General features: G+C 71.9%; 50 protein-coding genes and 1 tRNA gene (2 of these 51 only partly in view). 37 read left to right on the forward strand and 14 right to left on the reverse strand.

Going from position 1 to position 57,264, the window contains the following annotated elements:
- Both ACIQNG_RS24820 and ACIQNG_RS24825 read right to left on the reverse strand, forming a co-directional pair.
- Nucleotides 1-884, reverse strand: partial view of an aminoglycoside phosphotransferase family protein gene (locus ACIQNG_RS24820; protein WP_401487876.1) — the 5' portion only. The gene continues 7 nt to the left of window position 1, outside the view; only the first 884 of its 891 coding nucleotides appear in the window; the start codon lies at nt 882-884; its stop codon lies beyond the left edge, outside the window.
- A gap of 253 nt (nt 885-1,137) precedes the next feature.
- A tRNA-Gly gene (locus ACIQNG_RS24825) sits at nt 1,138-1,211 on the reverse strand.
- Nucleotides 1,212-1,544: 333 nt separating this feature from the next.
- Here ACIQNG_RS24825 and ACIQNG_RS24830 point away from each other — a divergent pair.
- From ACIQNG_RS24830 to ACIQNG_RS24840, 3 genes are all read left to right on the forward strand, one after another.
- Nucleotides 1,545-1,673 (forward strand): hypothetical protein, encoded by a 129-nt coding sequence (locus ACIQNG_RS24830; RefSeq protein ID WP_401436494.1) that lies wholly within the window; start codon nt 1,545-1,547, stop codon nt 1,671-1,673.
- 77 nt (nt 1,674-1,750) lie between these two features.
- Entirely contained in the window at nt 1,751-2,326 is a 576-nt protein-coding gene (dcd, locus tag ACIQNG_RS24835) for a dCTP deaminase (RefSeq protein WP_401487878.1), read from the forward strand.
- 22 nt (nt 2,327-2,348) lie between these two features.
- Nucleotides 2,349-2,858, forward strand: coding sequence for a phosphoribosyltransferase (locus ACIQNG_RS24840; RefSeq protein WP_401488221.1), 510 nt, complete (start codon nt 2,349-2,351; stop codon nt 2,856-2,858).
- Between the two features lie 43 nt (nt 2,859-2,901).
- Here ACIQNG_RS24840 and ACIQNG_RS24845 read toward each other — a convergent pair whose 3' ends face one another.
- From ACIQNG_RS24845 to ACIQNG_RS24870, 6 genes are all read right to left on the reverse strand, one after another.
- Nucleotides 2,902-3,900 carry a Yip1 family protein gene (locus ACIQNG_RS24845; RefSeq protein WP_401487880.1) on the reverse strand — a complete coding sequence of 333 codons (999 nt, stop codon included), beginning with the start codon at nt 3,898-3,900 and terminating at the stop codon, nt 2,902-2,904.
- A gap of 192 nt (nt 3,901-4,092) precedes the next feature.
- Nucleotides 4,093-5,562: an FG-GAP and VCBS repeat-containing protein gene (locus tag ACIQNG_RS24850; protein ID WP_401487881.1), complete on the reverse strand. Its 1,470-nt coding sequence runs from the start codon at nt 5,560-5,562 to the stop codon at nt 4,093-4,095.
- Between the two features lie 116 nt (nt 5,563-5,678).
- Complete coding sequence (locus ACIQNG_RS24855) at nt 5,679-7,109, reverse strand: FG-GAP-like repeat-containing protein (RefSeq protein WP_401487883.1); 1,431 nt, start codon at nt 7,107-7,109, stop codon at nt 5,679-5,681.
- A 93-nt stretch (nt 7,110-7,202) separates the two neighbouring features.
- On the reverse strand, nt 7,203-8,672 hold the full coding sequence (locus tag ACIQNG_RS24860) for an FG-GAP-like repeat-containing protein (protein ID WP_401487884.1): 1,470 nt from the start codon (nt 8,670-8,672) through the stop codon (nt 7,203-7,205).
- A 203-nt stretch (nt 8,673-8,875) separates the two neighbouring features.
- A complete protein-coding gene (locus ACIQNG_RS24865; RefSeq protein ID WP_401487886.1) occupies nt 8,876-10,228 on the reverse strand; it encodes an FG-GAP repeat domain-containing protein in 1,353 nt (450 codons plus the stop codon).
- 282 nt (nt 10,229-10,510) lie between these two features.
- A complete protein-coding gene (locus ACIQNG_RS24870; RefSeq protein WP_401487888.1) occupies nt 10,511-12,793 on the reverse strand; it encodes a (Fe-S)-binding protein in 2,283 nt (760 codons plus the stop codon).
- A 276-nt stretch (nt 12,794-13,069) separates the two neighbouring features.
- Between ACIQNG_RS24870 and ACIQNG_RS24875 the strand changes: the two genes are divergently transcribed.
- The 7 genes from ACIQNG_RS24875 (at nt 13,070) to ACIQNG_RS24905 (ending at nt 21,916) form a co-directional block, all read left to right on the forward strand.
- The gene (locus ACIQNG_RS24875; RefSeq protein ID WP_401487889.1) at nt 13,070-14,653 is read left to right on the forward strand and encodes an undecaprenyl/decaprenyl-phosphate alpha-N-acetylglucosaminyl 1-phosphate transferase; all 1,584 of its coding nucleotides are present in this window, start codon (nt 13,070-13,072) and stop codon (nt 14,651-14,653) included.
- A gap of 283 nt (nt 14,654-14,936) precedes the next feature.
- On the forward strand, nt 14,937-16,781 hold the full coding sequence (gene dnaK / locus ACIQNG_RS24880; RefSeq protein WP_401436272.1) for a molecular chaperone DnaK: 1,845 nt from the start codon (nt 14,937-14,939) through the stop codon (nt 16,779-16,781).
- Nucleotides 16,778-17,431, forward strand: a complete 654-nt coding sequence (gene grpE, locus ACIQNG_RS24885) for a nucleotide exchange factor GrpE (RefSeq protein WP_401436269.1) — start codon at nt 16,778-16,780, stop codon at nt 17,429-17,431. The genes dnaK and grpE overlap by 4 nt, the downstream gene beginning before the upstream one ends.
- 57 nt (nt 17,432-17,488) lie before the next feature.
- Nucleotides 17,489-18,670 (forward strand): molecular chaperone DnaJ, encoded by a 1,182-nt coding sequence (gene dnaJ / locus ACIQNG_RS24890; RefSeq protein WP_401436267.1) that lies wholly within the window; start codon nt 17,489-17,491, stop codon nt 18,668-18,670.
- Nucleotides 18,671-18,675: 5 nt separating this feature from the next.
- Nucleotides 18,676-19,137 carry a heat shock protein transcriptional repressor HspR gene (locus ACIQNG_RS24895; protein WP_401487892.1) on the forward strand — a complete coding sequence of 154 codons (462 nt, stop codon included), beginning with the start codon at nt 18,676-18,678 and terminating at the stop codon, nt 19,135-19,137.
- A 221-nt stretch (nt 19,138-19,358) separates the two neighbouring features.
- Nucleotides 19,359-20,465: a substrate-binding domain-containing protein gene (locus tag ACIQNG_RS24900; protein ID WP_401487894.1), complete on the forward strand. Its 1,107-nt coding sequence runs from the start codon at nt 19,359-19,361 to the stop codon at nt 20,463-20,465.
- A 419-nt stretch (nt 20,466-20,884) separates the two neighbouring features.
- Nucleotides 20,885-21,916 carry a LuxR C-terminal-related transcriptional regulator gene (locus ACIQNG_RS24905; RefSeq protein ID WP_401436258.1) on the forward strand — a complete coding sequence of 344 codons (1,032 nt, stop codon included), beginning with the start codon at nt 20,885-20,887 and terminating at the stop codon, nt 21,914-21,916.
- Here ACIQNG_RS24905 and ACIQNG_RS24910 read toward each other — a convergent pair.
- Entirely contained in the window at nt 21,879-22,862 is a 984-nt protein-coding gene (locus ACIQNG_RS24910; RefSeq protein WP_401487896.1) for a LuxR C-terminal-related transcriptional regulator, read from the reverse strand. The two genes, ACIQNG_RS24905 and ACIQNG_RS24910, sit on opposite strands and share 38 nt — an antisense overlap.
- Before the next feature lie 141 nt (nt 22,863-23,003).
- A complete protein-coding gene (locus tag ACIQNG_RS24915) occupies nt 23,004-24,044 on the reverse strand; it encodes a helix-turn-helix transcriptional regulator (RefSeq protein ID WP_401487898.1) in 1,041 nt (346 codons plus the stop codon).
- A 104-nt stretch (nt 24,045-24,148) separates the two neighbouring features.
- Here ACIQNG_RS24915 and ACIQNG_RS24920 point away from each other — a divergent pair, with 104 nt between their 5' ends.
- A complete protein-coding gene (locus ACIQNG_RS24920) occupies nt 24,149-24,340 on the forward strand; it encodes a hypothetical protein (RefSeq protein ID WP_401436250.1) in 192 nt (63 codons plus the stop codon).
- A gap of 1 nt (nt 24,341) precedes the next feature.
- Entirely contained in the window at nt 24,342-24,680 is a 339-nt protein-coding gene (locus ACIQNG_RS24925; RefSeq protein WP_401436248.1) for a hypothetical protein, read from the forward strand.
- A 153-nt stretch (nt 24,681-24,833) separates the two neighbouring features.
- On the opposite strand, the gene ACIQNG_RS24930 is transcribed toward ACIQNG_RS24925, so the two are convergent.
- Complete coding sequence (locus ACIQNG_RS24930; protein WP_401487900.1) at nt 24,834-25,244, reverse strand: pyridoxamine 5'-phosphate oxidase family protein; 411 nt, start codon at nt 25,242-25,244, stop codon at nt 24,834-24,836.
- A gap of 291 nt (nt 25,245-25,535) precedes the next feature.
- Between ACIQNG_RS24930 and clpB the strand changes: the two genes are divergently transcribed.
- The gene (gene clpB, locus ACIQNG_RS24935) at nt 25,536-28,148 is read left to right on the forward strand and encodes an ATP-dependent chaperone ClpB (RefSeq protein WP_401436242.1); all 2,613 of its coding nucleotides are present in this window, start codon (nt 25,536-25,538) and stop codon (nt 28,146-28,148) included.
- 81 nt (nt 28,149-28,229) lie between these two features.
- Here the strand turns inward: clpB and ACIQNG_RS24940 are convergent, their stop codons facing one another.
- Entirely contained in the window at nt 28,230-28,361 is a 132-nt protein-coding gene (locus ACIQNG_RS24940; RefSeq protein ID WP_401487902.1) for a hypothetical protein, read from the reverse strand.
- 195 nt (nt 28,362-28,556) lie between these two features.
- Here ACIQNG_RS24940 and ACIQNG_RS24945 point away from each other — a divergent pair, with 195 nt between their 5' ends.
- A complete protein-coding gene (locus ACIQNG_RS24945) occupies nt 28,557-29,090 on the forward strand; it encodes a YbjN domain-containing protein (RefSeq protein ID WP_401436237.1) in 534 nt (177 codons plus the stop codon).
- Nucleotides 29,091-29,841: 751 nt separating this feature from the next.
- Here the strand turns inward: ACIQNG_RS24945 and ACIQNG_RS24950 are convergent.
- Complete coding sequence (locus ACIQNG_RS24950) at nt 29,842-31,032, reverse strand: pyridoxal phosphate-dependent aminotransferase (protein ID WP_401436234.1); 1,191 nt, start codon at nt 31,030-31,032, stop codon at nt 29,842-29,844.
- 130 nt (nt 31,033-31,162) lie between these two features.
- Here ACIQNG_RS24950 and ACIQNG_RS24955 point away from each other — a divergent pair, with 130 nt between their 5' ends.
- The 23 genes from ACIQNG_RS24955 (at nt 31,163) to ACIQNG_RS25065 (ending at nt 56,367) form a co-directional block, all read left to right on the forward strand.
- Nucleotides 31,163-31,513 (forward strand): hypothetical protein, encoded by a 351-nt coding sequence (locus ACIQNG_RS24955; RefSeq protein WP_401436232.1) that lies wholly within the window; start codon nt 31,163-31,165, stop codon nt 31,511-31,513.
- A 469-nt stretch (nt 31,514-31,982) separates the two neighbouring features.
- Complete coding sequence (locus ACIQNG_RS24960) at nt 31,983-32,504, forward strand: DUF2617 family protein (protein WP_401436230.1); 522 nt, start codon at nt 31,983-31,985, stop codon at nt 32,502-32,504.
- 87 nt (nt 32,505-32,591) lie between these two features.
- Nucleotides 32,592-34,244, forward strand: a complete 1,653-nt coding sequence (locus tag ACIQNG_RS24965) for a polyamine aminopropyltransferase (RefSeq protein WP_401436227.1) — start codon at nt 32,592-32,594, stop codon at nt 34,242-34,244.
- Nucleotides 34,245-34,299: 55 nt separating this feature from the next.
- Nucleotides 34,300-35,301 carry an SRPBCC domain-containing protein gene (locus ACIQNG_RS24970; RefSeq protein ID WP_401487905.1) on the forward strand — a complete coding sequence of 334 codons (1,002 nt, stop codon included), beginning with the start codon at nt 34,300-34,302 and terminating at the stop codon, nt 35,299-35,301.
- 164 nt (nt 35,302-35,465) lie between these two features.
- Nucleotides 35,466-36,260, forward strand: a complete 795-nt coding sequence (locus ACIQNG_RS24975) for an aldose 1-epimerase (protein ID WP_401436223.1) — start codon at nt 35,466-35,468, stop codon at nt 36,258-36,260.
- Between the two features lie 10 nt (nt 36,261-36,270).
- On the forward strand, nt 36,271-36,819 hold the full coding sequence (gene pyrE / locus ACIQNG_RS24980; protein ID WP_401487907.1) for an orotate phosphoribosyltransferase: 549 nt from the start codon (nt 36,271-36,273) through the stop codon (nt 36,817-36,819).
- Nucleotides 36,820-37,038: 219 nt separating this feature from the next.
- The gene (fbaA, locus tag ACIQNG_RS24985) at nt 37,039-38,070 is read left to right on the forward strand and encodes a class II fructose-bisphosphate aldolase (RefSeq protein WP_401436217.1); all 1,032 of its coding nucleotides are present in this window, start codon (nt 37,039-37,041) and stop codon (nt 38,068-38,070) included.
- 118 nt (nt 38,071-38,188) lie between these two features.
- Complete coding sequence (locus tag ACIQNG_RS24990; protein ID WP_401436214.1) at nt 38,189-39,664, forward strand: MFS transporter; 1,476 nt, start codon at nt 38,189-38,191, stop codon at nt 39,662-39,664.
- Between the two features lie 169 nt (nt 39,665-39,833).
- Nucleotides 39,834-40,247 carry a DUF3151 domain-containing protein gene (locus ACIQNG_RS24995; RefSeq protein ID WP_401487910.1) on the forward strand — a complete coding sequence of 138 codons (414 nt, stop codon included), beginning with the start codon at nt 39,834-39,836 and terminating at the stop codon, nt 40,245-40,247.
- A gap of 249 nt (nt 40,248-40,496) precedes the next feature.
- On the forward strand, nt 40,497-41,327 hold the full coding sequence (locus ACIQNG_RS25000) for a tryptophan 2,3-dioxygenase family protein (RefSeq protein ID WP_401436208.1): 831 nt from the start codon (nt 40,497-40,499) through the stop codon (nt 41,325-41,327).
- A complete protein-coding gene (gene kynU / locus ACIQNG_RS25005; RefSeq protein WP_401487912.1) occupies nt 41,320-42,666 on the forward strand; it encodes a kynureninase in 1,347 nt (448 codons plus the stop codon). The genes ACIQNG_RS25000 and kynU overlap by 8 nt, the downstream gene beginning before the upstream one ends.
- Nucleotides 42,667-42,872: 206 nt before the next feature.
- Nucleotides 42,873-43,736, forward strand: coding sequence for an alpha/beta hydrolase family protein (locus tag ACIQNG_RS25010; protein WP_401487914.1), 864 nt, complete (start codon nt 42,873-42,875; stop codon nt 43,734-43,736).
- Between the two features lie 273 nt (nt 43,737-44,009).
- Complete coding sequence (locus tag ACIQNG_RS25015; protein WP_401487916.1) at nt 44,010-45,041, forward strand: alpha/beta hydrolase; 1,032 nt, start codon at nt 44,010-44,012, stop codon at nt 45,039-45,041.
- Nucleotides 45,034-46,284: an acyltransferase gene (locus tag ACIQNG_RS25020; protein WP_401487918.1), complete on the forward strand. Its 1,251-nt coding sequence runs from the start codon at nt 45,034-45,036 to the stop codon at nt 46,282-46,284. The genes ACIQNG_RS25015 and ACIQNG_RS25020 overlap by 8 nt, the downstream gene beginning before the upstream one ends.
- A gap of 28 nt (nt 46,285-46,312) precedes the next feature.
- Nucleotides 46,313-47,752 (forward strand): sensor histidine kinase, encoded by a 1,440-nt coding sequence (locus ACIQNG_RS25025; RefSeq protein ID WP_401487920.1) that lies wholly within the window; start codon nt 46,313-46,315, stop codon nt 47,750-47,752.
- On the forward strand, nt 47,749-48,561 hold the full coding sequence (locus tag ACIQNG_RS25030) for a response regulator (protein WP_401487922.1): 813 nt from the start codon (nt 47,749-47,751) through the stop codon (nt 48,559-48,561). Before ACIQNG_RS25025 ends, ACIQNG_RS25030 begins: the two co-directional genes overlap by 4 nt.
- Before the next feature lie 136 nt (nt 48,562-48,697).
- Nucleotides 48,698-49,234, forward strand: a complete 537-nt coding sequence (locus ACIQNG_RS25035) for a hypothetical protein (protein WP_401436188.1) — start codon at nt 48,698-48,700, stop codon at nt 49,232-49,234.
- Nucleotides 49,234-50,802, forward strand: coding sequence for a translation initiation factor IF-2 (locus ACIQNG_RS25040; RefSeq protein ID WP_401487925.1), 1,569 nt, complete (start codon nt 49,234-49,236; stop codon nt 50,800-50,802). Before ACIQNG_RS25035 ends, ACIQNG_RS25040 begins: the two co-directional genes overlap by 1 nt.
- A 24-nt stretch (nt 50,803-50,826) precedes the next feature.
- A complete protein-coding gene (mycP, locus tag ACIQNG_RS25045; RefSeq protein ID WP_401487927.1) occupies nt 50,827-52,143 on the forward strand; it encodes a type VII secretion-associated serine protease mycosin in 1,317 nt (438 codons plus the stop codon).
- Nucleotides 52,144-52,159: 16 nt separating this feature from the next.
- A complete protein-coding gene (locus ACIQNG_RS25050) occupies nt 52,160-52,831 on the forward strand; it encodes a hypothetical protein (RefSeq protein WP_401487929.1) in 672 nt (223 codons plus the stop codon).
- 124 nt (nt 52,832-52,955) lie between these two features.
- Entirely contained in the window at nt 52,956-54,308 is a 1,353-nt protein-coding gene (locus tag ACIQNG_RS25055) for a sensor histidine kinase (RefSeq protein WP_401487930.1), read from the forward strand.
- A 3-nt stretch (nt 54,309-54,311) separates the two neighbouring features.
- The gene (locus ACIQNG_RS25060) at nt 54,312-54,977 is read left to right on the forward strand and encodes a response regulator (protein ID WP_401436177.1); all 666 of its coding nucleotides are present in this window, start codon (nt 54,312-54,314) and stop codon (nt 54,975-54,977) included.
- Nucleotides 54,978-55,107: 130 nt separating this feature from the next.
- Nucleotides 55,108-56,367, forward strand: coding sequence for a cytochrome P450 (locus ACIQNG_RS25065; protein ID WP_401487933.1), 1,260 nt, complete (start codon nt 55,108-55,110; stop codon nt 56,365-56,367).
- Between the two features lie 183 nt (nt 56,368-56,550).
- Here the strand turns inward: ACIQNG_RS25065 and ACIQNG_RS25070 are convergent, their stop codons facing one another.
- A protein-coding gene (locus tag ACIQNG_RS25070; RefSeq protein WP_401487934.1) for an ABC transporter permease crosses the window boundary here: on the reverse strand, nt 56,551-57,264 show its 3' end. It continues 948 nt past the right edge of the window; only the last 714 of its 1,662 coding nucleotides appear in the window; its start codon lies off the right edge, out of view; its stop codon occupies nt 56,551-56,553.

Below are 57,264 nucleotides of genomic sequence, written 5' to 3' on the forward strand. Positions count from 1 at the left end.
CCCTTCAGGACACGATCGAGTGCCGCCCGACCCGCCGGTCCCCAGTGCGGCTTGCCACCGGGAAGGCCCCGGTCGCCGTTCTGCCCCATGAGCATCAGGAAGAGGCTCTTCATGGCGGCCAGCCCGCGGGCCCGCCGGATCGCCGCCTCGTCCGCGTGCGCGTACACGTCGAAGAACCGTGAGGCCGTGCCCGCGGGCAGCAGCACCCATGCGGCGGCGAGGTCCCACGCCGGATCGCCGGCGAACAAGTCACCGAAGTCGACGATGCCCGAGAGCGTTCCGTCCGAGACGACGACGTTCGCGGGATGGAGGTCGCCGTGCACCCACACCGGCGGCCCCTCCCACTCCCCGGCGTCAACGGCGTCGTCCCAGACGGCCCGGACGTCGGCGGCGATGTCATCGGGCGCGACGGCCCGCAACAAGTCCTCGAACCCGCCCGTGCAGTTCCTGGGATGGGCACCGCGGTCGGTGGCGACCGGCGCCTCGGCGGGCGCCTCCACATGGAGCGCCCGGAGGAAGCCCGCCAGTGTGTCGGCCGCGTGGTCACCGCGGCTGATCGAGCCCTGATCGAGCGGCTCGCCGGGAACCCATGTCATCACGGTCCAGTGCTTGGGGAAGCGCCCGGACGGTTCCCCGAACCGCACCGGCGTCGGCACCGGGAGCGGCAGGCGCGGTGCCAGCGAGGGAAGCCACCGCCGCTCCTTGAGCTGCAACTCCGGGGTGGGATCCATACGCTGCATGCGCACGGCCAACCCATCCCCGAGCCGCCACATCTGATTCCCCCAGCCACCCGACACCTCGCGGATGTCCAACCCCGCGAGGTCCGGGTGCTGCTCCTCCAGCAGGTCACGGACCAGGTCTGCGGTGATCTCGATCTCGGTCATACGAAGTCACAGTACCGAGGCGGCAGACAGAGCAGGATCTCGCTCTCGGGGACATCTCACGGCGGCCCCTGCGACAACCACCGATCCGTTGGTAGTCACCTACCGATATCAAGGACGTGGCCGATCTCAAGGACCTGGACCTGCACGGCGCCGATGGAACGAGGGGGGAGGCCGTATGGCGCCTGCTGAGTGGCCCGGCCTGGCGCGGCCCGGAAACGGCTGAGGCCCAGGTCGATGACCTGGGCCTTCTTCATGGAGCGGGTGACGAGAATCGAACTCGCGCTCTCAGCTTGGGAAGCTGATGTTCTACCATTAAACTACACCCGCGTAGAACGCCGACATCGTCGGGTCCGAACGTTCGCTCACTGTACCCCATGCCAGGCCCCCGGTGCTGATGCCGGGGGTCTGGTGCGTTCGTGGGGGAGGGGGGTCGCTGAGGGGGTTTCAGGTGGGGATGCGGGTGTGGGTGGGAGTAGTTGGGGCGTACGGTGGGGGTGTGGGGGAGGGCGTTCCCGGGGTCGGAGTGCCGCCTGGAGGGGCGTCCCTTTCATCCCGTAATGTGGGGGTTCGTCGCCCGGCGAGCAGGAGTCGGGTGCGGCTCTGGGGAAGGGACTCTAGGACTTGATGGAGCGCACCGTCGTCCGATGTGCCGATGGGCACGTGTTCAGCACCGCCTCGTTCCCGATGCAGCAGGCCGAGCGGCTCGGCCCCGGTCGGCTGGTGCGATGTCCGCGGTGTGCGCGGCTGCGCAGTGTCGTGCCGGTCGCCCTGCAGCGGCAGAAGGGGTAGGGCCCCGGCAGGTGCCCGGGTCGGCGCGCGGATGCCGCGATGGTGGTGGCTCCGCGCGCCTTGCGTATCCTCGGGACGTGCTTCTCTCAGACAAGGACATCCGGGCCGAGATCGACGCCGGGCGAGTGCGGATCGATCCTTTTGATGAATCCATGGTGCAGCCGTCGAGCGTCGATGTGCGGCTGGACCGGTACTTCCGGGTGTTCGAGAACCATCGGTACCCCCATATCGACCCCTCCGTCGAGCAGGTCGACCTGACGCGGATGGTCGAGCCCGAGGGGGACGAGCCGTTCATTCTGCACCCGGGGGAGTTCGTTCTCGCCAGTACGTATGAGGTCATCGGGCTTCCCGACGACCTTGCCTCCCGGCTGGAGGGGAAGAGTTCCCTCGGGCGGCTCGGGCTGGTCACCCACTCCACCGCCGGGTTCATCGATCCCGGGTTCTCCGGGCACGTCACCCTTGAGCTGTCCAATCTCGCCACGCTGCCCATCAAGCTCTGGCCCGGCATGAAGATCGGCCAGCTGTGCCTGTTCCGGCTTTCCTCGCCCGCCGAATTCCCGTACGGGAGCGAGCGGTACGGTTCGCGTTATCAGGGACAGCGTGGGCCCACCGCTTCGCGTTCCTTCCTCAATTTCCACCGGACGCAGGTGTGACGGCGATATGAGTGACGGCGATATGCGTGACGAGCGTGAGAATCTCAGCTACGAGCGGTTCGGTGTCGCCGTCCGGGAACTCGCCCAGGCCGTCGCCGACGACGGGTACGAGCCCGACGTCGTCCTCTCCATCGCCCGCGGAGGCGTCTTCGTCGCCGGTGGCCTCGCCTACGCGCTGGACTGCAAGAACATCTCTCTGGTGAATGTCGAGTTCTATACCGGAGTGGGCACCACCCTTGAAATGCCGGTGATGCTCGCACCCGTTCCCAATGTCGTTGACTTCTCCGACAAAAAGGTGCTCATCGCCGACGATGTCGCCGACACCGGCAAGACGCTCAAGCTGGTGCGGGATTTCTGCCTCGACACCGTCGCCGAAGTGCGTTCCGCCGTCATCTACGAGAAATCGCACTCACTGGTGAAGTGTGAGTACGTCTGGAAACGGACCGATGAATGGATCAACTTCCCCTGGTCCGTGCTCCCGCCCGTCCACGCCGCCGGCGGCCAGGCCAAGGTGAACAAAGAAGCCCTCTGAACCACCCGCCCGCGAACGCCCGTCTGCCAACGCCCACCCGCTGCTACAGCGTGCCCAGCTTCACGATCGACAGCAGGGCTACCAACTGGATCGCCGTCGCGCCCAGCGCCCTCGGCCACGGCAGATCGTGGGAGCGGCTGACCATCAGCGTCAGCAGCGCGCCCGCCGCGACCCAGGTGATCCAGCCCACGATCTGCACGAACGTCGCGTCGCCGCCCGCGAACATCGCGAGGACCAGCCGCGGCGCGTCCGTGAGCGAGGTGATCAGCATGGACAGGCCGACCGTCGGCTGCCAGGCCCCGTCGCCGCCCAGCTGACGGGCCAGGCTGTGGGTGACCACGCCCAGGATGAAGGAACTGAGCGCCATCGCGACCGCCGTCGTCAGGACGATCGGGATCGCGTTCGCGAGCGTCGCGTTGATCGCGTCCTCGCGGGCGGTGTCGAAGCCGAAGACGGCCAGCAGTCCGTACAGGAACGTGACGACGAGGGCCGGGCCCCACATCGCGTAGTCCCGCATCTGGAGGAAGGTCTGCTTGGGCGACAGGAAGATGCCCTTCAGCAGGGCCTTCCAGTGCAGCCTCGGGCCGATCGGGCCGGCCGGGGCCGCCCCCGCGTGATAGGTCTGGCCCCGGGTGTAACCGGTGGCCTCGTCGATCGAGAACGCCTGGGTGTGGCCCGGGTTGTTCGCCGCGTACGGGTCCGGGGTGCCCTGGTGGTAGCCGCCGCCGTCACCGAAGTACTCGGGCTCGCCGTGGTCGCCACCGCCGTAGCCACCGCCCTGCGGGTGCTGCGCATGCTGCTGGTGCGGGTACGGCGGTTGCGAGTGCGGTGCCTGCGGGGGCGCGGGGGGATAGCCGTACGGCGGTCCCTGGGGGGCCTGCTGCCCGTACGGAGGGTTTTGCGGTCGCGCTTGCGGGGCGCGGTCGTCCCGGCCGCCGCGTCCGATCCTGAATCCAGCCACGTCACCGAACGTACCTGGTCTTGCCGGGCCGCGTACGGGAGCCGGGGTCGAACCGGCGGGTTTGCTGCCGACCTGTGACATCCCTTACGGGGAGGCCATCAGGGTCGGTTCAGGGTCGGATCGAGGGCGGATCGGAGGGGGATCCGGGGTCGGATCGGGGTCGGATCGAGGGCGCATCCGGGGGCGGATCCGAGGCGGATCCGGGGGCAGGGGCCTTCGGGTTCCCCGTGGGGGCTCGGGAGCCGCCGTTCTCCGCGGCGGCTCCCCCCTACGTCACCTCAGCATCCCCGCCCCCAGCCGCGGCGCCCCCGCCGTCGACAGCCCCACCGACGACGGGCCGAAGTTCACGGTGTTCCTCGTCGTGACGCCGGTCGACGTGCCCGGCAGCAGCCATACGCCGCCGTCCCCGGCGTTCTCCGCGTCCGCGCCGACGGCGAGGTCCGCGCGGCCGTCCCGGTTGACGTCGGTCAGGCGCAGGGACCAGCCGAAGCGGTCGCCGGTCTCGGCGGTGCCGGGGACGCCCGCGGTGTTCTGGGTGAAGGACTGGGCGCCGGTGGTGGTCAGGCCCGCCGGGCCGCCGCGCAGCACGGTCACACTGCCCGCGAGTTCGGCGGCGCCGATCGTCTCGAAGTTGGCCGAGACCGCGAGGTCGGCCCGGCCGTCGCCGTCGATGTCGTCCAGCGACAGCGCGTGGCCGAACCAGTCGTCCGGCTCGTCCGCGCCCGGCACACCGGGGCTGTCCTGGGTGAGGGTCTGCGCGGCCTGGGTGCGTACCCCGTCCGGGCCGCCGAGCCAGACGCTGACCGAACCGCCGTCGTCCGCGCGCACGGACCCGGGGGACGCGCCGGTCACCACGTCGTCATGGCCGTCGCCGTCGACGTCGCCGACCGCGGCGGTCTCGTAGGCGCCGCTGCGGAGCACCGCCTGGCGGACCGGGCCCGCCTCGCCGCCCAGGAACACCTGGGTGCCGTCGAAGTAGGCGGAGGGCTCGTCGGTCGCGTACGACCCGCCGACCACCAGGTCCGCCGTGCCGTCCTTGTCGAGGTCGCCGGAGGCGAGGACCCGGGCGCCGCCCACGATGCCGGTCGTGAGATCGGCGGTGACCTTGTGACGGGCGGTGGCGGGGGTGTTCCTGCCGAGGCCCTCGTGGATCCAGACGTCCTTGCCCGTGCTGCCCACGGCGAGGTCCGGGCGCCGGTCGCCGTCGAAGTCGCCTACGGCGAGGGTGAGTCCGAAGGCGTCGTGCGCGGAGGGCGTCGGGTCGGGGACCGAGGAGCCGCCCGACAGACCGTCCTTGCCACCCCATACGACGGTGACGCCGCCGCCGTCCTTGTCGCCGCCGACGTCCTCCTTCTCGGTGCCGATGACCAGGTCCGCGTAACCGTCGCGGTCGAGGTCGCCGGAAGCGAGGGCCGAGCCGAACTCGTCGTGGGCCTCGGCCCCGCCGGGGACGCCGGCCGTGTTCTGGGTGAGCACGGTGCGGCGGGCGGCGCTGATGCCGGACGCCGAGCCGTAGTTGACGACCACGGCACCGGCGTACGCCTTGCCGCCGACCGTGGCGCCGGGGGCGGCGGTCACCAGGTCGCGGACGCCGTCGCCGTTGAAGTCGTCCGCGAACCCGGCGGGCGCGGCGGTGGCCGTCCCGGCGGGCAGGGCGGTGAGCAGCCCGGTCAGCAGCCCCGTGGTGAGGGCCGCGGTGAGCAGATGCGTGCGGGTGCGCACACCGGCGGGGTCATGCTTCATGCCGGTCCTTTCGGGTGGAACAGATCGTCCAGCAGCTTGCCGAAGAGGCCGAAGAGGCCCAAGAGGCCCAAGAAGAGGGAGGGAGGGGCACTCCCCGGGCCGACCCCCTTCGTGGGTCACTCGGCGATCTCCCAGCCGAACACCGCGTTGCCCTTCAGGCCCACGCCGCCCGCCGTGAAGGACGTGGCGCCGGACGTGGTCGGGCCGGTCGTCGCGCCGCGCAGGACGGTGACGCCGCCGTTCTCGTTCTCGTAGCCGGAGCCGATGATCAGTTCGGCCTTGCGGTCCTTGTTGAGGTCGGTGAGCTGGACGGCCAGGCCGAACGCGTCGCCCCGCTCGTTGGAGCCGGGCACCCCCGCCGTGTTCTGGGTGAAGGACTTGGCGCCGGTGCCCGTCAGGCCGGCGGCCGAGCCGAACAGGACCGTCACCGAACCCGAGTCGGTCGCCGAGCCGTTGTCCTCGCCGCTCGTGCCCACGGCCACGTCGGCGCGGCCGTCGCCGTTGACGTCCCCGACCGCGACCGCCGCGCCGAAGCCGTCGTACGCCTCGCCCGCGCCCGGTACGCCCGGGGTGTCCTGGTGGATGACGGTCGGGCGCTGGGTCGGGTCTACGCCGCCCTTGCCGCCGTACCAGACGGAGATCTGGCCGCCCTTGTGGCCGCCGGGCACCGACCCGGTGGGGTCCGTGTAGTCGCCGAGGACCAGGTCGCCGTAGCCGTCGCCGTTGACGTCGCCGATCGCGCCCGGGTCGCCGTCGGCGTCGGGAAGCTCGATCATGGCGTAGTCGGACTCGGGGAACTGTTCGTTGCCGGGGTCGTGGGTGAAGTAGCGGATGTCGCCGCGCTCGTCGCCGTCGACGCCGAACGGGTAGACCCGCTCGGCCTTGCCGTCGCCGGTCAGATCGCCGGCGATGGCCTCGTACGTGCTGCCGGTCTCGGCGACCGGGAAGTGGTTGCGCGGGGCGCCGGTGCGTTTGAAGGGGCCCATGTACAGGTGGGTGCGGCTCTGGCCGGTGGCCGTCACGTCGAGCTTGCCGTCGCCGTCGACGTCGGCGACCGCCACGTCGGAGCCGAAGCCGCCCCACTCGGTCCGGCCGGACGGGCCGGGCAGCTGGGAGCCGCCGGACAGGCCGCTCGTGCCGCCCCAGAGGACGAGGACCGAGCCGACGCCCCGCTTGTCGGCGGTGCTCTCGTACTGGGCGCCGACGACGAGATCGCTGTAGCCGTCGCCGTCGAGATCACCGGCGGCGAGGCTGTATCCGAAGCGGTCGTCGCTCTCGGCGGTGCCCGGGACGCCGGGCGAGTTCTGGGTGAACACGGCCTTCTTGGTGGAGACACCGGAGGCCGAGCCGTACATCACGACCACGGCGCCCGCCCCGTGCTTCGACCCGGCGTCGGCACCGAACGCGCCGATCGCCAGGTCCCGGTAGCCGTCGCCGTTGAAGTCGTGCGCCAGTCCGGAGGGAGCGGCGGTGGCCGTCCCGGCGGGCAGGGCGGAGAGCAGGCCCGTGGTGAGGGCGGTGGCCAGGAGAAGAGTGCGCTTGCGCAAGGGGGATGCTCCGGGGGCATCGGGGCCGGGCCCGCACGTGGTGGTGACGGGCCCGGCCGGGAGAGAGGGAGGACGGAGGGGAGGAGGAGTACGTCAGTCGGCGAAGTTGGCGCCGAAGTACGGGGTGCCGGTGGTCGAGACGCCCGCGGAGGTGGCGGAGACCGCGCGGGAACCGGTCGTCGTGATCTTCGAGCCGTTGGACGGGAGGTAGGTCACCGATCCGTCGGCGCGGTCCTCGCTGGAGCCCACCAGCAGGTCGGCCCGTCCGTCCCCGGTGACGTCGTCGAGCTTGACGTCCGTGCCGAACTGGTCGTAGTCCTCGTTGGTGCCGGGCACCCCGGCCGTGTCCTGGTGGAAGGACTGGGCGCCGGTGCTGCGCAGACCGCTCGCGGAGCCGTACAGGACGGAGACCATGCCGGTGTCGACGTCGTCGGCGATGTTCTCGTTGACGGTGCCGATCGCGAGGTCCTGGAAGCCGTCGCCGTTGATGTCACCGAGGTCCAGTTCCCAGCCGAAACGGTCCTTCTTCTCCGACACACTGGGGACGCCCGCCGTGTCCTGAGTGATGCGGGTGACCTTGTCGGGCCCCAGCGCCGAGCCGTACGTCACCCAGACCGTGCCGCCCTTGGCGCCGCCCTCGGGGTGCTCGAACCCGTCGGAGTCCTCCCAGGTGGCGCCGCTGACGATATCGCCGAAGCTGTCGCCGTCGATGTCGCCGATCGCGGTGATCACACCGGGCTTGATCTGCTGTGCCGTGCCGGCGGACAGGCCGTTCGGGCCGCCCGGGAACCAGTAGTTGCGGTTCCAGCCCTGGGCGCTCGCGCTCTCGTAGCCGTCGACCACCAGGTCGCTCGTCCCGTCGGCCCCGATGTCGCCCGCGGTGAGGTTGAGCGGGCCCATGCCGCTGCCGGCCAGCACCGGTGCCTTGAGGGTGTAACGGCCCTTGCCGGGCTTGCCGGTGGAGGTGATGCCGCCCTTGAGGATGTGCACGGTCGAGGAGGTGGTGCCGACGGCCAGGTCGTCGGTGCCGTCACCGTCGAAGTCGCCCGCCGCGAGGTTGTTGCCCCAGCGGTCGTGGGCGGTGGGCGCCGGGTCGGCGACCGTGACGCTCTTGCCGGTGAGGCCGTTCACGGAGCCCCACAGCACGATCAGGGTCCCGGCGTCCTTGTCGCTGCCGACGTCCTCGCCGGGGGCGCTGACCGCGAGGTCGTGGAAGCCGTCGCCGTTGAAGTCGGCGTACGCGCTGTCCCGGCCGAAGGCGTCACCGGTCTCCGCGGCGCCGGGCACGCCCGGGGAGTTCTGGTTCAGGGTGACGCGCTTGGTGCCGGTGATTCCGGTGCCGGTGCCGTACAGGACGACGATCTGCCCGGCCTCCTTCTTGCCGGAGACATGGGCCGCCTGGGCCGAGGTGGCCAGGTCGGACCTGCCGTCCTTGTTGAAGTCGGCTCCCGGGACACGCGTCGAGTCCGCCGCGCCCGCCGGGCCGGCCGCGAAGGTGAGCAGAGCGCCCGTCAGCGTCGCCGCGGTGGCGGTGGCGAGGGCGATGCGCAGATGCTGGTGCATGCGGTTCTCCTGCTGCATGCGGGGACGCCCGGCAGGCGTCCGCAGTCAAATGGGGGTGCGACCGCGGCACGCGTTCACCGGGAGTTACCCCTCCGTGCACGGCGCGGTCGGCGATCAGGAGACCAGCATGGGGGCTCAAGGGTTGTACGGGACAGCGGATTTTTTGTGAGGCCGCTGTGAACGGGCCGTCCGGGCCGTCGGATTCAGTCGGCCGGGAACTCCGCCGTCGAGAACGTCACCACCGGTTCCGTCCCCACCGGCGACCCTTTCTCCGCGCCCTTCCCCGCGCCTTTCTTCGCCCCTGCGTACACACCCACCGCGTCCCAGGTCTCGCCCCGGTACGTCCGCACCACCAGGTCGTCCCGTCCGTCGCCGTCGAAGTCCCCGACGGCCACCACCCGGTGGGTTCCCCGCTCGGCGGGCGACAGGGTCGCGGCGGGCTCCGGGGCCAGCGCGGTGGTACGTCCCTTTCCGCCCCGGAAGAACAGGAACTCCGCGCCGCCCGCGACCAGTTCGCCCACCCCGTCGCCGTCGAAGTCCCCGGTGTCGAGCAGGGTCCCGGAGACGGTGAGGGAGGCGCGGGTGGGGGCCGGGAAGTCGTAGCGCAGGGCGGTGCCGGACGTCGAGCCGATCGCCGCGTCCAGGGCGGCGCCGCGTCCGAAACGGCCGACGGCGAGGTCGGTCCCGGCGGGCAGGGCGATCCCGGTCCCGGTGGGTCCGTACGGGCCCCCGAGCACGAGTGAGGCGTCCCCCTCGCCCTCCGCCGTCCGGATCACCAGGTCGTCCCTGCCGTCGCGGTCGACGTCGGCCGCCGGGCCGGTGGGGACGTTGCCGGGCGCGGGGACCGGGGCGCCGGCGGCGTCGGGGGCGCCCTTGCGGTCGAACGGCCCCCGCAGATAACTGAGTTGCTGCTCGGAGGCGTGCAGGACGAGGTCCTGGGCGCCGTCGCCGTCGAAGTCACCGCACACCGGGTGGTCCGGCCAGTCCTTCCCGGCACGGGCGGCGTCCGGTACGACCAGTTTCACCGCCTTGCCCGCGAGGCCCTTCGGCGAGCCGAAGAGGAGCTGGACCGGGACCGGGGGGCGGCCCTGGCCGTCGTAGGGCGGGTCGGTGGTCAGGACGAGGTCGGTGAAGCCGTCACCGTCCAGGTCGCAGCCGGCCTCCGCGTCGAACGCGGCGGGCACCTGACCGCCGGTGCGGGCCGCGTACCGCTCGGGCGCGAGCAACTGCCGGGCGCCGGGGACGAGCCCGTCGGGGCCGCCGTAGACGATGCCGACCCCGGCGTCGTCCGCGTGCGCCTGGTCCTTGACCAGGTCGTTGAGGACGAGGTCGCGATGGCCGTCGCCGTTGAAGTCGTCAGGTGTCTCGCTGCCGTCGCCGCGCGGCACGGGGCGGGCGGGCCGTGACTCGGCCGCCTTGCGCACGGGCGTCCGCCCGTCCCGGGGGCTGTCCTCGCCCGCTCCGGAGCCGCAGGCGGTGAGCGAGCCCGCCAGCACGGCCGCCACCACCGCCAGCACCGTCGCGCCACTTCGTACGCGTACCCGAAACCGCACCATTCACCTCGCCGGCCCCACCGTCAACGACCCCGTAATGATGCGCGGGTTCGGGGTGGAGGTGAAGGGGCGGGAGGGGGGAACAACGGCCGACGCCCCGCACATCACCAGGTGTGCGGGGCGCCGCGTACGAACGACGGCTGTATCGCCGGGCTGTTCGGTCGTGGAGCCCAGTCGTACGGCCGTAGGGCGGGGCTGGACAGCCGTAGAGCCCGGCCGCACGGCCGTAGAGCCGGGCTGAACAGCCGTAGAGCCCAGCCGCACGGCCGTACCGGCCGTCCTCCGCTACTTCACCGGCTCCGGTTCCGGCGCGTCCTCCGGCTCCGCCGTGCCCGCCGGGTCGACCGGTGTGCGGACGGACTCCAGGAGCAGCTGGGCCACGTCGACCACCTGGACGGACTCCTTGGCCCGGCCCTCGTTCTTCTTCGCGTTGACCGAGTCGGTCAGCATGACGAGGCAGAACGGGCAGGCGGTGGAGACGATGTCGGGGTCGAGGGAGAGGGCCTCGTCGACGCGCTCGTTGTTGATGCGCTTGCCGATCCGCTCCTCCATCCACATCCGCGCGCCACCGGCGCCGCAGCAGAAGCCGCGTTCCTTGTGCCGGTGCATCTCCTCGTTGCGCAGACCGGGGACCTTCTCGATGATCTCGCGCGGAGGGGTGTAGATCTTGTTGTGCCGGCCCAGGTAGCAGGGGTCGTGGTACGTGATGAGGCCCTCGACCGGGGTGACCGGGATCAGTTTGCCCTCGTCCACCAGGTGCTGGAGCAGCACGGTGTGGTGGATGACCTCGTAGTCGCCGCCGAGCTGCGGGTACTCGTTGCCGAGGGTGTTGAGGCAGTGCGGGCAGGTGGCGACGATCTTCTTGGCCGCCTTGGGCTTGCGGGACGCGTCGGTGACCTTGCCGTCGTCGTCCAGCTCCTCGCCGAACGCCGAGTTCAGGGCCATGACGTTCTCCATGCCCAGCTCCTGGAAGAGCGGCTCGTTGCCGAGGCGCCGGGCGGAGTCACCGGTGCACTTCTCGTCGCCGCCCATGATGGCGAAGCTGACGCCCGCCATGTGGAGCAGCTCGGCGAACGCCTTGGTGGTCTTCTTGGCCCGGTCCTCCAGGGCGCCGGCGCAGCCGACCCAGTACAGGTACTCGACCTCGGAGAGGTCCTCGATGTCCTTGCCGACCACCGGCACCTCGAAGTCGACTTCCTTCGTCCACTCCAGGCGCTGCTTCTTGGCCAGGCCCCAGGGGTTGCCCTTCTTCTCCAGGTTCTTGAGCATCGTGCCCGCCTCGGAGGGGAAGCTGGACTCGATCATCACCTGGTAGCGGCGCATGTCCACGATGTGGTCGATGTGCTCGATGTCGACGGGGCACTGCTCGACACAGGCGCCGCAGGTGGTGCAGGACCACAGCACGTCCGGGTCGATGACGCCGTTGTCCTCAAGGGTGCCGATGAGGGGCCGCTCGGCCTCCGCGAGCGCGGCGGCGGGGACGTCGGCGAGTTGCTCGGCGCTCGCCTTCTCCTCGCCCTCCACGGTCTTGCCGCCGCCCGCGAGCAGATAGGGCGCCTTGGCGTGCGCGTGGTCGCGCAGGGACATGATGAGGAGCTTGGGCGAGAGCGGCTTGCCGGTGTTCCAGGCGGGGCACTGCGACTGGCAGCGCCCGCACTCGGTGCAGGTGGAGAAGTCCAGCAGGCCCTTCCAGGAGAACTGCTCGACCTGCGAGACGCCGAAGACGTCGTCGTCGCCCGGGTCCTCGAAGTCGATCGGCTTGCCGCCGGAGGTCATCGGCAGCAGCGCGCCGAGCGAGGGCTCGCCGTCGGCGTTGCGCTTGAACCAGATGTTCGGGAAGCCGAGGAAGCGGTGCCAGGCCACGCCCATGTTGGTGTTGAGCGCGACGACGATCATCCAGATGAAGGACGCGGCGATCTTCAGTCCGGCGAAGAAGTAGGTGAGGTTCTGGAGGGTGGAGAGGTCCATCCCCTCCAGCCACGCCACCACGGGGTACGAGAGGAAGAACGACGCCTCGTAGCTGTCGACGTGGTGCTGGGCGCCCTCCAGGGCGTGCAGCATGAAGATGCAGACGCCGACGGTGAGGATGACCGCCTCGACGAAGTACGCCTGGCCCGTCTTGGAGCCCGCGAACCGGGACTTGCGGCCGGGGTCGCCGGGCCGGGAGAGCTGGCGGATGACGATGAGGGTCAGGATGCCGAGCACGGTCATGGTGCCGATGAACTCGACGAAGACGTTGTACGGCGCCCAGTCGCCGATGACGGGCAGCAGCCAGTCGGCCTTGAAGAGCTGGCCGACGGCGTTGACGATCGTCAGCAGCAGTGTGTAGAAGCCGATCGCCACGAACCAGTGCGCGATGCCGACGACACCCCAGCGGTTCATCCGGGTGTGGCCGAGGAATTCCTTGGCCAGGGTGATGGTGCGCAGCACGGGGTCGTTGGTGCGTGCCCCGGCCGGGAGCGGTTGGCCGAGCGTCATGAACTTGACGATCTGGAGGACGGCCCGGCCGAACAGGGCGACGCCGACCACGATGAGGACCATCGACACGATGATCGCGGCGAGTTGCATCTCAGGGCTCCTCGGGCCTGCGGGAGGAGGTCTCGCCGGGGGCCCGGCGACTCCATTCCATTTACGGGTCAGCTAATTACTAAGCGGTAACTTACCCAGTTCTCTGAGATTACCCGCATCCCGCCTCGCACTGTAGCCAGGCACTCGGTGATCTGTGTCGCTGAGGGGTGCCTGACCGCCGGGGTGAGGGGGCGCTGATGGTCCGTGGCGCTCGCGGCGCGCCGGGTGGGACCTGGTATTCGTAACAAAACGTGACATTACGCTTAGCTTAGGGCTGTGTTCTACGGGATCATCGCGGCCGTGGCCGCACTCCTGCTCGCCGCCGCGCTCTCGGCGCTCCTGCGGCCCTTCGCGCTGCGCCGCGGGCTGCTGGACCGCCGCCGACGGGTGCGGCCGGTGCCGCTGCTGGGCGGCGTCGCGGTGGTCGTCGCCACCGTGGCCATCGCCGGGGCCGGTGAATGGGCCGGTGTCGCCCGGCTCGACGGCGGGGTCGGCGCGCTGCTCGCCGGAGCCGTCGCGGTCGCCCTCCTCGGCCTCGCCGCGGACCTCTGGCGGCTGCGCACCCGCTTCGTCCTCGTCGGTACGGCGGTGGCGGCGCTGTGCGTGATGCCGTACGAGCGCACCGGGGTGGCCGGCGGAGTGCTGGCCGCGCTGTGGGTCGCCGGGGCCGCGCTCGCCTTCCGTTCGCTGGACCACGCGGACGCGGTCGTCGGCACGGTGGGGGTGGTGACCGCCTTCGGGGTCGCGGCCTGCGCCGCACTGGAGGTGCGGGACGGCCTCGCCGTGCTGCTCAGTGTTCTCGCGGCGGCCCTGACCGGCTTCCTGATGCACAACTGGCCCCCGGCCCGGATCGCGCTGGGCGCCACCGGGTCGCTGTTCGTCGGCTTCCTCCTGGCGGGCGCCGCGATCGAGACCCGCGCGGGCGGCGAGGTGACGTCCTCGCTGGCGATCCTCTTCCTGCTGACGGCGGTGGCCGCGGCGGACGTCCTCCTGGTCCTGCTCGCCCGCCGCATCTCCGGCCGCCCCCTCCTGCGCACCACCCCCGCGCCGGACCACCTCTCCCACCGGCTGCGCCGCACCGGCCTGACCCGCCGGGGTGTCGCGATCCTGCTGGGCACGCTCGCCTCGGCGGCCGTCCTGGTGGGCGTACTGATCCACACGGGCGGGACGGGTGCGGTCGGCGCGCTGTGGGCGCTGGGCGCGGTGCTCGTGACGGTGACGGTGCTGCTGTGCGTCGGGGGCCCGGAGCTGAGGTCCCGCGAGGGCACCCGCCCGGCGCCCACCGGGGCGCACGGGGAGACCTGGACGGAGGTCGGGAGGGGTCGCGGGGGAGCCGGGACGGAGGTCGGCAGGGGTCGCGGGGGAGCCGGGACGGAGGTCGGCAGGGGTCGCGCGGGAATCCGGACGGAGGTCGGCAGCGGCAGGGGCGGCGCCCGGTCGGAGGTCGGGAAGGGCCGCGACGGCGCCCGGACTGCCGTCGGGAGTACCCGCCGGGGACTCCGCCCGGACATGGGGCGCGTAGGGCCCGTAGGACCTGTAGGACCCGTAGGAACCGTAGGGCCCCTAGGACCCGTGCCGTTCGGTACGGACTCCGCCCCGGCCGCCCCCGTCGACGCGCACCCGCGCACCCCGGGCCCGGCGTCCGCCGTAGGACCACGGGCCCGGCGCGGAGCCGTATCCCCGCCCGTGCCCGCGCCCGTGCCGCAGTCCGATCCGACGCGGACGGCCCTCGTCCCCGCCCCGTCCTCCGGCCCTCGCAGGAAGCCGGGCCCGAGGTCGCTCACCGGGCTGATCCCGTCCCTGCGCGCCGCCACGACCGCCCGCCGCCGCGTCCCGTACCCGGTGCCCGGGCGGCCGTGACGGCCCCCGTCCTCCCCAGGCTTCCGTGCGGCCCCCGACCTCCCCGGGCTTCCCGGGCTTCCGTGCGACCCGCCTCCGCCCTCGCGGCCCCCGGCCCCGTGTGACCCCGCTCTCTCCTCCCGCGCAACCACCGCCCTCACCCCTGCGTCCTCCCAGGTCAGAAGGTGGTTGCGTGTAAGGAACGGATAAGAGTTGAGTGGGGCAGGCTCAGGTCTGTTGACCCGGGGAAGAGAGTCATGCACACTTGAGTCCGTTCCACTCAAGTCAGCTGGAGGAATCAACCATGGCACGTGCGGTCGGCATCGACCTGGGCACGACTAACTCCGTCGTCAGCGTTCTGGAGGGCGGCGAGCCCACCGTCATCACCAACGCCGAGGGCGCCAGGACCACGCCGTCCGTCGTCGCCTTCGCGAAGAACGGCGAGGTGCTCGTCGGCGAGGTGGCGAAGCGTCAGGCTGTCACCAACGTCGACAGGACCATCCGGTCGGTCAAGCGCCACATGGGCACCGACTGGAAGATCGAGCTGGACGGCAAGCTCTTCAACCCGCAGCAGATGAGCGCCTTCGTGCTCCAGAAGCTGAAGCGGGACGCGGAGTCCTACCTGGGCGAGAAGGTCACCGACGCGGTCATCACCGTACCGGCGTACTTCAACGACGCCGAGCGTCAGGCCACCAAGGAGGCCGGTGAGATCGCCGGTCTGAACGTACTGCGGATCGTCAACGAGCCGACCGCCGCCGCTCTCGCGTACGGCCTCGACAAGGACGACCAGACCATCCTCGTCTTCGACCTCGGCGGCGGCACGTTCGACGTGTCCCTCCTGGAGATCGGTGACGGCGTCGTGGAGGTCAAGGCCACCAACGGCGACAACCACCTCGGTGGTGACGACTGGGACCAGCGCGTCGTCGACTACCTGGTCAAGCAGTTCCACTCCGGCCACGGCGTGGACCTCGCCAAGGACAAGATGGCGCTCCAGCGTCTGCGCGAGGCCGCCGAGAAGGCCAAGATCGAGCTGTCCTCCTCCACCGAGACCTCGATCAACCTGCCGTACATCACGGCGTCCGCCGAGGGCCCCCTGCACCTCGACGAGAAGCTCACCCGCGCCCAGTTCCAGCAGCTGACCGCGGACCTCCTGGAGCGCTGCAAGACCCCCTTCCACAACGTCATCAAGGACGCGGGCATCGCCCTGTCCGAGATCGACCACGTGGTCCTGGTCGGTGGCTCCACCCGGATGCCGGCCGTCGCCGAGCTGGTGAAGGAGCTGACCGGCGGCAAGGAGGCCAACAAGGGCGTCAACCCGGACGAGGTCGTCGCCATCGGCGCCTCGCTCCAGGCCGGTGTCCTCAAGGGCGAGGTCAAGGACGTCCTGCTGCTCGACGTCACCCCGCTGTCCCTCGGTATCGAGACCAAGGGCGGCATCATGACCAAGCTGATCGAGCGGAACACGACGATCCCGACCAAGCGGTCCGAGATCTTCACCACCGCCGAGGACAACCAGCCCTCCGTGCAGATCCAGGTCTACCAGGGCGAGCGCGAGATCGCGGCGTACAACAAGAAGCTCGGGATGTTCGAGCTGACCGGTCTGCCCCCGGCGCCCCGCGGCGTCCCGCAGATCGAGGTCTCCTTCGACATCGACGCCAACGGCATCATGCACGTGACGGCGAAGGACCTCGGCACCGGCAAGGAGCAGAAGATGACCGTCACCGGCGGCTCCTCGCTGCCGAAGGACGAGGTCAACCGGATGCGCGAAGAGGCCGAGAAGTACGCCGAGGAGGACCACGCCCGCCGTGAGGCCGCCGAGGTCCGCAACCAGGGCGAGCAGCTCGTCTACCAGACCGAGAAGTTCCTCAAGGACAACGAGGACAAGGTCCCCGGCGAGGTCAGGACCGAGGTCGAGGAGGCTGTCGCCGAGCTGAAGGAGAAGCTCAAGGGCGAGGACAGCGCCGAGATCCGTACGGCCACCGAGAAGGTCGCCGCCGTCTCCCAGAAGCTCGGCCAGGCCATGTACGCCGACGCCCAGGCCGGGCAGGCCGCCGGTGGCGCCGAGGCCGGTGCCGAGGCGCCCAAGGCCGACGACGATGTCGTGGACGCCGAGATCGTCGACGACGAGCGCAAGGACGGTGCGGCGTGACCGAGGAGACCCCGGGCTTCGAGGAGAAGCCCGACGTCCCCTCCGGCGCGACCCCTGACGACGCCGAGCCGAAGTCCGCCCCCGAGGAGGGGGCGGCTCCGGCCGGGGACGGCACCGAGACAGCGGGTCTGGTGGCCCAGCTGGACCAGGTGCGTACGGCGCTCGGTGAGCGCACGGCGGACCTCCAGCGCCTCCAGGCCGAGTACCAGAACTACCGCCGCCGCGTCGAGCGCGACCGCGTCGCGGTCAAGGAGGTCGCCGTCGCGAACCTCCTGACCGAGCTGCTGCCCGTGCTCGACGACATCGGGCGGGCCCGTGAGCACAGCGAGCTGGTCGGCGGCTTCAAGTCCGTCGCCGAGTCGCTGGAGACCGTGGCGGCCAAGATGGGTCTCCAGCAGTTCGGCAAGGAGGGCGAGCCCTTCGACCCGACCATCCACGAGGCCCTGATGCACTCGTACGCGCCGGATGTCACCGAGACGACCTGCGTCGCGATCCTCCAGCCTGGGTATCGCATCGGCGAGCGCACCATCCGCCCCGCGCGGGTCGCGGTCGCCGAGCCGCAGCCCGGTGCGCAGACGGTCAAGCCGGAGGGCTCCGAGGAGTCCGCCGACGCCGACGACAAGGAGAGCGGTGGCCCGGACGAGGGCTGACGTTGCACTGACCACGGTGCCCACCAGGAAGCTGACGGGAGAGGAGGGACGTCGGGGATGAGTACGAAGGACTACATCGAGAAGGACTACTACAAGGTCCTCGGCGTCCCCAAGGACGCCACCGAGGCCGAGATCAAGAAGGCGTACCGCAAGCTGGCCCGGGAGAACCACCCCGACGCCAACAAGGGCAACGCCAAGGCCGAGGAGCGCTTCAAGGAGATCTCCGAGGCGAACGACGTCCTCGGTGACCCCAAGAAGCGCAAGGAGTACGACGAGGCGCGGACGCTGTTCGGCAACGGCGGCTTCCGGCCCGGCCCCGGCGGCGGAGGCAACTTCAACTTCGACCTGGGCGACCTCTTCGGAGGCGGACAGCCCCAGGGCGGAGCCGGTGGCGGCGGCTTCGGCGGCGGCCTCGGCGATGTCTTCGGGGGCCTGTTCAACCGCGGTGGCGCCGGAGCCGGGACCCGTACCCAGCCCCGGCGCGGCCAGGACATCGAGTCCGAGGTCACCCTCAGTTTCACCGAGGCGATCGAGGGCGCGACGGTCCCGCTGCGGATGTCCTCCCAGGCCCCCTGCAAAGCCTGCTCCGGCACCGGCGACGCCAACGGCACCCCCCGGGTGTGCCCGACGTGTGTCGGCACCGGACAGGTGGCGCGCGGCTCGGGCGGCGGCTTCTCGCTGACCGACCCCTGCCCCGACTGCAAGGGCCGCGGACTGATCGCGGAGAATCCCTGCGAAATTTGCAAGGGCAGCGGCCGGGCCAAGTCCTCGCGCACCATGCAGGTCCGGATCCCGGCCGGGGTGGGCGACGGACAGCGGATCAGGCTGCGCGGCAAGGGGGCCCCCGGTGAGCGCGGCGGCCCCGCGGGCGATCTGTATGTGGTCGTCCATGTCGACGCCCACCCGGTCTTCGGCCGCAAGGACGACAACCTCACCGTCACCGTCCCCGTGACCTTCGCGGAGGCGGCGCTCGGCGGCGAGGTGCGGGTGCCCACCCTCGGCGGGCCCCCGGTCACCCTGAAGCTGCCCCCCGGCACGCCCAACGGCCGCACCATGCGGGCGCGGGGCAAGGGCGCGGTCCGCAAGGACGGCACCCGCGGGGATCTGCTGGTGACGGTCGAGGTGAGTGTCCCGAAGGACCTTTCGGGGAAGGCTCGTGACGCGCTGGAGGCGTTTCGCGAGGCGACCGCGGGTGAGGACCCGCGGGCGGAGCTGTTCCAGGCCGCGAAGGGAGCTTGATCGAGATGGACCGCCGTCCGCCCCGCCTGCGCGGGGTCGTTCCCGAACTGACCGAAGAGACCCCGGTCTACGTCATCTCGGTGGCGGCCCAGCTCTCCGGTCTGCACCCGCAGACGCTGCGCCAGTACGACCGGCTGGGCCTGGTCTCCCCGGACCGTACGGCGGGCCGGGGCCGGCGCTACTCGGTCCGTGACATCGAACTGCTCCGTCAGGTGCAGGCGTTGTCGCAGGACGAGGGCATCAACCTGGCGGGCATCAAGCGCATCATCGAACTGGAGAACCAGGTCGCGGCGCTCCAGTCCCGGATCGCGGAGCTGGAGTCGGCGCTCGACGGGGCGGCGGCGACGATGCGTCAGCGCGAGGCGCAGGTGCACGCGTCCTACCGCCGTGATCTGGTGCCGTACCAGGAGGTCCAGCAGACCAGCGCGCTGGTGGTGTGGCGGCCGAAGCGGCAGCAGTCGGACTGAACGGGAATTCGGCGGAGAAAAGAGAAGGGTCGGGAGGAATGCCTCCCGGCCCTTCTCCTTGTCCAGGAATTCGTTGCGTATTCAAGGGTAAAGCGGAAAGTGATGTTGCCATGTCGTTAAGCGGTATCGCTTGACGGTGACGGCCGTTGCCGCGTTGGCTTTTCACGTATCCGGGTCGTGCAGTGCACCCGCTTCCCGTCCGCAATGAAGTGAGAACCCGAATGCGCCGAATAACCCTGTCCGTGGTGATGTCCTCGCTCGTCCTGTCGCTGGCCGGCTGCGGTGTGCTCGACATGGGCGGTGAGAGCGGCGGCGACGCCACCCCCGCCAAGGGCAATGACCTCACCATCGGACTGCTGCTGCCGGAGCAGGCCAACACCCGCTACGACAAGTTCGACCACCCCTTCTTCGAGAAGAAGGTGGCCGCGCTGACGGACGGCCAGGGCCGGGTCCGGTACGCCAACGCGGACGCGGACGCGACGCGGCAGGAGACCCAGCTCCAGGAGATGATCGACGACCGGGTGGACGCGATCGTGCTGGACGCGGTCGACGCCAAGGCCATCTCCGCCGGGGTGGCCAGGGCCAACGCGGAGGGCATCCCGGTCATCGCCTACGACCGGCTGGCCGAGGGCCCGATCGACGCGTACATCTCCTTCGACAACGAACTCGTCGGCGAGGTGCAGGGCCGCACCCTGCTGGAGGCGCTGGGCGGCGACTCCGCCTCCGACCGGATCGTGATGATGAACGGCTCGCCGACCGACCCCAACGCCGCCCAGTTCAAGCGGGGCGCGCTGACCGAGCTGGAGGGCCAGGTGACCGTCGCCAAGTCCTACGACACCGAGGGCTGGAAGCCGGAGAACGCCGAGGCCCAGATGGCCGAGGCGATCGAGGAGATCGGCCTGGACAACATCGCCGGGGTCTACTCCGCGAACGACGGCATGGCCGGCGGGGTCGTCGCGGCCCTGGAGGCGGCCGGGGTCACCAAGCTTCCACCGATCACCGGGCAGGACGCCGAACTGGCCGCCGTGCAGCGGATCATCGCCGGTGAGCAGTACATGAGCGTCTACAAGTCCTATCCGCAGGAGGCGGAGACCGCCGCGGCACTGGCGGTGGCGCGGGCGCAGGGCCGGAACATCCAGTTCGACGCGCTGACCCGGGAGCGGGTGGACAGCCCGACCCACAAGGACATTCCGGCCCAGTTGGTGACGGTGGTCGCGCTGACCGCCAAGAACATCGAGGAGACCGTGGTCGCCGAGGGTATTCACAAGCTGTCCGACATTTGCACCGCCGAATTCCAGGACGATTGCGCGGTGGCGGGGCTGTCGTAACCGCCGTGGAGCGCCGAAGTTCTGATAATCCGCGCCCGCCCCGGTTCCTCTCGGCCCGTGCGTACCGGCCCGGGTGGGTACCGGCTTTCATCGGGGGCGGGTGGTGAGCGGTGGACGGTGGTGGTGAGTCCGGCGGGCCGTGCCCCGGTCATCCGGTGCGGGCTTTCGGTGAGGCTTCCCCCACGGGCGTCGGGCGGGACTGTCATCCTGGTGGGCGGGACACCACGGAGGAGGACGGAAACCGGTGCATACCGGGATCTATACCCGTTCGTGGGCCGAGGAGCCGTGTTGCGGACCAGGTCCCGGCCGCGCATAGTTGCGGAGCCGAAGGGTCTCGTCGGTTCCGGCATCTCGGGCATGCCCGTTCGGCGGACCGAGCCGACGACACGGAGAGGCTGGAACCGGGGGTGGAATGGGCGATGGCCGGGCACGGAAGGGAGCATCCCCACGGTGCCGACCGACTGTGCGAGGCCGGGGATCGGGTGTATTCCCGGGCCGTACGGCGCGGCCGGGTGCCGCGCCGTGACGCCGAGCCGGTGCCCTGTCTGCTCGAACTCGCCCTGCTGCACCCCGATCCGGACGACATGGACTGGCTGGTGCCCACCGCGCCGCAGGAGGTCATGACCCGGCTGCTGCGCGGGGTCTACGACGAGGTCAGCGCGAGCCAGCGACGGGTGGGCGCCGCGGTGGCCGCCGTCGAGTGGTACTCGGGCCTGGGCGGCCCGGCACCCGCCTCACCGCCCGGTGAGGGCACCGCGATCCGGGTCCTGGACGGGCCCTCGCGGATCCAGGCCGCGCTCGACGAGGCGACGGAGGCGTGCACCACGGAGGTGCTCACCGTCCAGCCGGGCGGGATCCGCCGCGAGCACGAACTCTCCGAGGGCCTGCACCGGGCGCTGGCGCTGCGCGGCCGGGGCGTGCGCATGCGCGACCTGTACAACCATGTGGCCCGGCACGGACAGGGCCTGCTGAACTACCTGGAGCTGATGGGCGACGCGGTGGAGGCCCGCACGCTGGACGAGGTCATCGACCGGCTGATCCTCTTCGACCGCACGGTGGCCTTCATCCCCGCCAACGCGGACCGCACGATGGCGCTGGAGCTGCGCCACCCGGGTCTGGTGGAGTATCTGGTCACCGTCTTCGAGCGGCTGTGGCGGCTCGCGATCCCGCTGACCGCCCCGCTCCCGGACACCGGCATCGAGGGCATCTCGCACCGCGAGCAGTCCATCGCCGCGCTGCTGGCCGAGGGCCACCAGGACGCGGTGATCGCCGAACGCCTCGGCATCAGCGTCCGTACCTGCCGGGCGCACATCGCGCGGCTCTCCGAGACCCTGGGCGCCGCGAGCCGTACCCAGCTCGGGGTGCGCATCGCGCAGGTCGGTCTGGACAGCCCCACGGCGACCACCGCCGAACTCAGTCTTCCCGGTCAAGAATCCCCGACCGGGCGATGAGGTACCCGAGCTGAGCCCTGCTCTCGCTGCCGAGGGTGGCGGCGAGCTTGGCGATGTGGACCCGCGCCGTACGGACGTTCATCCCGAGGCGTTCCGCGATCACCGCGTCCGTGTGCCCTTCCACCAGCAGCCGCGCTATGGCGTGCTGGCGCGGGGTGATGCCGTTGCGGGTGGGCCGGCTGACCGGTCTGGGGTGCATGGGGGTGGCCAGCGCCCAGAGGCGGTCGAAGGTGGTCGCGAGATAGGTCACCAGGGCGGGGACCCGCAGTTCCAGGGCCAGACTGCGGTCGGTGTTGGCGGGCAGGAAGGCGACCTCGCGGTCGGCGATGATGAGCCGCTCGGTGATCTCGTCCAGGGTGCGGGCCTCGACGTCGCCGACCAGTTGCTCGTAGCGGATGATGACCAGCGGGTTGTGGCGGCGGGTGTGCTGGTAGAGGGTGCGGATCCGGCCACCTCGGGTGAGGAAGACCTGATCGCGGCGCATGGACTCGGTGTGCACGTCCACGGGGCGGCCGATGAGGCCCTTGTAGGGCTGGACGCAGAGCAGTTCGTGCCGGGCCTCGGACACGGTCCGGGTGAGGGCGTCGTTGATCTGGCGCAGCCCGCTGAGCACCTTGATGCCGGGTTCGGCCCCCAGCGCGGTCTCGCCGCCGAGCGGCAGCAGCGGGGTGAGCGCCTCGGTGAGCCTGAGTTCCCGCCGGCGCTCGTCGGCGACCCGCTGTGCGGAGGCGTGGAGCCGGCGCTGGAGGGCGAGGGCGGGGGCGACCGGCTCCAGCCGCTCCGGGTCCGTGACGGCCTGGTGGAGCAGCCCCAGCTCGATGAGGCAGGGGGCCGCGAGGGCGTCCGTACGGCTCACCCGGCCGTGGCGCAGGGCGTGTTCGTACATCTGCGTGCCGACGGCGCACAGCTCGTCCGCACCGTGCTCGTGGTGGGTCACGCGGGTCACTCGATCGCGCCCTCCTCCTCGACGAACCCGGCCCGGCCGGGGGGAGGGCCGAGTCGGGCGCGACGGTCGCCGGCCGAGGGTGGCGGTGAGTTTAGCGAGGACGGGTAAGGGTTCTGCCAAGCCCTGCCGCCGGGCCGGTGGTCAGCGGCCCGGCTCCTGGTCCTTGTCGAGGAGCCCCGACTGGGCGATGAGATAGCCGAGTTGGGCGCGGCTGCCGCTGCCGAGGGCGGTGGCGAGCTTGGCGATATGGGCGCGGCAGGTGCGGACGTTCATGCCCAGGCGCCGGGCTATCGCCTCGTCCACATGGCCCTCCACCAGGAGTTTGGCGATGGAGTGCTGGATGTCGGTGATGCCGTCGGGCGCGGTCTCGTAGGGCGCCCCGGCGCTCAGCGGGACGGCCCGGTCCCACATGAACTCGAAGACCTTGATGAGATACCGCACCAGCCCGGGGTGGCGCAGTTCCAGCGCGACCTGGCGGTCGTCGCGGACCGGGATGAAGGCCACCGTCTCGTCGCAGACGATGAGGCGTTCCACGAGTTCGTCGATGGTGCGGTACTCCGCCTTGCCGCTGGCGAACTGGTCGACGTACGCGAGCCGGTCGACGTAGGCGAGGCGTTCGGGGTTGTGGCGGGCGGTGTGCTGGTAGAGGGTGCGGATCCGGACGCCGCGTTCGATCAACGGTTTGTCGCGTTCCAGTCCCTCGACGAGCCGACGTTCGGGGTGGCGGGCGCTGGGCTGGATGGTCAGCACCTCGGCGCGGCACTGCGAGGTGGCCAGATCGAGCGCGGCGTTGATGCGGTCCAGACCCTCCAGCACGGAGATGGCGTGGGTGGACTCGTTGACGCGGGCGCTGAGCGCCAAGAACGGCTCGAACACTTCAGCCAGGTGGGTTGACAGCCGTCGCCGTTCGGTGATTTCGCGCTCGATGGGGTGCAACCGTTGCGCGAGGGCGACCGAAGGAGGTACGGCTCTCAACCAGTTGGCGTCGTCGGGATCCGGGTGGAGCAGCGCGAACTCCATGAGACAGGGGGCCGCCTCCACGTCCGTGCGCGCGATACGCCCGGCGCGCAGGGCGTCGGCGTACAAGCGGTTTCCTTCCTCGCACAGTTCGGTCAACGCATGGGGATGTGTCGTTTTAGTCTGATTCGTTGCCAAATCTCCACCCCCCAGGGTCCTGAACATGCAGGAACATGATGCACCGATTGTGTGGCCATGACGTGCCTGAATGAGCCATCGTCTTATCCGACGGGGGAAGAGGGGACCTTCAAGTGAGGACGAAGCCGACTATGCGTAAGAGAATGCTTCGCTCGGTGCTTGTCGCCGCCTTCTCCGCCGTTGTGACGTTCGGTGCGCTGGGTGGCGTCGCCGGCGCTGAGAGTGATGCCCTGGCGGACACGGTCTGGTCGATGACAGCAAACACCGTCGAGGCCGGTGAAGGCGAGCCCATCGCCGTTCCGGCAGACACTGTGTGGAGCTGAGATGACAACTCCTCCAGACGATCGCTCTTTCCGGCGGGAAATGGCCACTGCCTACCGCTCCGGCTGGCACTTCATCGACCTGGTCACCGCGCTCCCCCACAGCGGTGACTCGTTGATGGTGACCGTCTTCGGAGAACCGGTGGTAGTGACGCGGGACGAGGACGGAGACGTACGTGCCTATCGGTGTCTGCGACGCCCGCGAGGTGCGCCGCAGCCCGTTCGATGTGCGATTCGATACGGAATGATCTTCGTCAATCTGGACCAGCGAGACCATCAGCTGGCGGAGCCTGTGGCACCCGCCGGCCCACGAACCATCTCAGCCACCCCCCGCAGTGCCTGACGCGATTCCCCCGTCGTAACAGATCGCTCAGGTGCTTCCCCCCGCAGCGGCGTCACCGTGACCTGAACACGGTGACGCCGCTGCAGTTTCCGGAGAAAGATCCGGGTACCTCCCGAAACTGGGTGTGGCTGAAAACAGCGCATCGAGTGCGCTTCAGCCCCGCCCCATCGCCCGGGTCACTGTGATCTCAATCACCACACGGGTCGGGTTCTGTGACGGTGGCCGGTATCGCTCGGCGTACCGCCGCTCCGCCTCCGCCACCCGCTCCGGTTCCTCCCGCACCACCGCCCGCCCCTCCAGCGTCGCCCAGCGCCGCCCGTCCACCTGGCAGACGGCGACCAGCGCCCCGGGCGCCCCGGCCGCCGCCACGTACCGCGCCTTGGCGCTCGCCCGGTCCGTGATCACCCTGGCCAGCCCCGCCCCCGGGTCGTAGGTGACCCCGACCGGGACGACATGCGGGGTGCCGTCGGGGCGGATCGTCGTCATCGTGCAGAGATGCCGCTCACGCCAGAAGTCGAGGTACGACGCGTCCGGTGCGGCCGGATCCTGTGGGTACGAAGCCATGGCCGGAAGGTAGCGCGCCGGGGGGCCGGAAAGCGCCGGGGCCCTCCTGGGGCGGCGCCCCCCCCGGGGCCGGGGGACGTCCGCCGCTCCGGACTCGCGTGTGCCGTCCCGGACTCGCGTGCGCTCCGGACTCGCGTGTGCCGCTCCGGACGTATGTTTGCCGCCCCGGGCTCCCGGAGGTTGCCTTGAGTGGAATAGACTCAACTTTATGCACGTTGCCTGAGTCATCACTCGGGTGAGGGCCGTGTGGGCCCAGTCGAGGCGGGATCGCCGAAGGAGGAGACAGCGAACGTGGACGCCGAGCTGACCAACCGGAGCAGGGACGCGATCAACGCGGCCGGTCAACGGGCCGTGACCGAGGGGAACGCGGACCTCACACCGGGACACCTGCTGCTGGCTCTGCTCCAGGGTCAGGACAACGAGAACATCACCGACCTGCTCGCCGCCGTCGACGCCGACCAGGCCGCCGTCCGGGCGGGCGCCGAAAAGGTCGTGGGCGGGCTGCCCAGCGTGGCCGGGGCCACGGTCGCGCCCCCGCAGCCCAACCGCGAACTGCTCGCCGTCATCGCCGACGCCCAGTCTCGCGCCCGGGACCTCGGCGACGAGTACCTCTCCACCGAACACCTGCTCATCGGCATCGCCACCAAGGGCGGCCAGAGCGCCGAGGTGCTCACCCGGGCCGGGGCCACCCCCAAGAAGCTGCTCGACGCCTTCCAGAAGGCGCGCGGCGCCCGCCGGGTCACCACCGCCGACCCCGAGGGCTCGTACAAGGCCCTGGAGAAGTTCGGCACCGACTTCACCGCCGCCGCCCGCGAGGGCAAACTCGACCCCGTCATCGGCCGGGACCAGGAGATCCGCCGGGTCGTCCAGGTGCTCTCCCGCCGCACCAAGAACAACCCCGTGCTCATCGGCGAACCCGGCGTCGGCAAGACCGCCGTCGTCGAGGGCCTCGCCCAGCGGATCGTCAAGGGCGACGTCCCCGAGTCCCTCAAGGACAAGCGGCTGGTCGCGCTCGACCTCGGCGCCATGGTCGCCGGCGCCAAGTACCGCGGCGAGTTCGAGGAGCGCCTGAAGACCGTCCTCGCCGAGATCAAGGGCTCCGACGGCCAGATCATCACCTTCATCGACGAACTCCACACCGTCGTCGGCGCGGGCGCGGGCGGCGACTCCGCCATGGACGCCGGCAACATGCTCAAGCCCATGCTCGCCCGCGGCGAACTGCGTATGGTCGGCGCCACCACTCTGGACGAGTACCGCGAGCGCATCGAGAAGGACCCCGCCCTGGAGCGCCGCTTCCAGCAGGTCCTGGTCGCCGAACCGTCCGTCGAGGACTCCATCGCGATCCTGCGCGGACTCAAGGGCCGCTACGAGGCCCACCACAAGGTCCAGATCGCCGACAGCGCGCTGGTCGCCGCCGCCACCCTCTCCGACCGGTACATCACCTCCCGCTTCCTGCCCGACAAGGCCATCGACCTGGTGGACGAGGCCGCCTCCCGCCTCCGCATGGAGATCGACTCGTCCCCCGTCGAGATCGACGAACTCCAGCGCGCCGTCGACCGGCTGCGCATGGAGGAACTCGCCCTCGCCAAGGAGACCGACCAGGCGTCCAAGGAGCGGCTGGAGAAACTGCGCCGCGACCTCGCCGACAAGGAGGAGGAACTGCGCGGCCTCAACGCCCGCTGGGAGAAGGAGAAGCAGTCCCTCAACCGGGTCGGTGAGCTGAAGGAGAAGCTGGACGAGCTGCGCGGCCAGGCCGAACGCGCCCAGCGCGACGGCGACTTCGACTCCGCCAGCAAGCTGCTCTACGGCGAGATCCCCGCCGTCGAGCGCGATCTGGAGGCCGCGTCCGAGGCCGAGGAGGAGGCCGCCAAGGACACCATGGTCAAGGACGAGGTCGGCGCCGACGACATCGCCGACGTCGTCGCCTCCTGGACCGGCATCCCGGCCGGCCGCCTCCTGGAGGGCGAGACCCAGAAACTGCTGCGCATGGAGGAGGAGCTGGGCCGGCGGCTCATCGGCCAGGGCGAGGCCGTCCGCGCCGTCTCCGACGCCGTACGACGCTCCCGCGCCGGGATCGCCGACCCGGACCGGCCCACCGGCTCCTTCCTCTTCCTCGGCCCCACCGGCGTCGGCAAGACCGAGCTGGCGAAGGCGCTCGCCGACTTCCTCTTCGACGACGAGCGGGCCATGATCCGCATCGACATGTCGGAGTACGGCGAGAAGCACAGCGTGGCCCGGCTGGTCGGCGCCCCGCCCGGCTACATCGGCTACGAGGAGGGCGGCCAGCTCACCGAGGCCGTGCGCAGGCGCCCGTACAGCGTCGTCCTGCTGGACGAGGTGGAGAAGGCGCACCCCGAGGTCTTCGACATCCTGCTCCAGGTGCTGGACGACGGCCGGCTCACCGACGGCCAGGGCCGCACCGTCGACTTCCGCAACACCCTCCTCGTCCTCACCTCCAACCTCGGCAGCCAGTACCTGGTGGAGCCGCTGAGCAGCGAGGAGGAGAAGAAGCAGCAGGTGCTGGAGGTGGTCAGGGCCTCCTTCAAGCCCGAGTTCCTGAACCGCCTGGACGACCTGGTCGTCTTCTCCGCCCTCGACAAGGACGAGCTGAGCCGGATCGCCCGGCTCCAGCTGGACCGGCTCGCACGGCGGCTCGCCGACCGCCGGCTCACCCTCGACGTCACCCCCGAGGCCCTGGCCTGGCTCGCCGACGAGGGCAACGACCCGGCCTACGGCGCCCGCCCCCTGCGCCGCCTCGTCCAGACCGCCATCGGCGACCGACTCGCCAAGGAGATCCTCGCGGGCGAGGTCAAGGACGGCGACACGGTCCGCGTGGACGCGTTCGGGGAGGGCCTGATCGTGGGCCCGGTACCGAGGCAGACCCCCACCGCCAAGACCCTGTGACCCACGGGACCCGTACGTAACCCGTACGGGACCGGTACGACGGCCCGCCCGGGAGGAACCGGAGCGGGCCGTCGTACGGGATCAGGTGGTGAACGCCTGGAACTCCACACGCGCCGTCCGGGCGTCCGGACAGGTGACCCGGGCGTCCGCCACGTCCGCCACGTCCTCGGACCAGTCGTACAGCGCCGTCACCGCGACCGCGATCAGCAGCACCGGCGCCCCGACGGCCGTCGCCCACCGCCACCGCCGCCCGCCGCTGCGGCTCCCCGCCCCGGCCCTCCCCGCTCCCCCCGCCACACCCACCCGGCCTGATCGCGTCAGCCGAGGGCTGACAGAGTACGACGAGGCTTGCCACCCCCCTCCCCGCATGGGAGAGGATGGCGGAATCCGTACGAAGGGAAATTCACGGTGACCATCGACCCGTCCTCGATTCCGAATTTCGGGGGCCAGCCCCAGCAGCCGCCGCAAGGACCGGCGGGCCCCGTCGTCCCGGATCAGGACCTCGTGAAGCAGCTCCTCGACCAGATGGAGCTGAAGTACGTCACCGACGAGGAGGGAGACCTCGCGGCGCCGTGGGAGCAGTTCCGCACGTACTTCATGTTCCGCGGCGAGGGTGACCAGCAGGTCTTCTCGGTGCGGACGTTCTACGACCGTCCCCACCAGATCGACGAGAAGCTCCAGCTCCTGGAGTCGATCGACGACTGGAACCGGCGCACCCTGTGGCCCAAGGTCTACACCCACACCCATGACGACGGCACCGTCCGCCTCATCGGCGAGGCACAGATGCTGATCGGCCCCGGGGTCAACCTGGAGTTCTTCGTGTCGTCCACGGTGAGCTGGGTGCGCGCGGCCATCGAGTTCGACCGCTGGCTGATCGAGCAGCTCGGTCTGGAGCAGGAGGTCAACGACGCGGAGAAGCCGGAGGACGAAGACGGCGAGTGACACCGCGGAGGTGACACCCCGCAGCCGGACGGGAGCCCGGCCGGGCCGCGGACCGACACGGTCCAGCGCACCCGCGCCCGGGCTCCCGCCGTTCCCCGGCCTCGGCCGGCGGAAGCTTCGGTTGCAGCCCCGGTCTGCCGCCGTCACCCGGCCTCTGCGGCAGTCCGACGTCCGGTCGCGGCCCGGCGCCGGGCTGTGGGCGGGGGTCGCGTTGCGGGCGGGCTCGCGCCTTGGTCGGGGCTCGCGCCCGGGTCCGGGCTCCCGCCTTGGTCGGGGCTCGCGTTGTGGTCGGGGCTTGCGCCCTGGTCTCGGCTTGCGCCCTGGTCCCGGCTTGCGACCTGGCCGGGGCTCGCGTTGTGGTCGGGCTCGTGCCTTGGTCGGGGCTCGTGCCCTGGTCTCGGCTCCCGCCCTGGTCCCGGCTACCGCCGTGGTCGGGGCTCGCGCCCCGGGCCGCGGCTTTCGCGGGGGTCAGGGCTCCGGTTCAGGGGCCCGGGCGAGAGTCCGGGCTCCTGCCGTCGTCCGGGCCTCGTGACAGTCCGGGGTTCCGGGTGCCGCTCGGTCTTCCCCCGTTGTGCGGGCGTCTGCCGTAGTCCGGGGCGCCCGCCGTTGTGCGGGCCGTCATGGTCCGGGCGCCCCGGCTTCCACCCGTACGCCCGTCCCTGCCCGGGCGCCTCGGCCCTTACCCGTACGCTCGCCGCGGGCCCGGTGCCCGCCGCGTTCCCGGGGGTCGGGCGTCCCGGGGACGGCGGTGCTATTCGGCCAGTCCCTTGAGGCGGACCACGGCCTCCTCCAGCACGCTCGTCCTTTTGCAGAAGGCGAACCGGACGAAGGGCGCCCCGGCGTCGCGGTGGTCGTAGAAGACGGCGTTCGGGATGGCGACGACGCCCGCGCGCTCGGGCAGGGCGCGGCAGAAGGCGAAGCCGTCGCTCTCGCCGAGGGGCCGGATGTCGGTCGTGACGAAGTAGGTGCCGGCCGGGCGGAACACCCCGAAGCCCGCGTCGGCGAGCCCCTCCGCCAGCAGATCCCGCTTGGCGAGCATGTCCGCGCGGAAGCCGTCGAAGTACGTGTCCGGCAGTGCCAGCGCCTCGGCGACGGCGTACTGGAACGGCCCGGAGGCCACGTACGTCAGGAACTGCTTGGCCGATCGCACGGCCGTGACCAGCTCCGGGGCGCCGGTGACCCAGCCCACCTTCCAGCCGGTGAACGAGAACGTCTTGCCCGCCGAACCGATGGTGAGCGTGCGCTCCCGCATCCCGGGGAAGGTCGCCAGCGGAAGGTGCTCGGCGCCGTCGAAGACCAGATGCTCGTAGACCTCGTCCGTCACCACCAGCAGATCGCGCTCCACCGCGAGTGCCGCGACCGCCGCCAGCTCCTCGCGGGTCAGGACCGTGCCCGTCGGATTGTGCGGGGTGTTGATCAGCAGCAGCCGGGTGCGGTCGGTGACCGCGTCCCGCAGCTCGTCCAGATCCAGCCGGAACGCCCCCGCACGCGGACGCAGCGTCACCGGCACCCGCCGCGCCCCCGCCATCGCGATGCACGCCGCGTACGAGTCGTAGTACGGCTCCAGCGCCACCACCTCGTCGCCGGGCTCCAGCAGGGCGAGCAGCGAGGCCGCGATCGCCTCGGTGGCCCCGGCCGTGACCAGCACCTCGGTGTCCGGGTCGAGGGCGATCCCGTAGCGGCGCCGCTGGTGCCCGGCGATCGCGGTCCGCAGCTCGGGGACGCCGGGACCCGGCGGGTACTGGTTGCCGCGCCCGTCGCGCAGCGCCCGTACCGCCGCCTCCCGGATCTCCTCGGGGCCGTCGGTGTCCGGGAAGCCCTGGCCCAGATTGATCGCCCCGGTCCGCACGGCCAGCGCGGACATCTCGGCGAAGATGGTCGTCCCGAACTCGGCGAGACGGCGGTTGAGGATGGGGCGCGCGGGAGAGTCCATGCGGGTCATCCTGCGCCCAAGCTCTGGAGTTCCTCAACTCTGCTTTGGGCCGTGGAGCCAGGGGGCATTCCCCTGTCACGTAAGTCACGAGGTGCCCACGGGGGGCCGCCTCGGGGGGAGACGGAAGGAGGGTGACGCCATGGTCTTCGGCATCATCCTGGCGGTCGCCGCCGCGTTCGTGATCGTGATCGGCACCGTGTTCACGCTGATGGTCCGCGCCAGTGCGCGACGGCTGCACGCGCAGTCGCGTGTGCTGGGGCGCCGCTCCTCGGGCTCCGGCGGCGGGGGCGGCGGCGACGGGGGGAGCGGTGGCGGGAGCGCCGGCGCCTGGTGGGTCGGGGGCGACGGCGGTTCGTCAGGCGACGGCGGTTCGTCGGGCGGCAGCGGTTCGTCGGGCGACTCCGGCGGCGGCCACTCCGGCGGACATTCCTGCGGCGGCGGTTCCTCGTCGTCCTGCGGGGGCGGCGGCGGATGCGGAGGAGGCAGCTGACACGGGGCAGCCGAGCTTCTGAAGGGGGATCCGCATCCGCCTGCCGAGCGCCCGCCGGGACCTGTGTCCCGGCGGGCGCTCCGCGTAGGGGGGACCTTGGTTCTGGTGGGGGTGATGCGGCTGTCCGGACCCCGGTTCCGGTGGGGGTGATGCGGCTGTCCGGACCCTGGTTCCGGTGGGCGTGCCGCGTCTGTGCGGGCGCGCGCTCGGCGTACGCCCCTCCATGGGGGCGCACGCCGTAGTTGAACAGTTGAGCTGAGGAGCCCTCTGAGGGATGGAAACCCGGCGAACTTGGGTAAAAACGCTGTGGGAGCAGCGCAGTTCATGATTCCCTCTAAATCACCAAGCGGCCCCCTCGGATGTCCAGCGGACACCTCTCCTGACGGGGCTGATCGGGCCGATCTCCCGGTGGCGACCGGGGTGCGCCGGACCCACACCGCCTCTTTCTGCGTGCTAGCGGAGCCGACCCATGCTCACGACCCTGAACACCTCCTACACCGACACGCGCGCGGCCGACCTCGCCTGGACCCTCGGGCGCGAGCCGCTGCCCGCCCTCGCCACGCTCGACCTCGAACTCGCCGGGGCCAAGCTCCAGTTGAGACTGCTCGGCGCGTCCCACCAGGTTCTGCTGGAGGAGGAGCGGGCCAACTGCTCGGAGACGGTCGCGTGCATCCCCGGCAGCAGCACCCCGCTCCCGCTCGGCGTCGCCAAGCGCGTCGGCGACTGGGAGTACGAGTTCGCGGCCCGCGTCGAGGCCCTCTCACCGGGCTCCTTCGCGGGCCGCGCCCAGGAGTTGCTCGCCCTTGTCTCCGACCACCCCAACGGGCTGGCGGGGGTCTTCCCCGGCAGCCCCCACGCCTTCACCGCGATGCTCGCCCAGCGGCACGAGGGCCAGGTGCACTGGCGCACCTGGCACGCGTACCCGCAGGACGGGCAGTTGGTGGCGACGCGCACCAGGGTGGGCGTCCGCACACCGGTCGCCGTCTTCTGACCCTGAAACGCGCCCCGCACCACCCACCCCCAGTTCCACACGTGTGGGTGACATAACGCACCGGACCGGTGACGTAACGTCGCAGTCGTGATCGACCCGCACGCCCCGGCCCCGCCCGGTACCCCGCCTCCCTGGGGCGCCGACGGTGGCTCAGGCAGTCCTCTGCGGCTGCCCGTGCGGCCCAGCACCGGACGCTTCCTGGTCCTGGTCTGCGTCTTCGTCTGCGCCGCCTGCGGACTGGTCTACGAACTGGAACTCGTCGCGCTCGCCTCGTACTTGATAGGCGACTCGGTCACCCAGGCGTCCATCGTGCTGTCCGTGATGGTCTTCGCCATGGGCATCGGCTCGCTCGTCGCCAAACGGCTGCGCCGGCACGGCGCGGTGGCCTTCGGCGCGGTCGAGGCGATGCTCGCCCTGGTCGGCGGGTGCAGCGCCCTCGCGCTGTACGCGGTGTTCGCCTGGACCGGCGACTGGGGCGGACTGTGGGTGCACGGCCCGCGGACCCTGCTCGTCGCCTTCTCCCTCGCCACCGGACTGCTGATCGGCGCCGAGGTGCCGCTGCTCATGGAGCTGATCCAGCGGATCCGGCGGCAGGACGCGGGCGGCGCGGTCGCCGACCTGTTCGCCGCGGACTACGTCGGCGCGCTCGTCGGTGGCCTCGCCTTCCCCTTCCTGCTGCTCCCCTTCCTCGGCCAGCTCACCGGCGCGCTGCTCACCGGCACCGTCAATGTCGTCGCCGGGGGCGCGCTGGTGCTCGGCCTGTTCCACGGCGACCTGACCCGCCGGGCCCGCTGGCTGCTGCTCGCCGCCAATGTCACCGTGCTCGGGCTGCTCGCCTCCGCCGCGGTCCTCGTGGACGACTTCGAGCAGGCGGCGCGGAACGCCGTGTACGGCAGGGACGTACGGGTGGCGGTCAAGAGCGACGTCCAGGAGGTCGTCCTCACCGGCGGCACCAAGGGCAAACCGCTCGCCCTCTTCCTCGACGGCCGGCTGCGGGTCGACGCCCGCGACGAGCGCCGCTACCACGAGGCGCTGGTCCACCCGGCCATGAGCGGACCGCACGAACGGGTGCTGATCCTCGGCGGCGGCGACGGTCTGGCCGCGCGCGAGGTGCTGCGCCATCCGGGGGTGCGGCGGGTGGACATCGTGGAGATCGACCCCGAGGTGGTGCGGCTGGCCCGCCGCGACCCGGCACTCGCCGCGCTCAACGGCCATGTCCATGGCGACCCGCGCGTGCATGTCACGGTCGCGGACGCCTTCGGCTGGCTGCGCGGGGCGCCGACGGGCTCGTACGACGTGGTGATCTCCGATCTCCCGGACCCGGCCATCACGGCGAGTACGAAGCTGTACTCGCAGGAGTTCTACGGGCTCGCCCGGCGCACGCTGGCCCCCGGCGGCCGGCTCATGGTGCACGCCGGGCCGGTGGCCTCGCGCCCGCGCGAGTTCTGGACGGTGGACGCCACGATGCGCGCCGCCGGGCTGGGCACCACCCCGTACCGGGCCGGGGGCGGCGCCACCGGGTTCGCGGCCGGCCCCGACCGCACCACGGGCACCTCGGACGCCCCGCACGACCGGGGCTTCGTGCTGGCCGGGCGGGGCACCGCGCCGGGCCTGCGGCTGGCCGCCGTCCCCAGACCGGGCACCCTGACGGAGGCGGGCCTGGCGGCCGGGGCCCGGGCGGCGGCCCGCACCCGGATGGACGACCTGCCGGTGTCGACGCTGGTGCATCCCCGGTACTGAGGAATCCCTTGTTGCCAGGGTGCGTTTCGGCCGGGGCTGGGTAGGCTCGGCCGACATGGAGCTTGAGGTGTTCGTTCCGGTTCCCGCCGAGCGGCTCGGCGCGGTGCTCGCCGACCCCGCGTGGATCGCCCGGTCGCTTCCCGGGCTCCACCAGGAGGCCGGCGCCGAGCCCGTCGCGGGCCGGCTGAAGGTACGGGTCGGCAGCACGACCATCACCTACCGGGGCATCCTGCGGGTCTTCGCCGCCGACGTGGACGCCTACACCGTCGAGGCCGACGCCACCGAGGCCCGTGGCACGGGCACGGTGGAACTCTCCCTCTCCCTGACCCTGCGGCCCACCGCCGAGGGCACGGTCCTGGCCTTCGAGGGCGAGGCGACCGCGACCGGCCGCATCACCGAACTCCCCCCGGACGCCGTCCAGTCCGCCCTGTCCCGCCTGATTGGCCGCTTCGGCGAGAACGCGGGCGCGGAGACGCCGGAGACGCCGGAGACGCCGGAGACGCCGGAGACGCCGGGGGCGGCTGGGGAAACGGGAGGGGCGGAGTCCCCCACCGGGGCCGAACCCCCCGCCGGCGCCGCGGGAACCCCCGTGGCGGGCGACGGCCCGCCCGAACCCCCCGCCGGGTCGGAGCCCCCCACCGGGCCCGAAGCGGACGCCGGGGACGCGGACACGCCAGCGTCCGGCGACGCGGGAACCCCCTTGGCGGGCGACGGCCCGCCCGAACCCCCCGCCGGGACCGAACCCCCCGCCGGCGACGCGGGAACCCCCCCGGAGGGCGACGGCCCGCCCGAGCCCCCCGCCGGGGCCGAGCCCCCCGCCGGATCAGAGCCCCCCGCCGGGCCCGAACCCCCGGTCGAGGCCGCCCATGCCCGGCGGACGATGATCGGGCGCAGTGCCGAGGAGGTCGACCACGCGCCCCCCAGGGGCCGTTACGCCCCCGTCCCCGCACCCCAGACCGTCGCCGCCAACAGTGCCCTGCGCTGGGCCGCCCCGGCGGCGGCGGTCGCGCTCGCGTCGGCGATCGTGGTGACCCGCGCCTTGCGCAAACGCCGCTGACCAGGGCGTACGCGCGGCCTCTGAGCCCCGCGTACCGCTGGGTCCGTCGTACCGGCGTACGCGTGCCCCACGCGAACGCCGCCGGAGCCCACCCGTGGCGGATTTCCGCCGGGACGGCGCCCGCGGCCGGACGCGCTCTTGATCGTCCCAGTAGGGTCGTTCGGGTGAGCAACGCAGACATCTACCTGAGCGCGGGTGACGCGCGGGCGACGGTCACCCCCGAGGACGGCGGCCGACTGGCGAGCCTTCGGCTGGGCGGCGTCGAACTGCTCCGCCAGGGCCCCCGCTACGGCAGCTTCCCGATGGTCCCCTGGTGCGGCCGGATCCGCGAGGGCCGCTTCCGGGACGGCGCCGCCGTCCACCGGATGCCCCTCAACGCCCCGCCGCACGCGATCCACGGCACCGCCCGCGACGGCGCCTGGAGCACCGCGCGCCGTACCGACGACGAGGCGGTGATCACGTACGACCTGGTGGCGCCCTGGCCCTACCCGGGCAAGGTCACCCAGGTGGTGGCGCTGACGCCGGACAGTCTGACGCTGACCATGGCCGTCGAGACGTACGACGACTCCTTCCCGGCGCAGATCGGCTGGCACCCCTGGTTCAACCGGAGTCTCGACGGCGGCGGCGCGGGCGTGACGCTCGACTTCTCGGCCGGCTGGCAGGAGGAGCGCGGCGAGGACCATCTGCCGACCGGCCACCGCATCGACCCCCGGCCCGGCCCCTGGGACGACTGCTTCGGGATGCCGGAGGGCGTCGCCGTCACCCTCACCTGGCCGGAGCGGCTGGAACTGACCGTGACCAGCCCGGAGAAGTGGGTCGTGATCTACGACGAGCAGGACGCGGCCGTCTGCGTGGAGCCGCAGACCGGCCCGCCGAACGGGCTGAACACCGCTCCGCGCCTGGTCACCCCGCTGGAGCCGCTGGAGGCCACGACCACCTGGCGCTGGCGGCGCCTCTAAGCTGGACGGCATGACGGACGTACGCGCTGACCTGCTCCGGCAGATCAAGGACAAGGCCGTGGTGCACGGCAAGGTGACCCTCTCCTCGGGCCTGGAGGCCGACTACTACGTCGACCTGCGCCGGGTCACCCTCGACGGCGAGGCCGCCCCGCTGGTCGGCGCGGTGCTGCTCGATCTGACCGAGGGCCTGGAGTTCGACGCGGTCGGCGGGCTGACGATGGGCGCCGACCCGGTCGCCGGCGCCATGCTGCACGCCGCCGCCGCGCGGGGCCGCCGGGTCGACGCCTTCGTGGTCCGCAAGGCCGCCAAGGCGCACGGGCTCCAGCGGCGCGTGGAGGGCCCCGACATCGCCGGGCGCCGGGTGCTGGTGGTCGAGGACACCTCCACCACCGGCGGCTCCCCGCTCGCCGCGGTCGAGGCGGTACGGGAGGCGGGCGCCGAGGTCGTGGCCGTCGTGACGATCGTGGACCGGGCGACCGGCGCCGCGGAGAAGATCCGCGAGGGGGCCGGGGTGCCGTACCTCTTCGCCTATTCGAAGGACGATCTGGGTCTGGACTGACCCCGGGGCGGAAGGGGCGGAAGGGGCGGAGGGGGCGCAGCGGGCGGCGGCAGGGTCCGGGACGTGGGGCCCCCGACCCCGGACCGGGGACGGGTCCTGAGACGGACCTCCGAGCATCCCGGTCCGTCTGGAAAGATGGGCGTGACGACGACGTCACATCTCCAGGTCTAGGTCAGGGCCGTACGCAGCACACCACCCGCAGATACAAGGAGCGGACAGATGCCCATCGCAACCCCCGAGGTCTACAACGAGATGCTCGACCGGGCGAAGGCAGGCAAGTTCGCCTACCCGGCCATCAACGTGACCTCGTCCCAGACCCTGCACGCTGCCCTGCGCGGCTTCGCGGAGGCCGAGAGCGACGGCATCATCCAGATCTCGACCGGCGGTGCCGAGTTCCTGGGTGGCCAGCACAACAAGGACATGGTCACCGGCGCGGTGGCGCTGGCGGAGTTCGCGCACATCGTCGCCGCGAAGTACGACGTCACGGTCGCGCTGCACACCGACCACTGCCCCAAGGACAAGCTCGACGCGTACGTCCGCCCGCTGATCGCGGTCTCCGAGGAGCGGGTGGCCCGGGGCGAGAACCCGCTGTTCCAGTCGCACATGTGGGACGGCTCCGCCGAGACCCTCGCCGACAACCTCGCCATCGGCCAGGAACTGCTGGCCCGCGCCGCCGCCGCCAAGATCATCCTGGAGGTGGAGATCACCCCCACCGGCGGTGAGGAGGACGGTGTCACGCACGAGATCAACGACGAGCTGTACACCACCGTCGACGACGCCATCCGTACCGCCGAGGCCCTCGGTCTGGGCGAGAAGGGCCGCTACCTGCTGGCCGCGTCCTTCGGCAACGTCCACGGCGTCTACAAGCCGGGCAACGTGGTGCTCCGCCCCGACCTGCTCAAGGAGCTGAACGAGGGCGTCGCCGCCAAGTACGGCCGCCCGGCCGACGCGAAGGTCTTCGACTTCGTCTTCCACGGCGGCTCCGGCTCCACCGAGCAGGAGATCCGCACCGCGCTGGAGAACGGCGTCGTCAAGATGAACATCGACACGGACACCCAGTACGCCTTCACGCGTCCGGTGGCCGACCACATGTTCAAGAACTACGACGGTGTCCTCAAGGTCGACGGCGAGGTCGGCTCCAAGAAGACCTACGACCCGCGCACCTGGGGCAAGGTCGCCGAGGCGGGCATGGCCGCGCGGGTGGCCGAGGGCTGCCGGAACCTGCGGTCGGCGGGCCACCGGCTGAAGTAGCACGACCCGCAGGGGTCGTACGGCGCCGCACGGTGCCGTGGGGCTCGTACGAACCGTTCTGCCGGGACTTCCGGCGAGCCCGGTGCTCCCGCGCCGGGCTCGCTGTATATCTGGGGTCATGGCAGATGTCCGGGTGGCCTCCCCGCAGGGCAAGTGGCTGCTGTTCACCACCGTCCTCGGCTCCAGCATGGCGCTGCTGGACTCGACCGTCGTCAATGTGGCCCTGCCCCGGATCGGCGAGGACCTGAACACCGATCTCGCCGCGCTCCAGTGGATCATCAACGCCTACATGCTGACGCTGGCCGGGCTGATCCTGCTCGGCGGCTCGCTCGGCGACCACTACGGGCGCCGCAAGGTCTTTCTGATCGGCGTGGTGTGGTTCGCGGTGGCCTCGCTGATGTGCGGGCTGGCGCCCAACGCCGAGGTGCTGATCGCGGCGCGGGCGTTGCAGGGCATCGGCGGCGCGCTGCTCACCCCCGGCTCGCTGGCGCTGATCCAGGCGTCGTTCCACCCCGACGACCGGGGCCGCGCGGTCGGCCTGTGGTCCGGTTTCGGTGGCGTCGGGGCGGCGATCGGCCCGTTCCTGGGCGGCTGGCTGGTGGACGGGCCGGGCTGGCGCTGGGTGTTCCTGCTGAACGTCCCGCTGGCGCTGCTGTGCGTGCCGATCGCCCTGCGGCACGTACCGGAGTCGGCGGACGGGAAGGCCCACGGCCGGTTCGACGTGCTCGGGGCGGTGCTGGGCGCGCTGGCCCTGGCGCTGGTGACGTACGCGCTGATCGAGGCCCGTTCGGGGACGGTCACCGTGGTGGTGACGGCGGTGGCGGGGGTGGCGGCCGGGATCGCCTTCGTCCTGGTGGAGCGGCGGCGGCCGGATCCGATGATGCCGCTGGACATCTTCGCGTCCCGCCAGTTCACGGCGGTCAACCTGGTCACGCTGTGTGTGTACGCGGCGTTCGGCGGCTTCTTCTTCCTCTCGGTCCTCCAGCTCCAGGTCGTCTCCGGGTACTCCGCGCTGGAGGCCGGTACGGCGTTGCTGCCGACGACGCTGATGATGCTGCTGTTCTCCGCCCGCTCGGGCGAACTGGCGAGCAGGATCGGCCCGCGTATCCCGCTGACGGTCGGCCCGCTGCTGTGCGCGGTCGGCATACTGCTGATGCTGCGGGTCGGCCCGCACGCCTCGTACCTGGCGGACGTGTTGCCCGCGCTGCTGGTGCTGGGGCTGGGCATGGTCACCCTGGTCGCCCCGCTGACGGCGACCGTGCTGGCGTCGGTGGACACCGCGCGGGCGGGGCTGGCCAGCGGGGTGAACAACGCGGCGGCGCGGGCGGCGGGCCTGATCGCGGTGGCGGCGCTGCCGCTGGTGTCCGGGATGAGCGAGACCGCCTACCGGTCGGCGGGCGCCTTCGACACGGCGTTCGACCGGGCGATGCTGGTGTGCGCCGGGGTGCTGGTGGTCGGCTCGGTCGTGGCCTTCACGACGGTACGCAAGCTGCCGCCGGACTGCACCCGCCCGGAGTGCCTGACCCACGGCAGCGTGACGGCTCCGCCGCTGGAGCCGGGGGAGAAGTCGTCGGGGCGGCTGGGGGCGCCGTAGGGCAGGGGCGGGGGCAGGGGCAGGGGCCGGGGTCGTAGGGCAGAGGCAGGGGTCGTAGGGCAGGGCCGGGGGCCGGGGGCCGGGGTGCGGGTGGGCGGGGTGTGCGCGTCGGGTGTCGATGCGGGCTCGGGCCGACCGGTCGCGAAGGGTATGTACGAGACTGGACCCCATGACGATTCACGAGAACCTGCTCGGGGGCCCGCCCCCGACCCACCTCCCCGACGACCCCGAGCCGCGCGAACTGCTCGCGGGCGGCTCCCCGGCCGCCGAGGTCGCCGCGAAGTACCCGACGTCCTCGCTGGCCTGGGCCGTTCTCGCCGACGAGGCGTTCGAGCGGGGCAGCACGGTGGAGTCGTACGCCTATGCCCGTACCGGCTATCACCGCGGGCTCGACGCGTTGCGCCGCAGCGGCTGGAAGGGCCACGGACCGGTGCCGTGGGAGCACGAGCCGAACCGCGGCTTCCTGCGCGCCCTGCACGCCCTCGCCCGCGCCGCGCAGTCCATCGGGGAGCAGGAGGAGTACCAGCGGTGCTCGCAGTTCCTGAAGGACTCGTCACCGGCGGCGGCCCAGACCCTGGGCTGACCCGTACGACGTGTGACCCGTACGATCTGTGACCCGTACGGCCTGTGACCCGTACGGCCTGTGTGTGACCTGCACGGCCTGTGTGATCTGGAGGCCCGCCCGGTACAGGGCGGGCCTCCCGGTGTGTGTCCCGGGGTACGCCTTGCGAGGTACCGGTGGCGCGTCGCAGGATGCGGGTGGGGACCGGGGCCCCCGTGTCGGCATCGGCAGGGGCGGACCGCTACCCGGAGTACACAACAGGAGACAGCGATGTCCCACGAGGCTCACGAGCCCGCGGCTCCGCATCTCGACTTCCAGGGGACCACCCCGTACGAGGACTACGTCCAGGCGGACGTGCTCACCCACCTCCAGCACCCTCTCTCGGACGATCCCGGAGAGATGGTCTTCCTGGTCACGACCCAGGTCATGGAGCTGTGGTTCACCGTCGTCGTCCATGAGTGGGAGACGGCGGCGCGGGCGCTGCGGTCCGACGACGTGCCGACCGCGATCGACGCGCTGAAGCGTTCCGTACGCGAGCTGGAGGCGCTCAACGCCTCCTGGAAGCCGCTCGGCGGGCTCACCCCGCAGCAGTTCAACTCCTATCGCGGCGCCCTCGGCGACGGCTCCGGCTTCCAGTCGGCCATGTACCGCCGGATGGAGTTCCTGCTCGGCGAGAAGTCGTCGTCCATGCTGGTCCCGCACCGCGGCGCCCCCCGGGTCCACGGTGAGCTGGAGAAGGCGCTGCACGAGCCGAGCCTGTACGACGAGGTGCTGCGGCTGCTCGCCCGGCGCGGGCACGCCGTACCGGAGGCCGTGGTCGAGCGGGACGTCTCGCTGCGCTACGAGCCGTCCGACGAGGTCGAGCGGGTCTGGGCGGCGGTGTATGCCGGTGACCACGACGACGAGGTCGCCCGGTTGGGCGAGGCCCTCACCGATGTGGGCGAACTGGTGTGGCGCTGGCGCAACGACCACCTGGTGGCCACCCGCCGGGCGATGGGCGCGAAGGCCGGCACCGGCGGTTCGGCGGGGGTGGCCTGGCTGGAGAAGCGGGCCCGCAAGAACGTGTTCCCCGAGCTGTGGACGGCGCGGTCCTATGTCTGAGCACGGCGGCCCCCTGCCGGGGCGGCACCGTCCCGGGTCCGAGGACGGTTCCGAGGGCGGGTTCGAAAACGGTCCCGAGGGCGGGTTCGAGGACGGTCCCGAGGGCAGGTCCGAGGACGGGGGTGCGGCGGCCGGGCTGGTGGGCGCGGCGGAGCGGCTGGACGCCGGGGATCCGCTGGCCGGGAAGCGGTCGGCGTTCGTCCTGGACGACGGGGTGTATCTGGACGGGAACTCGCTGGGCGCGCTGCCCGCGCACGTCCCCGCCCGGGTGGCGGACGTCGTCACCCGGCAGTGGGGCGAACTGCGGATCCGCTCCTGGGAGGAGAGCGGCTGGTGGACCGCGCCCGAGCGGATCGGCGACCGTGTCGCCCCGCTGGTCGGCGCGGCGCCGGGACAGCTCGTCGTGGGCGACTCGACCAGTGTGAACGTCTTCAAGGCGATGGTCGCGGCGGTCCGTGTCGCGGGTGCCGGGCGCGACGAGATCCTGGTCGACGCGAGCACCTTCCCCACGGACGGGTACATCGCCGAGTCCGCCGCCCGGCTCACCGGTCATACGGTCCGGGCGGTCGAGCCCGGTGCGGTGCCGGGCGCGCTGAGCGGGCGGACGGCGGCGGTGTTGCTCAACCATGTCGACTACCGCACCGGCCGGCTGCACGATCTGCCCGCGCTGACCGCCGCCGTCCACGCGGCGGGGGCGGTGGCCGTCTGGGACCTGTGCCACAGCGCGGGCGCGCTGCCGGTGGACCTGGACGACCACGGCGTGGACCTGGCCGTCGGCTGCACCTACAAGTATCTCAACGGAGGGCCGGGTGCACCGGCGTTCCTGTACGTCCGCCAGGACCTCCAGGGTGTCTTCGACTCCCCGCTCCCCGGCTGGAACTCGCACGCCGAGCCCTTCGGGATGCGGCCCGTGTACACCCCGGCGGACGGGGCTCCGCGCGGACGGGTCGGCACGCCGGACATCCTCTCGATGCTCGCCCTGGAGGCGGCTCTTGAGGTCTGGGACGACGTCTCCATCAAGGAAGTGCGCGAAAAATCGCTGGCCCTCACCGACTTCTTCCTCCGGTGCGTCGGCGCCTACGTCCCCGAGGGGCGGGTGGAGTGTCTGACGCCCCTGGACCACGGGCGGCGCGGCAGCCAGATCGCGCTGCGGTGCGAGGACGCCGGGGCGGTGATGCGGCGGCTGATCGCGCGCGGTGTCGTCGGTGACTTCCGGCAACCCGATGTGCTGCGGTTCGGCTTCACTCCCCTGTATGTCGGGTTCCGGGATGTGGAGCGGGCGGCCTCGGTGCTGGGGGAGGTGCTGAGGGAGGTGCCGGGCGAGGCGCATATGACGTAGGCGCCTGGGGAGTTGGCGGGGAATGTTTCACGTGAAACCGGCGTCCGGGGGGACGGGTTCCGTTCACCTAGCGTGACATCCACGTGTCCGCGCACGTCATCGGCCTGATACCGTCCCCGCCAACGACCGAATCCCCATGGGTCGAGTCCCCACGGGTCGCATCCCACTGGTCCGCCAATTCCGTTTCATCGCTGAGAGGTTGGAGCATGCCGGACGACGTCGCCACGGCCAGGGCCGCTGCCGAGGAGGAGTCCGCCTTCTCCCACCCGCCCGTCGACCCGGATGTCACGGCGGCGTACGGCGACCACCCCGACCAGGTGATCGACTTCTACGCACCCCGGGCCACCGAACCCGCCCCGCTCGTCGTCGTCCTGCACGGCGGCGCGTGGCGGGCGGCGTACGACCGACGGCACATCACCCCGTTCGCCGGCTTCCTGGCCCACCGGGGCTTCGCCGTCGCCAACGTGGAGTACCGGCGTGGCGCGGACGGCCCCGACTCCGCCTCTGCGGCCGGGCGTTGGCCGGAGACCTTCGACGATGTGGCGGCGGCGCTGGACGCGCTGCCCGCACTGGTACAGGAGGCCCTTCCCGGGGCCGACCCGCGCCGCACGGTGATCACCGGCCACTCCGCCGGAGGGCATCTCGCGCTGTGGGCGGCGGCCCGGCATCTGCTGCCCGCCGACGCGCCCTGGCGCACCGACCGCCCGGCCCCGCTCCGCGGCGTCGTGGCACTCGCCCCGATCGCCGACTTCACGGTGGCGCACAAGCTGGACGTGTGCGCGGGAGCGGCGGTCCAACTGCTCGGTGGCGAGGAGCGGTTCGCGGACCGCGTGCCCTACGCCGATCCCGCCCGGCTGCTGCCGACCGGGATCGCGACGACCCTGGTCCAGGGCCGTACGGACGACGTCGTACCGCACACGGTCGCCGAGGCGTACACCGAGGCGGCGGCGAAGGCGGGCGAGGTGGTCGGGCTGACCCTGCTGGAGGAGGTCGGCCACTTCCCGCTGATCGACCCGGCGGCGGACGCGTGCGCGGTGGTGGCGGAGGAGATCGCACAGCTGGCGTGGTGAGGGGCTGTTGAGCGCCTGTCACCATCCGCGGCGACTGTCACATCCGCGGCGCCTGTCATACCCGTAGTACCTGTCACATCCGCGGCACCTGACATACCCGTAGTACCTGTCACATCCGCGGCACCTGACATACCCGTAGTACCTGTCATACCCGTAGTACCTGAGAGGGACTCCGAGGGACAGCTCCCTGGCGGGACGCGGGCTACGGACTCCGATCCATAACTTCCTCGTCAGAGGCCCGAGAGGCGGGCCGCCGGGGGAGGACGGGTCGTCATGGCGAGGTCGGTGTTCAGGAGTCCCGCGCGTCCACGCGCCGTCGGCGGAACAGGCGGTGGCGGTGCCCGCGGGGCACACCGCTGGTACCGCACCCTTCTCGCCGCGCTCATCACGGCCGGACTGGTGGCCCCCCTCTCCGCCGCGGCCCGCCCCCGCGTCCCCGCGCCCCCTCCGGCGGACCTGGGCCCGGTCACGGCGGCCACCCTGGACCGCGCGTACGCCGCCAACCGTGCCAACGCCGCCGAGGCGGCCCGGATGGCCGCCGACCATGGTGACCGGCGCCGCGCGGCCGTGGAGCGGGCGATGGCCGAGGACCCGGCGAGGCAGCTGCTCGCCTTCGACGGACGCGGCGCCGGACGGGCGACGGAGGTCTTCGGAGACCTGGCGCGGGCGGACCGGGTCGCCGTCCTCGTACCCGGCTCCGACACCCACCTCGACAGCTACGGACGGCTGCGCGCCGCCGCCGCGCATCTGCACGAACGGCTCGGCCGCCAGGCCCCGCCGGGGGTGCGCACGGCCGTCGTCGCCTGGCTCGGGTACGAGACCCCGGGCACGGTCAGCACCTCCGTGACGACCACCACCCGCGCCGAGGAATCCGCCCCCGGCCTGCGGACGTTCGTGACCCTGCTGCACACGCTCACCGGCGGGAACGCCCGGGTCGCGCTGCTGTGCCACTCCTACGGCTCGGTGGTCTGCGCCAGCGCGGCGCCCGGACTGGACGTGGCCGATCTCGTCCTCGTCGGCAGCCCCGGCACCGGTACCGACACGGCGGCCGGACTCCGTACGTCCGCACGGGTGTGGGCCGGGCGCGGGGCCGACGACTGGGTGGCCGACGTACCGCACCTCAAGGCGGAGCTGTTCGGTACGACCGTCGGCTTCGGCACGGACCCCATGGCCCCGGCGTACGGCGCCCGCCGCTTCGACGCCGGGTCCGGCGGCCACAGCGACTACTTCGCCCCGGGCTCGGCGGCCCTGACCAACCTGACCCGGATCGTGCTCGGCGCGTCGGCGGAGGTGGACCATGCGTGAGACCGGACGCCCCGGGCCCCTCGCCACCCTGCCCCGGCACCTCCGTCACCAGGCGTGCCGGATCGACGCGGCGACCCCCGAGGGCCGCGACCGCGCGGTGGACGCGCTGCGGGCCTGCGCGATTCTCGGGGTGGTGCTCGGGCACTGGCTGGTGACCGCGCTGGTCGCCGACGGCGACACCCTGCGCGCCGCGAGCCCCCTGGACCCGATGCCATGGCTGGCCCCGGTCTCCTGGATGTTCCAGACCCTCGCGGTGTTCTTCCTGGTGGGCGGCCATGTGGCCACCCGGAGCCTGGCCTCCGCGCGGGCCGGGGGCATCGGCTACCGGCGGTGGCTGGCCGCCCGGCTGTCCCGGCTGTTCCTGCCGGTGGCCGCCGTCCTCGGCCTGTGGACGGTGGCGACGGCCGCCCTGCTGCTGTCGGGCGCCGACCTCCTGACCGTGCGGACCCTGGCCAAGCTGGCCCTGTCGCCCCTCTGGTTCCTGCTGGTGTTCGCCGCGCTCACCGCGGCGACCCCGCTGCTGACCCGGGTGACCCCGCTGTGGCCGCTGTCGGCGGTGCTCTACGTCGACCTGTTCCGCTTCGGCCTCGACGGCCCCGCCTGGACCGGCTGGATCAACCTGGCCGCCGGGTGGCTGGTGCCGTACACGCTGGGCGCGGCCTGGACCCGGGGCGAGCTGGAACGGCCGCGCGCGGGCTGGGTGCTGCTGCTCGGCGGGGCGGCGGTGACGGCCGTACTGGTGGCGTTCGCGGGCTATCCGGCCTCGATGGTCGGGGTGCCGGGCGCGGAGGTCTCCAACCTCAACCCGCCGACCCTGGCCGCCGTCACCTTCGGCGTGGCCCAGTGCGGCCTGGCCCTGCTGCTGCGCGGACCGCTGCGCCGCGCCCTGGTCCGCCCCCTGGCGTGGGCGGCGGTGGCGCTGGTCAATCTGTCGGCGATGACGATATTCCTCTGGCACCAGACGGCCATGATGGCGACCACGGCCACCGGCCTGTTCGCGGGCCGGCTGCCCGGACTGCACACCCGCCCCGACGACCTGACCTGGATCGCGTACCGCCTGGCGTGGCTGCCGGTCTTCGCCCTCGCCCTGGCGGTCTGCTGGACGGCGTTCCGGTTCGGGGAACACCCGGGCAGGGGCCGCGCGAGAGGGGACGGCGCCCGGGACGACGGAGCCGTACCGGCGCCCGTACCCCCGGAGCGTACGGCGGCGACGCGGCGCGTGCGGGAGGGGAGCGGTGTCTAGGCTGAGCGATGTGAAGGGCACGGGGGGCATGAACGGAACAACCACGGACATCGGAGCCGGAGCCAGAGCCGGAGCCGGACCCGGTGCGGGAGGGGCGGCGCGGCTGGGCCGCGTCACGGCCCCACTGCGCGGACTGGCCGGCGAACTGCGGACGACGTCGTACGACCCGCTGCCGGCCTCGGTGTGGTTGCGCTGGCTGCCGCACGGAATGGTGGTGCTGTACGCGGTCGGCATGTTCGTGGCGAACCTGGACCAGCTGATCGACGGCTACCGCCTGGGGGTCCAGATCGGGCTGCTCTGCGCGCTGGCGCAGTTGGCGGCCGGGGTGCTGGTGCTGTGGTTCCCGGTGCCGGCGGGCTGGCTGTCACTGGCGGTGTTCGTGGGGGTGGCGCTCGGCCTCCCCGAGGTCCCCGCACCGGGCGCGGACTTCGGCGCGGGCCCGCCCTGGCCGTGGACTCCGCCCGGGGTGGCGGGCCACGCGATGGTGCTGTTCCTGCTGGCGCTGCGGAGCCGTACCGCGGTCTCGTTCACGATGCTGGGTCTGACGGGCGTCACCACCTGGTTCCTCCAGGTCTGGCTGGGCGGTCAGCACTACCAGGCGACGGGCATGATCGCGTTCGCGGTCTTCGTGGGCTGCACCACGCTCGGCGCCGCGCTGCGGGGCCGCAGGGTGGCGCGGATCGAACTGGTCGAGCAGACCGGGATCACGGCGGAGGAACGGGCCCGGCGCACCCTGCTGGAGGAGCGCAGCCGGATCGCGCGTGAACTGCACGATGTGGTGGCGCACCATATGTCCGTGATCTCCATCCAGGCGCAGGTGGCCCCGCACCTGGTCGCGGACCCGTCCGACGAACTGCGGGAGAACCTCGCCGGAATCCGCCAGAACGCGCTGGACGCGCTCACCGAACTCCGCCGGGTGCTGGGCGTCCTGCGGTCCGAACACCCCGAGGACCAGGAGGGCCCCGGCGCGGGCACGGCCCCGCACGCCCCCCAGCCCACCCTCGACCGCCTGGACAGCCTGATCGACAACACCAGGACCGCCGGGGTGGAGGTCAGCACCCACATCACCGGCGAACCGGCCCGCCCCTACCCGCCGGGCATGGAGCTGTCGGCGTACCGGATCGTGCAGGAGGCGCTGAGCAACGTACTGCGGCACGCGCCGGGCGCCTCCGTCCGCGTCGAACTCACCCACTTCCCCGAGGGCCTCTACCTGGGCGTCGTCAACTCCAGCCCGAGCCGCCCCGTGCAGCCGTCGCCGGGCGCGGGGCACGGACTGCTGGGGATGCGGGAGCGGGCGGCGATGCTGGGCGGCCATCTGATGGCGACGAGGACCCTGCACGGCGGTTTCTCGGTGTCGGCGTTCCTGCCGAGGGAGGCCGGGACCCCGGCGCCCGACCCGCACATGCCCGGACGGACCGGAGGCCCCCTCACGGCCACGACCCAGCCCATCTCCAAGGAAACCCGATGACAAGCGGAACGACCGACGGATCGACTGGCGGACCGACCGGCGGATCGACCGGTGGAGCCACCGGTGACGGGACCGGCAGCGGGGCCGGTATCGGGACAGGTGGCGGGGCCGGTATCGGTGCCGGTATCGGGACGGGTGGCGGGACGCCGATCCGCGTACTGATCGCCGACGACCAGCAGATGGTCCGGCAGGGCTTCACCGTGCTGCTGAACACCCAGCCGGACATCGAGGTGGTCGGCCAGGCGGTGGACGGCCTGGACGCGGTGGGGAAGGTGGCCGAACTCGCCCCGGACGTCGTCCTGATGGACATCCGGATGCCCGAACTGGGCGGTATCGAGGCGACGCGCAGGGTCACCACGGCCACCTCCGGCACCCGCGTCCTGGTCCTGACCACCTTCGACCTGGACGAGTACGTCTACGAAGCCCTGCGCGCGGGAGCCTCCGGCTTCCTCCTCAAGGACGCGTCGGCCGACCAACTGGCAGACGCGGTACGGGTGGTGGCGGCCGGTGACGCGCTGCTGGCCCCCGGCGTCACCCGCCGGCTGATCGCCGAGTTCTCCCGGCTGGACCGCACACCGCCCGCGCCCCTGAAGCAGCGCGTGGCCGAGCTGACCGAACGTGAGACGGAGGTGCTGGCCCTGATCGCGAGGGGGCTGTCCAACGCGGAGATCGCGGGGCGCCTGGTGGTGGCCGAGCAGACGGTGAAGACACATGTGGGCCGCATCCTGGTGAAACTGGCCCTGCGGGACCGTACGCAGGCGGCGGTGTTCGCGTACGAGTCGGGACTGGTCCGCCCGACGGGCTACTAGGAACCGGCCACGCGGGGTCACCGACCGACTGTGGCTTGTCACTGCCGCCGGATAGAGTTGAGGTGCGGTTGGGTTGCTCCCGGGGTCGTTCCCGAGGGACGGCTACGGAGGGACCCGCATCCACGGGGAGGCTGTTGTGACGACGGACGGAGTCGGAGGAGCGCTGGGGGCCGGCCTGATGTTCGGGCCGTTCGGCGTGCTGGGGAAGGCGATCGGTGACATCGTCACCGAGTACACGTCGTTCACGGAGTTCAAGAGACGCGTGGACGATCTGATCCGCGACCTCAAGGAGTCCCCGGCGGGCGAGGGCAAGGTGGGGGAGGAGCCCCTGACCCGGGTCCAGTTCGGCGGCGGGGACGGGCAGTGGTCGGAGGCGGCGGGCCTGTTCGGCTCGTACGAGACGGTCATCACGGAACTGGAGAACCTCTCCAAGCTCCTGTCCGACTCCATCGAGGGCATGGGTATCGCGGTACTGGCCTCGCACAAGGGCTACGAGAACCTGGACCTGGACATCCGCGATCGCATGGCGGCGATCAGCGTGGACACGACCGAGCACTACGGCGGTGCGTACGACCCGGAGCGGTCGAAGCCGGAGAAGCCGGACGACACCGGGGCGGACGGGCCCGACGGCACGGGCACGGGTGGCGGCGACGACGCTGGAGGCACGATCTGATGGCCGGCGGGGGAAGGGGCGGCGGCACGCCCTTCGAGTCGATGAGCCACGAGCGCATGCTGGCGTGGCTGGACCAGGCGAACGCCGGGACGGTCCAGGCGGCGGCCGACCGGCTGCTCGCGGTGGCCTCCGAGATCCACAAGATCGCGGAAGAGCTGAAGGTGCGTCCGCAGTGGGTGGAGTGGAAGGGCGAGGGCGCCGAGGCGTTCCGCACCTGGGCGGGTGACCTGGCCAACGCCACGATCCGGCTGGGCGACTTCAGCGAGGACTCCGCGACCTGGCTGAGCCGGGCCTCCACCGCCATCGCCCAGGCCCAGACGGCGATCCCACGCGACGTCCCCGGCGCCCAGGCCAACCGCGACGCCGCGAACGACGCCCCGAACGACCCCGACTCCCGCACCGTCTCCACCAAGGCGGCGGCCGACCTCGCCGCCCTCAAGGCCGACCGCGAACGGGTCCGCCAGGAGGCGGCGGCACAGATGCGGAAGCTGGCGCAGTCGTACCAGGTGTCGGCGACGCAGCTGAACGCACTGCCCCGCCCCAAGTTCCCACCCCCGCCGGCGGAGATCGTGCCACCGACTCCTGCGCGCAACAACATGAAGGGCTTGGACCGCCCGGGCGATGGGGGTGACGGCAGCACCACGTCCTCCACTCGCCCCTACGGCGCTACTCAACCTGACACACAGGGCGCACCGAACGCCCCCGTGTCGCGCTCGAACCCGGACGCGGTGCCACCACGCCAAGGCCCCGCACAGCCGGACATTCCGGTGCAGCCCGAGACTCGTTTGGATGTCAACTCCGTCAACACGATTCCGGATGCGCAGCGGTCCCAGCAGACTCCGCCTGCCCCCGCTCCCACGCCCGGGCCCACCCGTGTCGACGGCGGCGGTCCGCTTGTCCCCGGTCCGGTGCCACCGGTCTTCGGCGGTACGAAGGGCCCGGACCGTTCGGCCGGCCCGGTCCGGCCGGTGGGGACCGGCCGGACACCGTCACCGACGGGCACCGGCCCGGTAGGCCCCGCGCCCGCTCCGGCGCAGGGGCGGGCGACCGGGGTACCAGGAGGCGGTGGCGGCCAGGGCATCGTCGGAGGGCGGCCGGGTCCGCTGCCCGGGGACCGCACCTCCGGGATCCCTCGCGGTGTGGTGGTCGGTGGCGAGGGCCAAGGCGCGCGTGGGCCGGTGGCTCCGGGTGCGACGGGTGCGCCGGGCGGACCCGTCGGGCGACCGGCGGGGCCTCAGGCGCAGGCTCCGGGTGGCCGCGCGCCTCTCCCCTCCAGCGGCGCCTCGCCGCAGGGCGGGGTGGTCGGCGGCAGCCCGCAGCAGCAGCCGGGCCGAGCCGCGGGAGCAGCCGGTTCGGGTGGGCGGAGTTCCGGGGGCACGGCCAGGGGCGGTATCACCGGGGGCGTGCCGACCAGTACGCGCGCGGGCGGCACCGGCACCGGCGGCAGATCCCGTAAGCCGACCAAGCCCAGGACGGAGAACCGGAGCGGGCGCCGGGTGGCGACCGAGGACGAGGAGACCTGGAAGCCGGACGACGGACGTCGTACGGTGCCGCCGGTCATCGAGTGACGAACGGAAGGCGTGAGGACTCACATGCCCCTCAGCGGAACGCGGCGCGCACAGCGCCGCGCTGTGGCGTCGGCAGCGCTGGGCGTGCTGCTCGTGGGGGTCGGGGGTGCTCCCGCCCACGCGGAGTCGACCCGGGACAAGCAGTGGCATCTTGATGCGATGCAGGCCGAGCAGATGTGGCAGAAGAGCACCGGCGACGGTGTGACCGTCGCCGTGATCGACTCGGGCGTGGATCCGGACAGCGCCGACCTGAAGGGCCGGGTCCTGCCGGGCAAGGACTTCGTACTGGACCAACCGGGGAACGAGCACACCGACGACAACGGACATGGCACCGGTATGGCTGGTCTGATCGCCGGAACAGGCGCGTGGGGAGGCGGTCAGGGCGCCTACGGTCTGGCGCCAGGTGCCAAGATCCTGCCCCTCCGCGTCTACACGGACGCCTCGTTGGGAAGCCAGGCCGAGGCGACGGAGGAATTCAACGAGCTGGGGCCGCAGGCGATCCGGTACGCGGCGGACGAAGGCGCCCAGGTCATCAACATCTCACTCGGGTACTCGGAGGGCTCACCGGAGCTCACCGATGCGGTGGAGTACGCCTTGGAGAAGGGCTCGCTCGTCTTCGCGGCGGTCGGAAACACCGGTGACAAGGCCAATTTGGCCGAGTACCCGGGCGCGACTCCGGGTGTGGTGGGCGTCGGTGCCATCGGCAAGGATCTCCGCAAGACAGATGAATCCCAGTACGGGCCTCAAGTGGACCTTGCCGCGCCCGGCGAGGAAATGGTGCACGCCTGCGGAGAGGCGTCGGGCCTTTGCACCTCGCACGGCACCAGCGACGCCACCGCCCTCGCCTCCGCCAGCGCCGCCCTCATCTGGTCCGAGCATCCCGACTGGACCAACAACCAGGTCCTCCGGGTCATGCTCAACACCATCGGCGCCCCCACGGACGGCGCCGACCGCAACGACTCGATCGGCTACGGCATCGTCCGCCCCCGCGTCGCTCTCCAGAACCCCGGCGATCCCGGCCCGGCGAACGAATACCCCCTCCCCGATCTGAAGGAGGCGGCGTCGAAGCCCCCGGCGGAGTCCTCCGCGCCCCAGGGCGGGGACGACGACACCGGAGCCGCGACCGACAAGGGCCCGAGCACGGCGGCTGCGGCATCCGACGACGGCAACACCACCCTCTGGATCGCCCTGGGCACGGGCGCGGCCCTCCTCGCAGCGGCAGCGATCACCCTGGCAGCCCGCAAACGCCGCAACCGGCCGACCACACCCACCCCGGCCCCCTACGCCTACCCCCCGCCCCAGCCTCCCGTCCCGTCGGACAGAAGGCCGGACACCTTCTAGGAGACAGGGACCAGCCGTGCCACGAGACACGGAAGAGACCACGCACGGCGTGGTGAAGGCCGTTCTGGTGGCGGGGGCCGTCCTGGTGGCCGGTTGTTCCGGCGGGGCTGGGGACGGCCGGGACCGCAGTGACGCTCCGCGGGGCTGGAAGGTGTGCGAGGAGTTCTTCGGGGCGGACGGGATCGACGCGGTCCAGGAGGAACTGGGCGAGGGGACTCTCACCGTGCTGAACGCGCCCGTTGCCGTGGAGGAGGTGCTGGAGGACCGGGCCGGTGTCGCGAAGGCGTGGGAGCCGGGGAGCGGGGTGCACTACTCGAACCGCAGTCGGCCGTGTGAGCTGGGGGTCGAGGGGACGGGGAAGCGGCTCAGTTCCTCCGTGGGATGGTCCGTCGACACGGAGAAGGACATCCGGGACGGCGACGCGGGGGAAGGATGGGAGTCCCTGGGGGACGGGATCCACGTCAAGCGGGAGGACGGTGGGTTGCGCCTGACCGCCGTGATTCCCTGCGCGGTCCAGGGAGCGCATGCCGGGCAGGAGGCGGGGCTGCCGCTTGAGGTGGAGACGGAAGTCAGGGGGGTTCCGGACTTCGACGTCCGCGTGCTGAGCGAGATGGGAGCGCGGCTCGCGCGGAAGACGGTGGACGGACTTCCGTGCGTGAATCGACCGGAGATGCCTCGCGGGCTGTGACGGCGACCCGGTCGAGGGTGTGGGTGTGGCTGCGGAGTCCCCCGCGTAGTACCTGAGACGGATCCCCCATGACCCCCCTCACTGGTGACGACGGGGACGTGTCGGGGCGCCTACCGTCTGGGGTGTGAGTGAGACGACCCGGAGGGTTCCGAGTCCGCCGGATGGTGGGGTCGGGGCCTATAAGCGAAGCCCGGAGTACCGGGTGGCCGCGGATGCCCTGCGTGGGCTGCGGCAGGATCTGTTCAAGGACGCGTTCGCCTACCGGCCGATGCGCCCGATGCGGCTGAACGGGGTGTTCACCCGGCGGCTGAAGGGAAGGCCGCGGGAGTACGCCAAGTACGCACCGCACGCCGTCGTGGCGGTCGCGGGGCTCATCGCGTTCGCGGTGGGGTGGAACAGCGGGGCGAACGGCCCCTTCCCGTTGCTGCTGGCCGGTGGGCTGCTGTGCGCGGTGCCGGTGCTCGTCACCCTCGTACGGCCCGTCGGCGCCTTCTGGCTGTCGATGGCCTCGGCCCCCCTCGGGCTGGCCCTCAGCGGAGGGTGGTTCGAGTGGCCGTGGGCGGGCGGCACCATCTTCAGCCATGTCGTGGTGCTCACGGTCGTGGCGATACGGACCCGGCCGCGCACCGCGGTCTGGCTGTGGGCGCTCACGGCGCTCTACAGCTTCCTCGCCACCGTCCCCACCTCCGAGACCGGCGTCCTCGGGCCCGTGCTCCTCGTCGCCGCCCTCAGCCTGCTCACCGTCACCGTCTGGCACATCCGGCGCGACGCGAAGGAGGCGAAGGAAGAGGTCACCGCGCAGAAGACGGTCACCGAGCACGAGCGCTCCAAGCGCACCCTCCTGGAAGAGCGCACCACCATCGCCCGTGAGCTGCACGACGTGGTGGCCCACCACATGTCCGTGGTCGCCATCCAGGCCGAAGCCGCCCCCTACCGGGTCGAGAACCCGCCGCCCGAGCTGGAGCGCGCCTTCGTCACCATCCGGGAGAACGCGGTCGCCGCCCTCACCGAACTGCGCCGGGTCCTGGGCGTCGTACGCGCCGAGGACTACGAGGCGCCCGACGCCCCGCAGCCCACCCTCGGCGATCTGGACCGGCTGCTCGCCAATGTCCGGGACACCGGCCTCGACGTCGAGAAGACGGTGACCGGCGCGGTGCGTGAGCTGCCGCAGGGCGTCGAGCTGTCGGCGTACCGGATCGTGCAGGAGGCGCTGAGCAACACCCTGAGGCACGCGCCCGGCGCCCCCGCCCGCGTCGAGGTCGGCTATGTGCTCGGCGGGCTCGGGCTGCGCATCGTCAACGACCCGCCGCCCCACCCGTCCCTGATCAAGCCCTCGCCCGGCGCGGGCCACGGCATCACCGGGATGCGTGAGCGGGTCACCATGCTCAGCGGGGAGATGACGGCGGGGACGGCGGACGACGGAGGCTACGAGGTGGCGGTGTTCCTGCCGGTCGCCCGGGTGAACGAAGGTGAGTGAGGCATGACCATTCGCGTACTGATCGCGGACGACCAGATGATGGTGCGCGAGGGCTTCTCGGTCCTGCTGAACGCGATGCCCGACATCGAGGTCGTCGGCGAGGCCGTTAACGGCCGCGAGGCGGTCGAGCGGGTGCGCGAGCTGGCCCCGGACGTGGTCCTGATGGACATCCGGATGCCCGAGCTGAACGGCATCGAGGCGACCCGGGAGATCGTCGCCGCCGACGGCGGGGCGAAGGTGCTGGTGCTGACCACCTTCGACCTGGACGAGTACGTGTACCAGGCGCTGCGCGCCGGCGCCTCGGGGTTTCTGCTCAAGGACGCCTCGGCGCGGCAGCTCGCCGACGGGGTGCGGGTGGTGGCGGACGGGGACGCGCTGCTCGCCCCGTCGATCACCCGCCGGCTGATCACCGAGTTCTCCAAGCTGGCCGACGCCCCGCGGCTGATGCCGTCCGCCCAGGCCGCCTACGGTGATCTGACCGAGCGCGAGACCGAGGTGCTGGTGCTGATCGCCCAGGGGCTGTCCAACTCCGAGATCGCCGAGCGGCTGGTGGTCGCCGAGTCGACCATCAAGACCCATGTGAGCCGGGTCCTGGTCAAGCTGGGGCTGCGCGACCGCACCCAGGCGGCGGTCTTCGCGTACGAGGCCCGGCTGGTCACCCCGGGCTGAGCCGCGCCCCGCCTGGCGCCGCCCCCGCCTGGCGCCGCCCCGCCCGGCGCCGCCCCCGCCCGGCGCCGCTCGGCCGCCCCCGCACCGCTCCGCTCTGGTCAGGGGCGGATCGGCGGGCTAGCGTCCGCTCATGGCAATGGGTGAGGGCACAGAGGTCTCGTACGTCCCGCGCGGGTCGCGGATCCCACCGGCGTTCGATCCATGGGATCCCGCGTTCCTCGCCGACCCGTACCCGGCGTACGCGGAATTGCGCGCACAGGGGCGGGTGATCCGCTACGAGCCCACCGACCAGTGGCTGGTGCCGCATCACGCGGATGTGTCGGCCCTGCTGCGGGACCGGCGGCTGGGACGGACGTACCAGCACCGCTTCTCGCACGAGGACTTCGGGCGGACGGCACCGCCGCCGCAGCACGAGCCGTTCCACACCCTCAACGACTTCGGGATGCTCGATCTGGAGCCGCCGGACCACACCCGGATCAGACGCCTGGTGTCGAAGGCGTTCACCCCGCGCACGGTGGAGCGGCTGAAGCCCTACGTCGAGCGACTGGCCGCTGAACTGGTCGACGGGCTGGTGCGCCGCGGCGGCGGCGATCTGCTCGCGGAGGTGGCCGAGCCGCTGCCCGTGGCGGTGATCGCGGAGATGCTGGGCATCCCCGAGGGCGACCGGGCGCCGCTGCGGCCCTGGTCGGCGGACATCTGCGGGATGTACGAGCTGAGCCCGTCGCCCGAGACCGCCCGCCGGGCCGTACAGGCGTCGGTGGAGTTCTCCGCCTACCTGCGGGAACTGATCGCCGAGCGGCGCGCGGCGCCGGGCGACGACCTGATCTCCGGGCTGATCGCGGCGCACGACGAGGGGGACCGGCTCACCGAGCAGGAGATGATCTCCACGGCGGTGCTGCTCCTCAACGCCGGGCACGAGGCCACCGTCAACGCGACGGTCAACGGCTGGTGGGCGCTGTTCCGCAACCCCGGCCAGCTCGCCGCCCTGCGCGCCGACCACTCCCTGGTGCCGTCGGCGGTGGAGGAGCTGATGCGCTACGACACCCCGCTCCAGCTCTTCGAGCGGTGGGTGCTGGACGACATCGAGATCGACGGGCAGCTGATCCCGCGCGGCGCCGAACTGGCCCTGCTGTTCGGCTCCGCCAACCACGACCCGGCCGCCTTCACCGCCCCCGAGCGGCTCGACCTCACCCGTGCCGACAACCCGCACATCTCCTTCAGCGCCGGGATCCACTACTGCATCGGCGCCCCCCTGGCCCGTATCGAACTGGCCGCCTCCATGACAGCCCTCCTGGAACGGGCCCCGACCCTGCGCCCGACCGGCGAACCCGACCGCAAGCCGAACTTCGTGATCCGGGGACTGGAGGGGCTCAGCGTGGAGGTGGGGTGAGCCGGGCGGACTCCGGGGGTGAGCCGGGCGGACTCCGGGGGTGAGCTGGGGGTGAGCCGGGGGCGAGAGAGCCGGGCGGACTCCGGGGGACCTGGCGGACTCCGGGGGACCCGCGTGGCCCCTCCGACCCCACCCCCTCAGCCCCTCACACCCTCCCCGATCCTCCCGATCCCCCCACCCCCCTCAGCCGCTCACCACGTTCCGGTGTCGTAGGCCCGCCAGCCCCGTCGCCGTGAGTGTCGCCGCCAGGGCGAGCAGGATCAGGACGGGGGGCCAGCTCATGGCGCCGCCGGGGAGGCGGGGGAGGTGGGCGAAGGGGGAGAGGTCCAGGACGATCCGGGGGGCGTCCAGGGCCGGGCCGACCCAGCCGATCAGCAGGACCGCGCCCGCCACACCCCAGGCGGCGGGGGCCAGGCCGGGGGCGAGGCCGTGGAGCAGGACCGTCAGGGCGCCGACGACCCAGATCGCGGGGAGCTGGACCAGACAGGCCGCGAGGATCGGGCCGAGATCCTTGCCGTACCCGGCGGCGAAGCCGAGGGCCGCGACCAGCATGATGAGGGCCGAGCCCGCGAACGCGACCGTGAGGTGGCCCGCGGCCCAGCGCAGCCGCCCGACCGCGCCCGCCAGCACCGGTTCCGCGCGGCCGGAGGTCTCCTCGCCGTGCAGCCGCAGCACCGACGCCACCACATACAGCGCGGCCACCAGGCCGAGCATGCCGATCATCGCGGCGAGGAACGCGTCGGTGACCCCGCTGTGCCCGCCCATCCGCTCGATGATCTCGCGGGCGTTCCCGTTGTCGCCGAGCAGATCGGCGGCGCCCTCGGTGAGAGTGCCGTAGACGGCGCCCGCGAGGAAGAAGCCGATGCTCCAGCCGAGGACCGTGCCGCGCTGGAGGCG

Origin of the sequence: Streptomyces sp. NPDC091377, from assembly GCF_044757045.1 — a bacterium.
GTDB lineage: Bacteria > Actinomycetota > Actinomycetes > Streptomycetales > Streptomycetaceae > Streptomyces.

Coding starts and splice junctions, on each gene's coding strand:
- ACIQNG_RS24840 (WP_401488221.1), top strand. CDS start 2,349: ATGCGTGACGAGCGTGAGAATCTCAGCTACGAGCGGTTCGGTGTCGCC.
- ACIQNG_RS24845 (WP_401487880.1), bottom strand. CDS start 3,900: ATGTCACAGGTCGGCAGCAAACCCGCCGGTTCGACCCCGGCTCCCGTA.
- ACIQNG_RS24850 (WP_401487881.1), bottom strand. CDS start 5,562: ATGAAGCATGACCCCGCCGGTGTGCGCACCCGCACGCATCTGCTCACC.
- ACIQNG_RS24860 (WP_401487884.1), bottom strand. CDS start 8,672: ATGCACCAGCATCTGCGCATCGCCCTCGCCACCGCCACCGCGGCGACG.
- ACIQNG_RS24865 (WP_401487886.1), bottom strand. CDS start 10,228: ATGGTGCGGTTTCGGGTACGCGTACGAAGTGGCGCGACGGTGCTGGCG.
- ACIQNG_RS24870 (WP_401487888.1), bottom strand. CDS start 12,793: ATGCAACTCGCCGCGATCATCGTGTCGATGGTCCTCATCGTGGTCGGC.
- dnaK (WP_401436272.1), top strand. CDS start 14,937: ATGGCACGTGCGGTCGGCATCGACCTGGGCACGACTAACTCCGTCGTC.
- dnaJ (WP_401436267.1), top strand. CDS start 17,489: ATGAGTACGAAGGACTACATCGAGAAGGACTACTACAAGGTCCTCGGC.
- ACIQNG_RS24895 (WP_401487892.1), top strand. CDS start 18,676: ATGGACCGCCGTCCGCCCCGCCTGCGCGGGGTCGTTCCCGAACTGACC.
- ACIQNG_RS24900 (WP_401487894.1), top strand. CDS start 19,359: ATGCGCCGAATAACCCTGTCCGTGGTGATGTCCTCGCTCGTCCTGTCG.
- ACIQNG_RS24905 (WP_401436258.1), top strand. CDS start 20,885: ATGGCCGGGCACGGAAGGGAGCATCCCCACGGTGCCGACCGACTGTGC.
- ACIQNG_RS24915 (WP_401487898.1), bottom strand. CDS start 24,044: ATGTTCAGGACCCTGGGGGGTGGAGATTTGGCAACGAATCAGACTAAA.
- ACIQNG_RS24920 (WP_401436250.1), top strand. CDS start 24,149: ATGCGTAAGAGAATGCTTCGCTCGGTGCTTGTCGCCGCCTTCTCCGCC.
- ACIQNG_RS24925 (WP_401436248.1), top strand. CDS start 24,342: ATGACAACTCCTCCAGACGATCGCTCTTTCCGGCGGGAAATGGCCACT.
- ACIQNG_RS24930 (WP_401487900.1), bottom strand. CDS start 25,244: ATGGCTTCGTACCCACAGGATCCGGCCGCACCGGACGCGTCGTACCTC.
- ACIQNG_RS24950 (WP_401436234.1), bottom strand. CDS start 31,032: ATGACCCGCATGGACTCTCCCGCGCGCCCCATCCTCAACCGCCGTCTC.
- ACIQNG_RS24955 (WP_401436232.1), top strand. CDS start 31,163: ATGGTCTTCGGCATCATCCTGGCGGTCGCCGCCGCGTTCGTGATCGTG.
- ACIQNG_RS24960 (WP_401436230.1), top strand. CDS start 31,983: ATGCTCACGACCCTGAACACCTCCTACACCGACACGCGCGCGGCCGAC.
- ACIQNG_RS24970 (WP_401487905.1), top strand. CDS start 34,300: ATGGAGCTTGAGGTGTTCGTTCCGGTTCCCGCCGAGCGGCTCGGCGCG.
- pyrE (WP_401487907.1), top strand. CDS start 36,271: ATGACGGACGTACGCGCTGACCTGCTCCGGCAGATCAAGGACAAGGCC.
- fbaA (WP_401436217.1), top strand. CDS start 37,039: ATGCCCATCGCAACCCCCGAGGTCTACAACGAGATGCTCGACCGGGCG.
- ACIQNG_RS24990 (WP_401436214.1), top strand. CDS start 38,189: ATGGCAGATGTCCGGGTGGCCTCCCCGCAGGGCAAGTGGCTGCTGTTC.
- ACIQNG_RS24995 (WP_401487910.1), top strand. CDS start 39,834: ATGACGATTCACGAGAACCTGCTCGGGGGCCCGCCCCCGACCCACCTC.
- ACIQNG_RS25000 (WP_401436208.1), top strand. CDS start 40,497: ATGTCCCACGAGGCTCACGAGCCCGCGGCTCCGCATCTCGACTTCCAG.
- kynU (WP_401487912.1), top strand. CDS start 41,320: ATGTCTGAGCACGGCGGCCCCCTGCCGGGGCGGCACCGTCCCGGGTCC.
- ACIQNG_RS25010 (WP_401487914.1), top strand. CDS start 42,873: ATGCCGGACGACGTCGCCACGGCCAGGGCCGCTGCCGAGGAGGAGTCC.
- ACIQNG_RS25015 (WP_401487916.1), top strand. CDS start 44,010: ATGGCGAGGTCGGTGTTCAGGAGTCCCGCGCGTCCACGCGCCGTCGGC.
- ACIQNG_RS25020 (WP_401487918.1), top strand. CDS start 45,034: ATGCGTGAGACCGGACGCCCCGGGCCCCTCGCCACCCTGCCCCGGCAC.
- ACIQNG_RS25025 (WP_401487920.1), top strand. CDS start 46,313: ATGAACGGAACAACCACGGACATCGGAGCCGGAGCCAGAGCCGGAGCC.
- ACIQNG_RS25030 (WP_401487922.1), top strand. CDS start 47,749: ATGACAAGCGGAACGACCGACGGATCGACTGGCGGACCGACCGGCGGA.
- ACIQNG_RS25040 (WP_401487925.1), top strand. CDS start 49,234: ATGGCCGGCGGGGGAAGGGGCGGCGGCACGCCCTTCGAGTCGATGAGC.
- mycP (WP_401487927.1), top strand. CDS start 50,827: ATGCCCCTCAGCGGAACGCGGCGCGCACAGCGCCGCGCTGTGGCGTCG.
- ACIQNG_RS25060 (WP_401436177.1), top strand. CDS start 54,312: ATGACCATTCGCGTACTGATCGCGGACGACCAGATGATGGTGCGCGAG.
- ACIQNG_RS25065 (WP_401487933.1), top strand. CDS start 55,108: ATGGCAATGGGTGAGGGCACAGAGGTCTCGTACGTCCCGCGCGGGTCG.